Source organism: Azoarcus sp. DN11, from assembly GCF_003628555.1.
In the GTDB taxonomy this organism is placed as follows: Bacteria; Pseudomonadota; Gammaproteobacteria; order Burkholderiales; family Rhodocyclaceae; genus Aromatoleum.
Window position 1 is genome coordinate 1,633,517 of sequence record NZ_CP021731.1, and the last position, 57,671, is coordinate 1,691,187.

Sequence of the window (57,671 nt, forward strand, 5' to 3'; positions counted from 1 at the left end):
AGCGATACGCGCGGGCTGACGAGGCCGCGGCGCTTGTAATCGGCCATCGCGTGCCAGTGCGCCGGCGTGTTCGACCAGCTCGTGTCCTGCAGCGACGTGATGCCGGATTCGAGGAAGATGCGGTCGGCGGTGCGCAGACCCGCTTCGATCTCATCGGAGGCAAGGGGTGGGATTGCGGCGGCCACCTGCGCATGGTTGCCCGAGACGATGCCGTTGAGGCGGCCGGTTGTTGGATCGCGGTGTACGCTTCCCGCATCGGATGACTCCGCCGTTTCGTCGATGCCGCACAGCGCCAGTGCCCGGCTGTTGAGCACGCAGTGCTGCCCGGCGTGCTCCACCACGATCACCGGCTGGCCCGGGGCGGCGAGGTCGAGTTCCCAGCGCGTCGGCAGCCGTTGCTCGGCGAGGCGGGCCGGGTCGCAGTTGGCCGCCCGCAGCCAGTGCCCGTAACCCGTCGCGGCCGCACGGGATCGTAGTGCGTCGATGAGGCCGGCGATGTCGCGCAGCGGCGAGCAATCGATGTAGCGCGTCGTCATCGCAAAGGCGACCGGATGGCAATGCGCGTCGTTGAATCCGGGAATGACGGTCGCGCCCCGGCAATCGACGAGTTTCGTGTGCGGCCCGGCGAGGGTGGGGCGCGCGGCGCGCGCGCCGACGTAAAGGATTCGCCCGTCGCGGATCGCGATCAGGTCGGCACCGCGCCTGCCCGCGAGGCGTTCCGGCGTGAAGGCGGCGAGGTTGTCGAGGATCAGGTCGGCGTTCATTGCGCGCCGGCGGCGGCCGCCTCGCGCCGTTTCACGGTCAGGTAGTACTTGAGGGCTTCGCGCAGGCCGGTGCGGAACGGGGTGTGCTGGAAGTCGAACAGGCGGTCGATCTTTGCGCCGTCATAGACCAGATCCTCGTCGATGGGAAAGGGCAGCGGAAGCTGCCGGCGCGCGATCTCGGCGGCAGGCAATCTCAGCGTTTCGACCGTCTTGCCGGTGATTTCGCCCAGCACTTCCACGATGCGGGCGTAGGACACGCGCTCGCCCGAGGCCAGATTGAAGGTTTCGCCGAACGCGCGCGGCTCGCTGATGCACTGCCAGACCAAATGCGCCATGTCGACGACCCAGATGAAGTTGAACACGGACGTATCCGGTTCGGGAACGATGATCGATTCCTGGTTGCGCAGGCGGTCGAAAAAGTAAGTCTCGCGCGGCGCGTAGTTGTAATAGCCATAGACGATGGCCGGCCGCAGCACCGTCAGCGCGATCCCGCGTCGCTCGCAGGCACGCTGCGCGGCCTGCTCGGCGAGGCACTTTTGATAACCGTAATCGGCGTATTCGCCCAATTCCGGCTGCGGACCGTCGAGGGTCGGGGCGTTTTCGTCGTGGGGCAGGCGCCCCGTCTTGCGGTATACCGTGGTGGTGCTGATCAGCAGGTACTGGCGCACCGTGCCGCGCAGGTTGTCGAGCAGGGTCTCCACATGCGCCGGGGTGTAGGCGCAAAAATCGACGACGGCGTCCCAGTCGGCGGCCGGAATCGCATCGCGCAGCTCGCGGGCCCGCTCACGGTCGCCGACGTGCTCGGTGACGCCGTCCATGCGCAGGGGCAGATTGCCGCGGTTGAACACGTGGATCTCCGCGCCCGGCATCTTCAGCGCTTCCTCGACGAAGACGCGGCCGCAGAAATAGCTGCCGCCGATCACCAGTACGCGTTTTGCCATGATGGATCTCCGTAATTTCGGCGCGGCAGCCCTTGCGGCCGTTCACCCGATGAGTACGCTCAGGCGCCGCAGGGCCGGATCCTCGATGCGCTGGTGAATGAGCGGGCCGTGATCGGCGAGAAAGGGGCTGTCGGAACCGGTCAGCCCTTCGGCCTGCAGTTCGGCCACGGCCGCCGCGCACAGCGCATCGATATGGGCGCGCTTCTCGTCCGCATCCGCCGACGACATCATCGCGGCGATCCGCTCATGCACGAAGCATCCCAGCTGCGGCAGCCCAGGCAGGCCGCGGTGGCGCCACTTGTAATACGGCGCATAGCGACGGTTCAGCAGATAGACCAAGGACATCAGGTCGTTGCAGAACGAGGTTTCCGCATATTGCGCGGAGAACGCTTCGCCACGGACCAGCGCGCGCGTGAAGTTGTACTGGCCCGCCTGGCCGATCGACATGCAGCGGGCCGCAATCTTCGCGAGCCGGACATCCTCGGGATAGAACGCCAGCAGCCGTCGCCGGCGCTGCGAGAAATCGTCGAGCGGGTCGTGGAAGACGCGTCCGGAAGTGCAGGCCGCGAGATACTTTTCCGGGATGCGCAGCCAATCGAAGAGCGTCTGCGGGCCGTCCGGATGGCCGAGGTACTGCTTGTACCAGGCGCCGGTTTCGAGCACGCCGACGCGCCCGACGCCCCATTCGGTGTTCGAGCGCGCGAATCCGGCGAAGAACTTCGGCAGACGCTCGTAGGCTTGCTGCAGCGACGCGCCGATCTCGTCGTAATCCTCATCGCTCAGCCACAGACAGAATCCCGGCCCCCAGTCGTGGTCGTGCGACTGCTCGTCGTCGAAGCCGAGACAGTCCGAGCCGTCGCCGGCGAGCCCGGCCGCGACGCGCTCGCGCCAGGCGGCGAATTCCCCGGCTAGCAGGTCCCGGCCGTAGCGGTCGAAATAGCGCTCCGCGAGCGTCAGCCCGTTCACGGCGCGACCGCGTAGTCGATCACATCGACCGCTTCGCTGCTGGTAAAAGCCTGCGCGGCAATTAGCGCATTCAGCCGGCGGCCCACCTCGGCATCGACGTATTTCTCGCCGCACTGTTCGCACAGGCCGGCAGGAACCTTCTTGATGACGTAGAGGCGGCCTTCGAGGCGGTAGTCGAAATTGCCGACAGTCACCTGCTTGATGGCGCCGCCGCAGAAATAACAGGTCGTGGTCGAATCGGACATCGCCGGATCTCCGGGGGAACGCTGCAGGGCCGTGCGCCAGAAAGGGGGCGCGGGCACGTAGGCATGGATGACCGCGAGCCAGCCGTCGGTGCGTGGCGCTGCGACTGCATGCACCGGTTTGCGGTCGTGGACGGCGCACAGGAGGTAGGCCGGATCCCGCCCGGGGTGCCGGTGTTCCTCGATGAGGCGGCCGGTGCGCAGGGCTGTTTCGATCTGCGGCACGGCGATGTGCCCGGCCATCAGCGAACGGATCACGTGCTCGGACAGGACGTAGCGCGACTCGCCGGCGCGTGCGGCGATCCACGCGGTTTCTCGGTCGGGGGCGGGAAGGGGCATAGGCAAAGCGGCGTCAGGGCCTTCAGCAGGTTGAGGGTCGAACGCGGTTCGGGCTATTGATAGACGCCGGTGAAAATTTCATTCTCGTCGGCGAACATTTTCTTGAACTTCGCACGTGCATCGGCGCGTACGCGTTCAGCTTGTTCATGATCCAGCCCGCGTCCCTGGATCCATTTTTCCAGATTGACGCCGCCGGGCAGCCATTTCTCCAGCGTCTCCCGTTCGTACATCCATGCCTTGTCCATGACGCCCAACGCGGCCAGGATTTCCCAAACCTCGTCCTTGGTTTCATCGTGGCAATAGACACACATGACGCAGCGGTTGAGCTGGAATTCAGTGATCAGCTTGCGGTCGTATTTGACCGCGGGAATCTTCTTTTCCTCGACATAAGGGTCCAGCTTCCTTGCCAGTTCCTCGACTTCCTCGCGCAGGCCGAACACAAGCCATTTTCCCCAATGTTCCAGATATTGCTTGTTGGTCAGCGGTTCGCCGCGCAGGTTGATGTAGTTGTAACGGTACTCGACGTGATCCAGAGGAACGACGAAGATGAAATGCGATTCCGGCCGGTCGACGATCATGTGACGCCCCCTTTCAGCCTCCGGCAATGGCCGGAATCACGTTGACGACATCGCCTGCGTCGAGTCTGGTGTTCATGCCATCCAGATGTACGGCGTTTCGGCCATTGATGAAGAATACGAACTGGGGCGAGATGCCTCCGCTGTCGTTCGTCAGTGCCGCGGCGAAGCCGGGATTGTGCTGGTCGATCAAGCTGATCAACGTGGCGACCGTGGCATTCGCCGGTGTATCGATGGCAAGCTCGCTTTGTTTGATGCCCAATACGCCGAGCAGATTCAGCCTGACGTCGATGTTCATGCCGTCTCTCCGTATTTCAATACGCTCTCGGCGTGATCCAGGTCGCGATAGCCGTTCTTGCATACCAGTCGACGCAGGGCCTCGAGCGCGAGATTGCGATTGGCGGCGACGGCTGCCTCGATATTCTCGAAATACAGCTGCAATGTATGATCGCCGTAGGTTTCCAGTTCGCAGCCCAGATAGATTCCGAAGTTCCGGCCGTCGCCGGTTTCATCCATGCTGCGGCAACATCGCCGATAAAGGGCGGGATAGCGACGTCCCAACTCTTCCTGCCAATTGCTTTCCATCGTGACGATGATGTCGATCAACGGGCTGTTTGACAGTGGTGGAATCAGGTTGTCCATGCGCGCGTATTTTTCCGCAAGCAGGTTGCGGCCGACCGCCTCGGCCTGTTCCAGATCGGCAAGATAGGAGGCGAGCATCGGTTGCGTCCACGTCTCGAACAGACTGGAGCGGATCGTCTTGAAGTTGTCTGGAGCGCTCTGACAGGGGGCGTGCCGCGCGCTCCTGACGCGGACGAACATCTGCCATTCGGCTTCCAGCACGTGGTCGAGCAAGGACGAGTTCACTTCTGTGGCGTCCTCGATTCACGCATTTCACTGATGATCAACTCGCCAAACAACTTCGGCAATTGTTCGGTCTTGTCGACGAACTTCACGAGAGTGCCGTATTCGTCCCGTAGCGATTGCTTTGCGGACAGACTGCAACTGATGCCGAGCGTGAGCAGGCTGATACCGTTGCCCTTGCAATACTTGATGGCATCCGCCACGCCACACCCCCAATTCGAGGCGCCGTCGGTGATGTGGATCAGCAGCGTTTTTTTCCCCGGCGTGCGGGTATTCAATGCCGTGGCGATGATGGCTTCGCCGGAAGCAGTCCTTCCGTGCGGCAGCACCGTCAGCATGCGGCCACCACGATAGATCTCGGTGATGCGGCACGCGTTCTTGACATCGTTGTAGGCGAATAGTCGCGCGTTGCTAGTGTATTCCAGAATCGCGGTGAACAGCGTCTGGTAGATCATTTCCGCCTGGTCCCATTGCGTCGGGTCGGCCATCGACCCCGTCGCGTCCACCAGCAGTACGACATTCTTGCGCATGTCGAACTCATGATTCTTTTGTTGGAACACTGCGCCGGTGGTGTGGGCGCGGTAAAGCCGCCGACTATGAATCTTCCCCGAACTGAGGCCGCGGTTGAAGACGTTTCGGCGGTCGGTGGCGTTCCGCACGACTTGCTCCAGCTTGTGCAGCAGGTGGCGATCGACGCGGTTGCGCGCGAGCATCACGATGTCGTTGCCCTCGACACGCGCGACGTTCTCGAAGTTTGCGACGTTGCCCTTGATCTGATCGGTGAAATCGCGGTTCTTCTGCGGCAGCGCCGCCTCGATCAGGTTGGCGTAATTGACGATGGTGGCCTTGACTGCTGCTTGCTCCGCCTCTTCCTGGGCCAGTTCATCATCGCCCATGTCGGGGATCATGAAACGATCGCTGCGATCCCCGGGCCAGAAGCGGATGTTTTTGAGCACTTCGCACCAGAGTTTTTCATAGAGATCAAGGCGGAAATCGCGCCGATCGCTGACGCTCGAGAGCGCCGGGCAGTCGTGGCGCAGGGCGGGCACGATGCTGTTCATGGTCTGCATCGGCTTGCTGTAATACTGGTCCAGGCTACCCCGCATCACCAGGCCACCCAGGGTGAGATCGCTGTGACCCTGCTTGTAGAGTTCCGGGTCGCGATGGGCCGCCAAGCGCCACCACAGGTGCAACATCTCGGAGAGGGTGGGCGGCTTGATCAGGCTCTTCAGCGTCTTGACGATACGCCAGTCACGCGCCACCTCGGCGTAGTAACCGAGCACGCTCTTGTTGGCCAGGCCGTCGACGTAGACGGACTCGCAAAGGGTGAAGAACATGTCGAACTTGTATTCGTACTGCGTCGGGGGCTGGACGCGCAGCCTGAGCATCTCGCGCAGACGCTCTGACCACTCGACACGCTTGTACGCCTCTTGCACCATGATGCCGACCATCAGATCGGTTTTTCCCGCCGGAACCGGATACGTGCCCATGATCGGGGTTGGATCGAGGGCGAGCGCATTGTCGAGTTCCATTCCCGACCAGACGATTTCGCCGACGTTGCGTCCGATGAAGGTCGACAGTTTGCGAATCGCGACCAATAGCTTCACCAACTCGACGGACTCGATCGGGGATTTGTCGCGACGCCAGAAGTCCGAATAGCCTTCCTCACCTGGGATGACGAAGCGCTTGACGTCTCCCGCGCTGTTCATCAGCCGAAGTGTGGTGTCCTTGTTCTTGGCCATGGAAAACCTTAGGCGGCAATGTACTGAACGTATTCGGTCTTGCTCTTTTCCACCTTCCCCAGATTGACGTGCAGCGACAGCAAAACCGACTCGAGCGTCTTCTTGTCGGTTTGGAGACTCGTCACGATGGCCTCGCGCAGCGTACCTCCGGCGGCGATCATCTCGCCGAGCATCAGAATCTTGCGTGTGGAAACGTCGACGCCGAGGTCGGCATTGGCGCGAATGCTGTTCGCCACCGTGATGATTTCCCTGGCCTGCTCGTTTGTTACGCCGGTCTTCTTTTCCAGCACCTCCATTTCGACTTCGTTCGGCAGAAAATCCATGGTCGTGACATAGAAGCGGTCGCGCAGGGCCGGGTCGAGTAGCTCCGTGCCGACGAATTCGGCGCCCTCGTTCAGCGTCGCGAAGAAAACGACCCCGGGCGCCACTTGCAGCAGGCCCAGTTCGTCCATCCATACCTGTCGATCATCGGAGAGGATGGAGAACAGCATGTTCAACGCCTTCGGGTGTTCGGGGCGATTGATCTCCTCAAGATGGATGACGCAGTTGGGCGTCTGGATGGCCTGAGGGAAGAGGAACTGCTTGTAGCGCGTTTCCCCGTTCTCCAGCGCGTATTCACCAAACAATTGTCCCGGCTCGGACAGGATGCCGATCTGAAAGGTCGCCAGCGGCAGCCTGTTGACGGCGGCGTATTGCCGCACCAGAGAGGACTTGCCGCAGCCCTGTTTGCCGACCACCAAGACGTTGACGGGGTGCTTTTTGGATATCTTGGCGAATTTATCGAGAAAGCTCTGGTTTTCCGTACTTACATAGTAGTAGGGGTCCACTTCCGGGATGAACAAGCCATTTGTGCTAGGAGAGGTTTTCATGATCTATCGTCAACGCGGTCGGGAGGTAAGCCACTTCTGTCCGGTGTTCAGACGTGGTCGCGGAAGCTCAGTTTGCCTTCCTCATGCCTGGAGCAGGTCGTGTTCTCGACGTCCCTAAGCCAGCGTTTCCAGACTCCGCCCATGGCGTGGCGGTTGGCGGTGCACTGCCCACGGTGCGGATCGGTGGGGTCAGGGGTTTGCCACTTGCAGATCCGGCAGGGCTTCGCTGTGCCGACTTCGGTATACGGCTGGTTTTGCAAGCTCTTTTCCGCTTCCATGTTATGGCTCCAATATATTTGGTTTGACTATGGGTGGAGGGGCGCAGAACGCTGCCCCTCCGTTTGGCTGCTTTTTTCAGATTTCGACGTTTAGGAATTCGAGATCGGACGCGCTGAAGTCCTGTTCCTGACGGGCAATGATGGTGTTCTGCCCATAGGTTGGAAGGTCGACGAACCGGGCGCTGTAGCCGGACACGCGAACGATGAGATCATTGTGCTTCTCTGGTTCGCGCTGCGCCGCGCGCATTTCGTCGGTGCTGACGACGTTGAACTGAACATGATCGATGTTCAGTTCGTGCCAGGTCTTCATGTACGCGTTCCAGATCTCGAAACCGTGCTTGGAGCGCATGATGGGTACCGACAAGCGCTGGTTCAGCAGATTGGCCTTCTGGTTCTTCTGCACCTTGGACACCGAGCGCAACACCGCTGTCGGGCCTTTCTTGTCGGTGCCCATGTAGGGAGAAATGCCACCGTCGTCAGCCGCTTCGCCGCCGAAGCGGCCGTCGGGCGTCGGGCCCATGCGCGAACCCACTTCCATGTACATGCCGACAGCCTGACCGGTCGGCAGGACCGGGCCACCAGAGTAGTTGGTGATCTTGCGCAATTCGCCGCCGATGACTTCCTCGTAGAATCGGGAGACGATGCTGTCGGCGTATTCGTCGTCGTTGCCCCACTTTGGCGCGCGCTTGAAGTCGACGCGCATTTCCTCGAAGCCTTCCCAGTTCGCCTTCAGTGCCTGGCTGAGTTGTTCCAGGGTGTACTTCTTCTCCTCGAACACCAGCTTCTTGATCGCCACGAGGGAGTTCGCCGCGACGACCGTCGTGACCTCGTTGTGCCAGGCGTTGGGTTGTTCGGACAGGGCGCAAGCGTCCATGCCGAATTCCATGCAGCCGTCGTCGATTGCCGACACGAAAGGTAACTGCAGGTAGCGCTGCTCGAAGTAGCGCGACACGTCCTTGGTGCTGATGCCAAGGTTGATCGCGTATTGATACTGCTTGCGGAAGGCCTCCCAGATGTCCTCGAAGGTCTTCAACGAGGAGAGTTCACCCGTCTTCGGGCCTAACTGCATGTCCGCGTACGACCAATCGTAGCCGTCGTTGAGCGTGATTTCCAGCACCTTGGCCGGGAGGACCGAACTGCCGCCTTCCGATCGGGTCTTTTGTGTCTTGCGGCGACCGTGAAGGCCGGGCGACATGCACAGCACGGTGACCCAGTTGTGGGCTTCCTCGTCGGTGGCGCCGTTGCCGTTGAGGCTGAATTTGGCATATTCCTTCATCTGCGCCGTGCCGATCTCGTCGTGCTTGATCGACGGATAGCCTAGACCGTCGCGGATGCACTCGAAAACCCATCGCAGCGTCTTTTCGCGACTCTTTTTGCTGTAGCGGAAGACGATGGAGGGCTCAGCAGTGCGGATCCGCTTGGCCGCTTCCAGGATGGCGTCGGTCATGTCGTTGCATGCGTCCTCGCCCTTGGCGTTCGTGCCGCCGACGGTGAGGATGAACAGGTCGTTCGAGCCCGGGAAGATTTCGCGATAGGCGCGCGACTTGCCGGCACCGTGCTCGGAAATCTTCAAACGTTCCATCTCGACGAGTTCCACCGCGCCCATGTGGTCCATCGGCTGGAACTTTTTGTCGATGACGGAGGCCTTGTAGTACGGCCACAGCAGGGTGTCTTCCTTCTGCGCGTAGCCGCTCGCGTAGCGCTCGATGGCGTGGCAGATCAGGAAGGTGAAGAACTTCGCCTGCATCGCGTCTTTGAGGCCCTTGCAGGGCTCGGCGGGAACGCGATGGCAGATGTCAGCAACTTCGAGCAGCTCGGCCTGACGCTTCGGATCGGTTTCAAAATTCTCGGCGACGATCCGGCACAGACGGCCTTGACGGCGCGCCCAGCTGATGACCGCCTTGCAGGCGATGACCATCGCCTTCCAGTGGTCGATCTTGGCGATGTTGTCTAGGCCCTTGGTGCCGTTCCACGGGAAGGTGGACATGTCGGCCTGGGCTTCGGCGATATGTTTCTCGGCGAGCTTGATGCGCGCCAGCAGGCCGTCCTCAAGGACGGTTTCGTAGGGCGGTACGATACTGTTGTAACCGGACGCGAAGGGGGGGGCCTCCATGCTGCTGACCTGGTACATACGGCCGAGGTCGGCCGGGTCGAAGTAGGGCTGGCACTTGCTTTGCAGGCTGTGCGGCTTCCAGTAATCATTGATCGCGGCAGCCTCGTCGGCCGGTTGAGGCGAGTAGTCGCTCCTCAGGTAGTCCTGAACCGCCATGTGGGACAATTCGGGATACAGCGGGAACATGTTCGGATCTTCGGCGTGGTAGCCGACGATGAATTCGTCCTCTTGAAGCACCAGGGTTGACTTGTTCAGAACATTCGCCAAGCCGAGCGCGCGGCGGATGACTTCCGGCTGACCCTCGCTAGCCTTGTGTGCTTCGGTCAGATAGCGCATGCGCTCGATGCCGGCCGTGACGCTCTTTTCGATGAACTCGCCGGCGGATGCATGTTTCCAGCGGCAACGCTCCTTCAGACGCTTGGTTCTCGCCGTCGACGGCTTTTGCAGATGCTCGTGCAACTCGTCGACCGGAATTTTCGCTTCTGCCGGATCTTCCGGCGTGAACTTGAGCGTATTTCCCTTGTATTCGAGAACCTTGGCGCTTGCGATGTCATTCATTTCAGTCTCCTCGGATGTTATGTTTATCGCTTCGCGCAAAACGCTTCACATTGCGTGCTGTTCTCGAAGATGGGCTTGGAGAGCCAGTATTTGCCTTTTTCATCTTCCTTTTGCCGCACGCAATCTGCCTTGCCCGCTTCGTAGTCGTCTGCGCCGTGTGGGACAGGAAAGAAGTTTGCGCACTGCTTACATGTGGTCGTTTCCATGGATATGTCTCCTTCGATTTATGTCATACACCCAATCCCGGCATCGCGAATCGTCTCGTGTCCGTCCGTCGTGATACCAACCAACCCGCCAATCGTCACGCTCTTGATGCCCGCAAGCTTCAAGCCTTTTGCCAGGGGCACTACCGTCTCGGGCGGGTTTTCCTCCACCCCCAAGTATTGGTATTCCTTTTCCCTGCCCAGGGAGCAATATTTTCCTTCTCCGTAGACGTGGTAATTGAGAATGTCGACGCCATCCAGTTGTGCAGAATGGCGACCCAGATAATTGATGTAGTCGTCGAAATCCCGGGAGGAATCGTTGAATCCAGGGATCACGGGAATATGGATGCGGATATTGGCCCGGGATTGAATGAGACGCTCGATGTTGTCGAGTATTGGCTGAAGTGGCCAACCAACGACTTCTTCGTGCTTCTTGGGATTCAGGGATTTCAGGTCGACGATGAAGAGATCGACAACTTCCAGCAGCGGCTGAATAACTGCCCAGTGCTTTGGAAAACAGGACGTCTCGATAGCGACGTGGACGTTGTGCTGCTTTATTCCGCGCGCCAGTTCCAATGTGAATGCGGGATGGAAGAGAGGATCGCCGCCGCTGATGGTGACTCCGCCACCGCTGTTGCGGTAGAAGAGGGAGTCTGACAGGGCTTCGCGCAGGATTTCCTCAACGCTCATGCGTTGCCCGACCGTGGTACGCGCGTCCGTCAGGCAGGCAGCGACGCAACGCATGCAGCGCTGACAGTCCGTACGGTCGATCTCGACGGTCGTGCGGCCGTCCGGGTTGAGCACCAGGTGGGACGTTCCGGCGGGGCAGACGGCCACGCAGCGGCCGCAACCGACGCAGCGCGCCGGGTAATAGTAGAACTCCTGGCGCACGTCCTGCGTTTCGGGGTTGTGGCACCACGGGCAACGTAGCGGGCAGCCCTTCAGGAAGATGGTCGTCCTGATCCCGGGCCCGTCCTGCAGGCTGAACCTCTGTATTTCGGTGACAAGAGGAATTCTCACGACAGCCTCTACGATTTGTTGCGCTTCAAACAAATGAGGGGTGCGACTATCACGCGACGGAGGACGCAGGATCCGATGCACTTGGGGCCGGCGACCGTGGATTGAATTAAGCACCACCCGTTGAACCTAACCAATTGGTGCGAACACTTAACGAAAGGGGGGTTGCCCCTAATGCAGGCTCTGCATCGCAGGCGCACAATCGGATCAGGCTCGGACCCAGAGACCGATCTCTCTGTGGAATGCGGGATCGCCCGACGATTGCGCTGACACTGGTTCGAATAGCCTGTTATCCGGGGATGCGGGGAGGTAGTGCGCATGAGGGATGAGGTGTTCGACATTGAATTGAACGACGAGCAGGGCGTGGACGCCGCGGTCGGCTATGAGTCGATCTTTCGCAACACGCCCGTGGCGATCTGCCACCTGTTCAACCGCAGGATCCGGCGCTGTAACCGGCGATACGAGGAATTGTTCGGGTACGAACCGGGCGAACTCGACAACCAGTCGGTCGGCGTGCATTACCCGAGCGAGGACTCGTTTTCGACGATCGGTCAGAAATTCGGCCACTTCTTCGAGTCTCATCACACCTTCAAGGACGAGCGGCCGTTCGTGCGCAAGGACGGCACGCTGATCTGGTGCATCGTCACCGGCACCTTGCTCGATCCGGCCAACCCCAGGCTCGGCAGCATCTGGGTGGTGCAGGACATCTCCGAGCACAAGCGGATCGAGGACGAATTGAAGGCCGACGTCGAGAAGCTCGAATTCGTCGTGCAGCAGCGGACCGTGGAGCTCAGCCGGCACGTCGCGAGCCTCGAGGCGGAAGTCGCGACGCGCCAGAGCGCCGAGGAGGTCGCGAACGAGAACCGCGAGAAATACCAGAAGCTCTTTCACATGCTGCCGATCGGCATCTCGATCACGGATGCGCACGGCCGCATTCTCGAGGCCAATTGCCAGTTTGCCGAAATGGTCGGCTTGCGGCGGGCTTCGTCCGAGAACTGGCGCAAACTGCCGCTGCGCTTCTTCCTGCACGACGGCACCGAGATCCCGAGGCATCGCCTGCCGTGGCAGATCCGCGATTTCCAGAAGGATTCGATCGACAACATCGAAATCGGGATGCGCGACGAGAAGGGACGCAAGCTGCGCTGGCTGAGCGTGAGCGCGTCGCTGATCGAGCGCAAGGACGAGCAGTACGTCGTCGCCGCCTTCACCGACATCACCTACCGCAAGCGCATCGAAGAGCTCGAACGGCTGCGCCACGCGGAGCTCACGCGCCTGGGCCGGATCAACTCGATGGCCGAAATGGCGGCGGCGCTGGCGCACCAGATGGGGCAGCCGCTGGTGTCGGCGGTCAATTACCTGAACGGCTGCCGCTTGCGTCTCGAGCGCGTCGACGGCGTCGGGGAGATCTCCGAGTCCATGGGGCTCGCGCTGAAGTACCTCGAGCAGGCGGGCGAGATCCTGCGCCACGTGAAGGAGTTCGTGTGCAAGCACAAGCCCGACAAGGAACCCGAGAACATCAACGAGGTGATCCAGGACGCGCTCGCGTTCCTGAATTTCGAGGTCCGCCGGCATGACGTCAGCGTCGACCTGCGGCTGCTGCAGGACCCGCCGCTGGTGCCGCTATGCAAGGTCGAGATCCAGCAGGTGCTGTTCAACCTGATGAAGAACGGCATGGAGGCGATGACGGGCCTGCCGCCGGGAGCGCGCAAGCTCGTCATCGGCAGCGAGATCATCGATGGGGGCGGGGCGATGAAGGTGTTCGTCCAGGACCACGGCACGGGGCTCGAGAAGCGGTCTGTGAAGCGGGTGTTCGAGCCGTATTTTTCCACCAAGACCGACGGGATGGGGATCGGCCTGACGATCTGCCGCTCGATCGTCGAGTCGCACGGCGGACAACTTTCGTATTCGAGGATCGGCAAAGGCGGGTCGCGCTTTCAATTCACCTTGCCGATGTAGGGAAGGTCCTCGCCGCCAAGAAGACCGAAGAGTCTCGGGCGGCGAAGGCCATGTGAGCAAGCTGGGGATCCGCCCGCCGGGCGAACTCATTTGGCTGTCGATGCATACGGACAGCCACTGCCTCGATTGAGAGCGGCTCGAATCCTGGCGGGATGCGGCGCCCGCCGGCTACTCGGGCCGGGTTCCTCGTGCCGCGGGGCTGCGGCGCCCGGATTTTCCGCAAACGTGGGGAAAAGTTGGGGGGGAATCCCCACAGAGCGGCCCTGTCCGGTGCCGACGCCCTTCTTGGCCCATCGCCTTTTCTCCAACCTACCTGAAGTGGATGCGCGGTCGCGCGTGAAATCCGTCCCGGTCATGCCGTCATGGCGCGATCCTTGCGCTTTGCTCGAATGCCGTATCGGGGTTCCGGATGAACCCTTCCTGGAGGTCATAAAAAATGAACTGCCCTGACAAGCTTCATAGAGTCACCGGGGGAGCCACCGTTTCCCCAGCCGACTGCCCAGCGAAAACTCCAGGGAGCGTCCGGCGACGCCGATCGTGGCGAGCGTTGGGGTTGAGCCTGGCGCTGCTGGGCAGTTCTGCCGCACATGCGGATCTCTTCCAGTTCGGCCCCCCTGATGTCGCCAGCGGATTTCCCCAGTGGTATCAGGACAACACCGGATTGCCCCTGGACCTGTGTCTGCCCACCGGCGCTACCGTTGACCCTGCTGTCATGGGAGCCTGCCTGCTGGTGCCGCCGCCGAGCCCACCCTATGTGGCCTTCTCCAACTTCCCGAGTGAACTCTTCTATCATCGCGTCGTGGGCAATATCACAATGCCCGGAGGCAAGAAGGCGGTGCTCGTATTGGCGCTGGAAGCGTCATTCGCGCCAGCGGGCGTCCCGGCTGCAGGCCAGCAGGTGGTGTTCACCCGGATTCGGGTCACGGCGGGGGTTCCCGTTGCCGGCACCTATACGGTGACCCATCCCTATGGCAAGGAGGTGTTCACGGACATCCAGCCCGGTGTGGGCAATCGCGACATCCTGTTCACCGAAAACGTCGGCAACCTCGCACCGGGGGCCTTTGCGGATGCGTTGACGAGCCGTGTCGGCCCCTTCCTGCATGCGGCCGATTCCCTCGGCAATCCCTTGCCGCCCGTCGAGATACCGCTGGGCAGCGGCCAGTTCTTCCTCTCCGATGCCGTGGCGACCCTGCCCATCACCGGCAGCCTTTTCAAGGACGCGGCCGGCGCCGCGCAGAACTATTTCGAAATCTGCGGCCCCGCCGGCTCCGATCTGGGCGGGCCGGGCAATCCGTGCGTGCGCCAGACGCTGTTCCTGGTGCAAGGCAAGGTGCACCAAGGGGCGATCGCGAGCCCGCTCAAGGTCGGTGCGGCCACGTATGCGCGTGCCGGCACGACGGCGCATGTGGACGCTTTCGCAAGCGTCAAGGCGGCGCCGGCACAGGCAGCTCCGGTACTCTCCCTCGGCGCGATCAGCTTGCCGCCGGTGTTGATGACCGGACCCGACGTACTGGGCCAGTATTATGGCCAGGGCGTGCCGGTGCCCGCAGGCAAGATCCCCGCAACGGTGACGGTCACCAACAGCGGTGATGTTCCGCCCAGTTCGGTTACGCAGAAGGTCGTGGACCAGGTGGATATCAGCCAGGCGAGTTACGATCCGACAGGCCACACGCTCACCGTCGTTGCCAGTTCCAGCGACAAGGGCAATCCTGCCGCGGTTCCCAGCGTCGCTGCGCCGAGTCTGGCGCTGGAAGGCATGCCGGCCACCGTCGTGATCAGCGCGACGAGGCCGGCGCCCACCGCTTCGACCGACCCCGCTTCGACCCAGTTTGTCGTGACCGGTCTGCAGGTGCCGCCCGCCAGCGTGACCGTCGCCTCGGCCGTCGGCGGGAGCGCCAAGCGGGGGGTCGCCGAGCTCCAGGGGCCTGCCTTCCCGCCCGGTGCGCCCTTTGCAGTCGATGACAACGTCAGCACGACGTCGGGCGTCGCAGTGACCATGGCGCCGCTCGCCAATGATGTCGGCGTGCCGGCCGGTGCCACCGTGACGATCGTCAGCCAGGGTGCGAACGGAACGGCGGCCGTCACCCCGACGGGGCAGGTGACCTATACGCCCACGCCAGCCTTCGCCGGCGCCGACAGTTTCACCTACACGGTGACGAGCACCTTGCCGACCTCCAATGTGGCGACGGTTAACGTCACAGTCGTCGCTCCCGCGGGAGGTCTGCCGCCGATCGCCAATGCTGACGCCGTCACCATCCAGGCCAGCGCCGCGCCCACGACGATCAACGTTCTGGCCAACGATTCGGCCAACGGTGGCGTCATCAATCCGGCCTCGGTGACCATCGTGACTCCGCCGGCGGCTCCGGCGACGGCCAGCGTCAATACCGCGGACGGGTCGGTGAACTTCGGCAGCGCCAATACGGTCGGCACTTACACCTTCACCTATACCGTGGCCAACAAGAACACCCCGCCCCTGGTGTCCGCGCCCGCCACGGTGACGGTCAATGTGGTGGCGCCCGAGGTGCTCGCGGTTCTGAGCGCCAAGTGCGTCAACGGCACCAAGGCCGGTACGCGCTGGGTGGTGAAGGGCACGAGCACGATCTCCACGGGCAATGTCGTGACCATCTTCTATCTGGGCAACCAGGTGCTGGGCACGGTGCCCGTGATAGCCGGTGCCTGGGCGCTCGACCTCAAGGGCGGCCCGGCCTGCAGTTCGCCGGTGAGCGTCCAGTCGAGCTTCGGCAACATGGTGGCGAACGTGCCGGTGGCCATTCAGTAACGCATTGCGCACCTAGCTCCGAGGGCTGGCGGCTTCGGCCGCCAGCCCTTTGTGTTCCTCGATGTCCGCGTTGGCCATGCGCCGTGATGGAAAGGTAAGGGCACCTCATTGTCCGCGTGCGGTTTGTTCGCCCGGTGATCGATGCTGCCGAAATGCTTTCCACAGCGCCAGGTCATACGCGATTTTCAGGACCCCGCAGGCCACCAGGGGGGCGGCAAGCCAGCCTGCGGCAAAGAGGGCGCCGCCAATCGTCGGGCTTATCGCCGAGGCAAGGCTCCGAGGCACGGCGGTATAGCTTGCCGCCGCGGCCCGCTCGCCGGGCGTCACGACCTCCATCACGAACGCGCTGCGAACCGGCACGTCCATTTGCGACAGCAGTGCGCGAACGAAGAGCAGGGCCATTGCCAGATGGACGTCCGGAACGAACGCTGCTGCCATCAGACAGAGGCTGGCCGGGATGTGGGTGAAGACCATCGTATTCACCAGGCCGATGCGTTGAGCGAGCCTGGGGGCGATGAGCTGCGACAGTGCGGACAACAGCCCCGCCCAGAAGAAGAACCGGCCCGCTGCGGCGAGGGAGAGGTCGAAGCGCTGCAGGAACCACAGCGTCATCAGCGCGTTGATGGCGAGGCCGCCGGCGAACGCGTCTACGGAGAACAGCGCAGCCAGGCGGATCACGATGCGGCGCGATTCGCGCAGAGGCGTCGCCGCGGCAGCTTCGGTTTCGTGCGCCGGGACAGGCAGCCGCCGATAGAGCAGCCAGACCACCGCGCCCACCACGCCGTACGCGGCAAACATGAGCCGGAAGGCCTCCAGCCGCCCGAGTCCCAGCGCGCCGTTCAGCCATTCCGGGGCGCCCGAGGACAGGGCCCCGAGCGCGGCAAACAATGCTCCCAGCAATGAGTAGCGGGCGAACACCGCGGTCCGCGCGGGGCCTTGGGCAGATTCGGCCAGACGTGCATGCTCCAGCGGCAGGAACACGCTGACATCCCCGGAGCTCGGATTCAGGGTGCCGACGAACGCCACCAGCAGCAGGGGCCAGAACGCCGAGAAGGTGGCGAAGGACAGACCGGTGCCCAGCATGAGCAGCGCGGCGCCCAGCAGGAGATGTCGGTGATCGAAGCGATGGCCCCATGAACCCACTGCCAGCGTCGCAAACGCCGACCCCAGCAGCGTGGCGGTACTGAGGATGCCCACGTCCAGCGTCCCGAAACCCAGGGCCAGCAGGTAGGCGGGCAGCAGGAGCGCCATGTAGCCGTCCGCGAATGCGCGCAGGGCCTTGCCCGTCAGGAGCGGCAACACGGTGCCATCGACGCCCGCGGGCAACAGCCACCGACGGAGCACTAAGACCTCAGGAAGCGGGCGAGCTTCTTCAGAGGAGTGTCCGCACACCACGCGTACAGCGCATCGTACATCACCATCCCTTGCACCAACATTGCATGGTCATCGGCGAAATTGAGCGAAAGCCCCCTGGAGATGGCCAGCAGCCCCGCCGCTTCCTTCGCCAGCTCGGGGCGTCCGCAATCGGCGCCCCGCACGATGAGGGCGAGCTTGTCGAGCGCCGAATCCCTGAGCTCATATTTCGCGATGAAGGCGTCGAAGCTGCACCGGTCGCCTTGGTGCCCCAACTCCACGCCCGGCACGTCATACGGAATGGCCCCGGTCTCCCCGGCAATCCTCATCACGTCTCCGGCCGGCACATAGAGGAATTCCGGGTTCGCGTCGACAAACCGGGCAACCAGCCACGGGCAGGCAATGCGGTCAATCCTGGGTCTTTCGCGGGTTATCCACTTCATGGTTTCACCTCAATCGAGCCATTGGCATTCAAGGGCGTCAGGGTGCCGGCAAGCATCTCCCGGCTATTCGCGAACAGGCGCACATGGTGCTCTTGCTTGCGGACCTGATAACACTCCTCCTGGCCGGCAGCGTAGGTCCAGCGCCAGCAGAGCTGGCTGGCCGTGACGCGCCAGCGTCCCCGCGTGGGCTCCCCCATGTCGACGCCCCGCAGCTCGCCGGAGGGCAGGAACTGGTAGGCGTAATGCACGCCATCGCCAAAGTCCTGCCCGGTAAAGGCGTCGGCGAGCGCCCTGCCGCGGACCACGGGCCAGGCGTGGTCGGTCGCCTGAGCAGGACACCCGGCAAGGAGGGCGGCGACGGACACGAGCCCTGACATGGCGCGCCGCTTCATCATGGGAATCACAGCAAGGTCTTCACAAGCAAGCCGATGACCGCGCACGCGAGGATGACGTGGATGACGTTCTGCTTGAAGCGGAACAATGCGATGGCCGCACCCAGGGCAATGAGTGCCGACATCCACTCGAAGCCGCCGGCGAAGCCTTGCGGCCAGAGCACGTGGTAGCCGAAGAAGAGGGCGAGATTCAGGATGACGCCGACGACTGCCGCGGTGATGGCCGTGAGCGGTGCCGTGAACTTGAGGTCGTTGTGGGTCGTCTCGATGAGGGGCCCGCCAAGAAAAATGAAGACGAAGGATGGCAGGAAGGTGAACCAGCTCACCAGCGTCGCCGCCACGGCACCGGCGAGGAACAGGCTGTCCGGTCCGAACACGGCCTTGAGGTAACCTCCGACGAAGCCGACAAAGGTCACGACCATGATGAGCGGTCCGGGGGTGGTCTCGCCCAGGGCCAGGCCATCGATCATCTGGGGGGCGCTGAGCCAGCCGTAGTCGCCCACCGCACCCTGGAAGACGTAAGGCAGCACCGCGTACGCACCCCCGAAGGTCATCAAGGCGGCCTTGGTGAAGAACCATCCCATCTGCGTCAGCGTGTGCTCCCAGCCGTAGATCGCCGTCAGCAGCCCCATGGGCACGAGCCACAGCAGGCCCCCGGCGACGGCCACGTGCGTTAGCCTGAGCCAGCCGAAGCGGGCATGCTCGGGGGTGGGGGTGTCGTCATCAATCAGCGCCCGGCCGTAGGTCTTGTCGGCTTTGCCGTGACTACCACCGGTCTTGAATTTGTCCGGTGCCACACGCCCCCCGATATACCCGATGGCGGCGGCGGCGGCCACGATGGCCGGGAAGGGAACGTTCAACGCGAAGATGGCGACGAAGGCCGCTGCGGCGATGGCCCACAATGCGTTGTTCTTCAGGGCGCGGGAGCCGATGCGGTGGGCGGCCTGCACGACGATGGCCGTCACCGCCGGCTTGATGCCGTAGAAGAGCCCCGCAACGAGCGGGACCTCGCCGAACGCGACATAGATCCACGACAGGGCAATCAGGATGAACAGGGAGGGCAGCACGAAAAGCCCCCCGGCCACGATGCCGCCCCAGGTGCGGTGCATCAGCCAGCCGATGTAGGTCGCCAACTGCTGGGCCTCCGGACCGGGAAGGACCATGCAGTAGTTGAGTGCGTGCAGGAAGCGCCGCTCGGAAATCCAGCGCCGGCGCTCCACCAGTTCCTGATGCATGATGGAAATCTGTCCGGCGGGGCCACCGAAGCTGATGAAGCCGAGCTTCAGCCAGAACCGGAAGGCTTGCCAGAAGCCGACCTCGGCGGGTTTGGTGTCGAGCACGTCGGATTCCGCGCTTGTCAGGGGGTGGTTCATGGTTTCGGGCTCTTCTCGAAGGAGGCCAGCAGTCCATCGAACAGGCTGCTCGCCAGTGTGAGGAGTTGTTCGTCGTCGGGAACGGTGTCGTGCAGACCGGCCAGCGCGCTCTCGATGCCGGCCGCCTCGGGCGGCTGCACGCCGCCCACGTCCAGAAAGTGCACCAGCGCGCCGAGGCGCAGGAGTGGCGGGGTCTCCAGCCCGAAACTGGCGAGCAGCACCTCGAACGTCACGCGCGCGCCAACGTGAGTGAAGGTGGCGCCGTCGAAATCGAAGCCGAGGGCGTCGGCAGGGCAATCGGACGGCGTCGCCAGCCAGAGCACGGCGGCTTTCGGGTCGATGAAGCGTCGAATCAGCCACGCACTGGCGAGCCGGTCCACCCACGGCCGGCGCCGGGTCGCCCAGACCCGCCCGCGGTATTCGAGAAGGTCGAGCCGCGCGATGGCATTGTCGATGGGGTGCGGCTCGTCGGGTGACAACGCCCAGGCGGCGCGCTGCTCCAGGTCGCGCATGGCTTCATCGGCCTGCTGCCGGGCCTCGCCGGGGAAGAAGTCGGTGGCACTGAGGCTCGTGAAGGTCTTGCGCAGCTTGCGTGCCTGTTTGAGCACGTCGGTCGCCGTCTCCGGGGTCAATCCGTCGCGTGCGCTCGCGATGTCTGCGAGGAGCGCGGCGTAGTCCGCGCTGCGGTCGAACAGCGTCGCGAAATCCGCTTCCGGCGGCTCCTCGACGCGAAGCACCAAGGCTGTGCCTTCGGCCGACCGGATGTCGACCGCAACCGAGTCGAAGGTCGCGCGGCACGCTTCGCGTTCCGGCATCAGATACACGCCGTCTCGCAGCACGGCTGCGCCCGATGCCCTGAGGTTGCGCCAGGCACGCATGCGCGCGGTGGCGTTCTCGGTCGGCAGGCTGGTGATGAGGGTGATCCATGTTTTCATGTTCATAATCTACAATATCGTAGATAACTCTACAAATTTTTGCGATGATGGACTTCGTTCCGAGGACGAAGCCCCGACGCTCGTCGCTGCGCGAGCGTCGCAAGGGCTCTTCTGCCGGCTGACGGCGCTCCGGTTCCGCGAGGTGTTCGACCGCTTCTACCACATCGACGCCTCCCGCAATCGTGCCGAAGGCGGCTTCGGTCTGGGCCTTGCGATCGCGCGCTGGGCGGTGGAGGCGAACGGCGGAAGAACGCTTGAGTCAGCGCCGTGGCGGGCATCGGATGAAAGTGACTTTGGGTTTTTCGAGGGAGGTATTAATTATGACAAATGTTTTTCCCGGGGTATGGTTCGGCAATCGCTTTTTCGGATCGATATTCCTTATCCGCAATCTATTGCGCGCCTGCCTTGCAGCATTCCTCGTTCTCTGCGGCCTGGCCGCCGCCCACGCCGCCCCCGAGGCGCAACCGGCCGCCAAGATGCAGTTCCCCGAAGGCACGGCCACTCCCTCGGAGGTTTGCGGGGCCTGTCACAAGGAACTCTATCGCGAGTATTCCGAAGGCAGCGGCAGCGATCTCAATTGGAAGCCGATGAAATTCGATTCGTCTTCGAAGAAGCTGCTTAGCCTTCCCGCAGGCATTCACCAATCCGCGACAGCCCACGCTGTCGCCGGATCGGAACCCTGGCCGATCGAGGCCAAACACGTCGAGGAAGATGGCAAGGAATGCAATGTCTGCCATTTCCCTTTGGCATTCGACTACCCGGACATGACCAGCCCGGCCATTTTCGAAAAGGTCAAACCCAGGACCGAAAACCGACTGGCGGGCATCACCTGTGCTTCGTGCCACCTGACCCCGGAAGGGAAAATCCGGGGGCCCTATGTGGTCGATGCGCCCCACGAGACCGTCGCCGACGAGCGCACCCAGACGGCGGCGGCCTGCGCCCGCTGTCATGGCGAGGGAAAACGGGTAGTTGGAAAACAGACTCAGACCTCGCTTGAATGGCTCGAAGATTTCAACAAGCCGGGACTCGGCCGTCAGCAGTGCCAGGAGTGCCACATGCCCAAGACGGTGCGGAAGCTGGCGGAGGATTTCGACGTGCCGGAAAGGCCGGTAGCGCGGCACCTGTGGACCGGCGGTCATTCTTTCCAGCGGGTCGCGAGCGCCCTCAATCTCTCTGTGACTCAGCCGCAGGAGGGTAATTCCCAGGTTTCCCTGCGCGTCACGAACGTCGGTGCCGGCCATTCCGTACCCACCGGTTCGAATCGCCGAGCGGTCTACCTTACGGCCGAGGTATTGAATGGCAAGGGGAAAGTGGTGGCCACGAAGGAATGGTTGTTTGCCCCCTGGATGCAAGGCCGCCCCGATGACCGAAAGTTTCTCGAAGAGGACAGGAAGGGGCACGATCCGATCGCGACCTCCCAGGCCGATGCCCAGGGGCCTCACGAAACCATCATCCGTGCCGGAGAAACCCGCCTCCTCGATTGGACACCGGAGCTGGCGGCCGGTCGGTACACGGTGCGCGCAACGCTCACTTACGATCTGAACCGCTATAACGATCGGGCTTTCAAGGACGATCAATATGAGATGGCCCGAGTTGCCATTCCCTTGAAGATCACCGCGGCGGCGGCCCAGGTTCAGGTAAGCAACGAGAAAGCACTGGCACAGGCGGTTGCCAAGTAGTTTGTTATGACGATGGCAAGCGCCCGGGCAGGATCGAGCGCTTGTCGCTTGCAAAGTGGAGAGTTGGAAATGAAAAGAAGTCCCGGACTGCGGGCCATCGTTGCAGGCGTGCTGTGCCTGGCAGCCTCGTCAGCCCTGGCCTATCGGCCCTTTGATGGCACTGATGCCGCCGTGGCCGATGAGGGTGAGTTCGAACTCGAATTCAGCCCTGCCAGCTATTTGCGCGAAGGTTCCGAACGGTCCTTGTTTGCGCCGGCCGTAGTCGCGAATTTCGGGATTTCGGAAGACCGGGAGATCGTGCTGGAAGGAAAGCTGAGGTCACGCCGGGATACTCCGGCCGAAGGTCACCGAACCAGTCTGGAAGATACCGCCCTGTCCTTGAAACAGGTCCATCGCCGCGGCAGCCTGCAGGATGGGACCGGGCCCAGCATCGCCAGCGAATGCAGCGTCCTGCTGCCGACCATTCATGGGCAATCCGGCACCGGCGCCAGTTGTGCGGGAATCGTGTCGCAGCGCTGGCCCATGGCGACGGTGCATGTCAACGCTGCGCTCTTGCTGGATCGCAAACACGATTGGAGCCGCTTCCTGGGGGCCATTGTCGAGGGGCCTGGCGAGTGGTCGGTGCGGCCGGTGATGGAAATATTCGCGGAAAGAGGCGTGAATGGGGCGAGGACCGACTCTGCGCTGGTCGGTTTGATCTGGCGTGCACAGGAAAATCTGTCTTTTGATCTGGGAGTGCGTCGAGCCCGATCCGACGGCGAAAACATCTCCGAGGTGAGGGCCGGATTGACCTGGGCCTTTGCGATGGGCAAGTAGCCCTTTCGAAATTGCGGGAGGAAGCGTGAGATCCCTGTTGATGGCAGCCGCGATGATGGTGGCAGTGACGAGCGCGCTCGCCGGAATCGCGTCCTGACTGTTCGGATTTCCGAATGGGCGGGATGGGTGTCCGTTCGGATTTTCGTCGCGCAGATGCGCGAAAGAAATTTTTCATTTTATAAAACATAGGCTTGTATTCCTTCCTGGCTGGCACGTCACGTGCAATGGGAAAGCAACACTTCCCGCCTCCCGGCGAGGCTCATACCAAAGGAGACTGCCTGTGAAAATGAACCGCTTGACGACCTGGATCGTCATCGCGATGGTGCTGGGCGTGATCGTCGGCTATGTCTGCAACATGACGGCAGGCAGCCCGGAGGCGGCGAAGGAGATCGCCGGCTATTTCAGCATGCTGACCGACATCTTCCTGCGCCTGATCAAGATGATCATCGCGCCGCTGGTGTTCGCGACCCTGGTTGCCGGCCTGGCCAACATGGGTGACACGAGGGCGGTCGGGCGCATCGGCGGCCGCGCGCTGATGTGGTTCGTCGGTGCTTCGCTGGTGTCGCTGACGGTCGGTCTGATCGCCGCGAACCTGCTGCACCCGGGCGTGGGGATGAGCATCGCGCTGCCGGAGGCGGGCACCGCCACCAACCTGAAGACCGGTGCGCTCAACCTCAAGGACTTCATCATCCAGGTGTTCCCGAAGAGCATCGTCGAGTCGATGGCGAGCAACTCGATCCTGCAGATCCTCGTCTTCGCGGTGTTCTTCGGTCTTGCGCTCGGCCACCTGCACAACGAGTCGGCGCGCTCGCTGGTCGGCACCATGGACGACGTCGTCCACGTGATGCTCAAGGTCACCGACTACGTGATGCGCATGGCGCCGTTCGGCGTGTTCGGGGCGGTGGCAGGCGTCATCACGACGCAGGGTGCGGGCATGCTGCTGGTGTTCGGCAAGTTCATGCTGGCGTTCTACCTGACGCTGGGAACGCTGTGGGCGGTGCTGATCCTCGCCGGCTACCTCGTCCTCGGCCGCAAAGTGTTCGGCCTGGTCAGGCTGGTGCGCAGCCCGATGCTGATCGCCTTCTCGACGGCGACCAGCGAAGCGGCCTATCCGAAGGTGATGGAGCAGCTCGAGAAGTTCGGCGTCAGCAACCGCATCACCGGCTTCGTGCTGCCGCTGGGTTATTCTTTCAACCTCGATGGCTCGATGATCTACACGACGTTCGCGGCGCTGTTCATCGCCCAGGCATATGGCATCGAGATGACGCTGACGAGCCAGATCACGATGCTGCTGGTGCTGATGGTGTCGAGCAAGGGCATTGCCGGCGTGCCGCGTGCCTCGCTGGTGGTGGTCGCCGCGGTGCTACCGATGTTCGGGCTGCCCGAGGCGGGCGTGCTGCTGGTGCTCGGCGTCGACCACTTCCTCGACATGGGGCGCAGCGCGACCAACGTGCTGGGCAATGCCATTGCCACGGCGGTGGTGGCAAAGTGGGAAGGGGCCGTCGAAGCGGTCGATCCCGAACTGGCCGACGCCGACGAGGCGTTGCCGGCGCCGGGCGGGCAGTTGCCGCAGGCTGCCTGAGGCGGGTCGGCTCCCGCTCGGGGGCCGATCGCGCCGGAGCGCAGAATCCATCCTCAGGCCCGGTGCCTTGCACCGGGCCTTTTTCGCTGAACGACATGATCGACTGGTACATCCTCGCTCCCGCAGCCTTCTTCGCCGGCATGGTCGACGCCGTGGTGGGTGGCGGCGGCCTGATCCAGATTCCGGTGCTGCTGTCGCAGTTTCCGCAGACCGCGATCCCGACCCTGTTCGGCACCAACAAGGTGTCGAGCATCGCCGGCACCGGCGCGGCGCTGTGGCGTTATCGCCGCAGCGTGTCCATCCCCTGGATGGTCGTGCTGCCGGCCACTGCAGCCGCGCTGGTTGGCGCAGGGGGCGGGGCGGCGCTGGTTGCGCTGCTGCCGCGCGAGACGATGCGCCCGCTGGTGGTGGTGCTGATGATCGCGGTGGCGCTCTATACGTTTGCGCGCAAGGATCTCGGCCACCGCGTGACCCGCGTGGTGACGCGCGCGGACCGCTGGAAGGGGGCCCTGTTCGGCGGCATCATCGGCGTCTACGACGGCTTCTTCGGCCCGGGCACCGGCAGTTTCCTGATCTTCGGCTTCATCCGCCTGTTCGGCATGGATTTCGTGCAGGGATCGGCCAGTGCGAAGGTGGTCAATTTCGCCACCAATCTCTCGGCGATCGTCTTCTTTGCCAGCCACGGGCCCATCCTGTGGCAGATCGGGCTGGCGATGGCGGTGTGCAACCTGGCCGGCGCCTATGTGGGCACGCATTTCGCGCTCAAGCACGGGGCCGGCTTCATCCGCAAGGCCTTCCTCGGCGTCGTTGTCGTCTTGATCATCAAGCAGCTGGTGGATCTTGCCGCGTGAGGACTTGCCACGTGGGGACGCTGCTACCATGGCCATCCCACCCGGCGGTTTCCCCATGATCCGTTCCCGTTCCCTGCTGCTGCTGTTCTGTCTGGCCCTGGTCGGGCTGAGCGGCTTTGTCGCCTACCGCGTCGCGCAGCGGCTGGGCGTCGCCGAACTGCAGGCGACCGGTCTGCACCGGCTCGACCTGTACGGTGCCAGCCTGGAGCGCGAGATCAGCAAGTACGCTTTCCTGCCCGGCACGCTGAACCTCCAGCAGTCGGTGCTCGAGCTTTTGGTGCAGCCCCAGGACGGGGCGGCCGTCGACCGCGTCAACGCCTATCTCGAGCGGCTCAACGAGCGCGCCGGTACGCTGTCGATCTTCGTGATGGACAGGCGCGGGCAGGTGCTGGCCGCGAGCAACTGGCGGCGCCCGGACAGCTTCGTCGGCGAGGACTTGTCCTTCCGCCCCTATTTCCGCGACGCAATGGCCGCCAACAGCGGGCGTTTCTTCGGCATCGGCACGACGCGCGGCGAGCCCGGCTACTATCTTTCCGCGATGCTGACGGGCGATCACGACGCCCTCGGGGTGGCGGTGGTGAAGGTCAGCCTGGAACAGCTGGAGAAGTCGTGGTCGACGGTGGAGGCGCCGGTGCTGGTCGCCGACGAGAACGGCGTGGTGATCCTGTCGGCGGTCGCTGGCTGGAAGTTCACCACGCTGCGCCCGCTCGACGACAAGACGCGCGCGGCGTTCGACCATACCCAGCAATACAACCGCCGTGCCCTGCAGCCACTGGGCGTGCGCGACATCGAGGACTACGGGCCGGGGACCCGGCTGGTGCGGATCGCCGCCGAGGGGCCGGCGACGGTGTCCGTCTATCCGGTGAGCGGCCGCTTCCTCGCCCAGTCGCGCGAACTGCCGGGCACGCCGTGGACCTTGACGGTGATGTCCCAGCTCGAACAGGTCGACAGCCTCGCGCAGAGCCGCGCTGCGCTGGCAGCGATCGCGACCGCCTGCCTGTGCATGCTCGGTGTCATCGTCGCCGAGCGCCGCCGTCACCTGCGTCACCGGCTGGCGGCGCGCGAGGCGCTGCAGAAGGCGCACGACGAGCTGGAGCGCAAGGTCGAGGAGCGTACCGTCGACCTGTCTGCCGCCAACCAGCAGCTGCAGGAGGAGGTCGCCGAGCGCATCCGCGCCGAGCGCACGCTGCGTGCCGCGCAGGACGAACTGGTGCAGGCCGGCAAGCTGGCGGTGATCGGGCAGCTGTCCACCGGCATCGCCCACGAGCTGAACCAGCCGCTCGCTGCCTTGCGCACGCTATCGACCAATGCCGGGCGCTTTCTCGAGCGAGGCGATGCCGCCACCGCGCGCGCCAACCTGGACCGCATCGCCGACCTCGCCGACCGCATGGGCCGCATCACCGGCCAGTTGCGCAATTTCGCCCGCAAGTCGAGCGGACAGTCCGAGCCGGTGCGCCTGTGTCACGCGATCGACAACGCCCTGGGGCTGCTCGAGGCCCGGCTGCGGCGCAGTGCGGTGGAGGTGGCGTGGCACTGCCCGACGGATGACGAACCCGTGGCGCTGTGCGACGCCAACCGGCTGGAGCAGGTGCTGGTCAACCTGATCGGCAATGCGCTGGATGCGATGGCCGGCCAGGACCGGCCGCGGCTCGAGCTGCGTTGCGAGCGCGCCGACGGCGTGGTGCGGCTGCAGGTGCGCGACCACGGTCCGGGTCTCAGCGACGAGGTGCAGCCACACCTTTTCGAGCCTTTCTTCACCACCAAGCCGGCGGGGGAGGGCCTGGGACTCGGCCTCGCCATTTCCGCCGGCATCGTCCGTGACTTCGGTGGCAGCCTGCAGGGCGCCAATCAGCCGGACGGCGGCGCCGTCTTCACGCTGGAGCTTCCGCTCGCGTCCGCGTCCTGACTGGCGGCGGGTTTGCCACCCTGCCACCCTCATCAGAACACCGGCATGCCGAGGTTCCGCATGGCGTGCTCGAGCACCGTGGAGGCCTTTTCCATCGTGCCGACCGCCTCGGTGTAGCTGCCTCCCCGAGCCTGGACCTCGGCCTCATTGCGCAGGCGTTCGCTCTCGGCGACCTTGCTGTCGACCAGCGCGCGCCGGTCCCCGTCGCCGCGCCCTTCGGCGAGGGCCATCTTCACGAGCATCTGGTGATCCTGCAGCCGTTGCTGCTCGTGCGCGAACTCGTCCGCGGGGCTGTCGAATTTCAGCGCGACGACGACCGTCTTGCCGTTGCGCATCTTGCCCAGTTCGCTGGTCGCGAGCTGGTTGGCCGCCGTCAGCAGCCGGTGCGCGTCGCCGAAGCGGCCGGCCGCGTTGTGCCGGGCGGCCTCGCCGGTCATCTGGTCGATGCGCTGGCGCAGCGACTGTGCGGCGCTGCCGAGTTGCGGATCCTTTTCGAGCTGCTGCACGTACTGGCGGTAGGCCTCGAGCTCCGCGAGCAGGTCCTGCAAGTGGGCGCGGTGGCTGTTTTCGCTGAGCACCTTGCGCTGCGCGCCGGTGGACGCGAGCCGGATGGCCTGGTCGAGCGTGCCGCCGGCCTGCTCGATCTGTCCCGTCGCGAACGTCCTGCGGGCCTCGGCGACCAGTCCGGCGACCTGCGCGCGGCGGTCGGCGGCCTCGGGGGCTTCGGCCGCGCCGGCCGGCGCGTTGGCGAGCTGTTCGAGCAAGCGCAGCTTTTGTTCGACCACCGCACGCTGCGGGCCGCTGGCGGCCGCTTCGCCGGCACTGCCACTGCCGGTGGGTTCGGCCGAGAAGGCAGGCAGTGAGAGGCCGGCGAGCGGCAGCGCAATCGCAAACAGCGCCGGGGCGATGTTGCGGACGAACGGGATCGGGGTGGTCAGGGTTGTCAGGCTTTTCATGATTGCTCTCCTTGTGCCCGCGTCAGCGCGGGCGATGAAAGAGTCGGGGAATGTCACAGACCGAAGTCCTTGCGCGTGATGGCGAGGATGCCCGCCAAACTGTCGCTGAACTCATGGGCGGGCGCGGGAAGGCGCGGTGAAGGGTTTGTCGTCGCGTCGCGGCTTCGGCGGGCTGGTTGGTGCCCGGAATCGGCCTTCTCGCGGCGCGGCGTTGCGGGGGTGTTCGCCGGACGCAGCAGCCACGGCAGTCGAACGCTCGGTTGGTGTCTGCCCAAGAGTTGCTGGTCTTCACGCAGGTTCATTGGGGGCTCCTTCCTGTTTATGTATGTAGGTACGGTGCGGGCCGCTTTTCAGCGCGGCGCCCCTTGCAGCGAGAGGCGTGGTCCGCTTGCCGTGGGATGAATTATCAAAATCGCGGCGCGAACCAACAATCAGGCGATGACTGATTTCGGGATCAGGTTTAGACCGATTTCGCCTCGCCGCCGCGACGCGGAAACTGTGCACCGAGCCGGCCGGCACGGGAGCCGCCGGCATGTCCGATACAAGGAGAAGCCATGCAAGGCGATGAATCGAAACGCGCGCCGGCGATCAGGCTGGCGCTGCGGGTCGGGGTCACCGGCCACCGCCCCGAAGGCCTGTCGCACGCCGATGAAGAGCGCTTGCGCGCCCAGATCCGCGAGATCCTCGCCGCGTTGCACCGCACGGCGCAGGAGGTGCAACGTGCGGCGGCGTCCGAATACGCCGACGGGGCGCCGCTGCTGCGCGTGATCACGCCGCTGGCGGAAGGGGCCGACCGCCTGGTGGCTGGCGAAGCGCTCGCGCTCGACATGGAGATCCAGTGCCCGCTGCCGTTTCCGCGCGCGACCTACGAGCGGGATTTCGCCGCCGCGGCCTCGCGCGAAGACTTCCGCAGCCTGCTCGCACGCGCCTCGGCGGTGTTCGAGCTGCCCGGCCGCCACGAGGACGAGCTCTCGCGTCACGATGCCTACCGGGCGCTCGGGCGCGTGCTGCTCGCACAGAGCGACGTGCTGATCGCGATCTGGAACGGCGCCCATCCGAGCGGCCCGGGCGGCACCGGGGAGATCGTCCGCGACGCCCTGAGCCGCGGCATTCCCACGCTGTGGCTACACGCCGGCGCGCCCCATGAACTGCGCCTGCTGCTGGACCCCGACGACGATGCCGCCACCGGGGAGGGCAGCGCGCTGGAGCGCCTGGCGGAAGTGCTCGAAGCGCGCCTGACGCCGCCGCGCGAAGCGCCTTGCGGCGGCAGGCGGCAAGTGGTTCCGCCGTGGCGCGCGCGCTGGTTGTCCGTGTATGCGGTGTTCTGCCGCATGTTCGCCGGGCGGCGTGAGCCTCGGCGGCGAGGGTCGCCGGGGCAGGCGGGTGATGTCGGAACCGGGAGCGCCGCTGCGCACGCCGCGCCTTCCGCCGCGGACGACGGGCGGCTGCCGGCCGCCCTCGCGGCGCAGATCGACGCGCGCTGCCGTCGCCACTTCCTGTGGGCCGACTGCGCGGCGAGCCGTTGCGCGGGGCGTTATCGCTGCTCCTTCGTGCTCAATTACCTGCTGTCGGCGCTGGCGGTGCTCTTCTCGCTGCTCGGCTATGCGCTGGGGATGCCGCCGGAGCAATGGGGGCCCTTCATCGTCGGCGAGCTTACGCTGATTGCGGTGATCGTCGCGGTCACGGTGGTCGGCAACCGCAGCCGCTGGCATCAGCGCTGGATGGAGTTCCGCCTGCTCGCCGAACAGCTGCGGCACATGCGCTTCCTGCTGCCGCTCGGTCTGACGACCCCGGCGCTGGCGGTGCCCGGCCACCACCGCGACGGCGATCCGCGCGACGGTTGGGGCAACTGGTACCTGAATGCGGTGATCCGCGAGGCGGGCTTGTTGCCGATTCGCATCGATCGCGGTTTGCTCGCCGCCTATGCGCGCTATCTCGCGTGCCACGAACTGCCGGCCCAGGCCGCCTACCACCGCGGCAATGCCCGCCGCTGCGCGCGCATCGCCCGCCGGACCGAATTCGCGGCCGGGGCCCTGTTCGGCCTCACGCTCGCGGCCTGCGCCGCCCATCTGCTGATCCACGGCGAGGTCGGCCGCTGGCTGACGCTCGCCGCCGCGGCGTTGCCGGCGTTCAGCGCAGCCTGCTCGGGCATCCTGAACCAGGGTGAATTCCAACGCATCGCGAGTCGCTCGGCGGCGATGCACGAGCGGCTGTCGGAGTTCTGCAGCAGGCTCCGGAGCAGCGGCGCTTGCTCGCTGCAGCGGCTCGCGAGTGCGGCCGAAGAGGCGGCCGAGACGATGAGCGGCGAACTGCTCGACTGGCGCGTGATCTTCATGAAGCGTCGCCTGATCCTGCCGAACTGAGCGCGCAGGTATTCAGGCATTCGGCGGCGGAATTTCAGGAAGCGCCTGATTTTTCAGCGCGCCGCGGCGGACTATCCTGCACCGATTCTGGCGCGTCAATGCCCACTTCAGTGATCCCGACCGTATGCACCGTCGAGCGGTCCGCCGGGCGCAGCGCCAACCACCGGACACAGGAACATGGATCATCAGGTCTTCATCAGCTATTCCCAGCGCGATCGCAGCCACGCCGCGACAATCTGCGCGAACCTGGAACAGGACGGCATCCCCTGCTGGATCGCGCCGCGCGACATTCCCGGCGGCCAGCACTGGGACGAGACGATCATGGACGCGATCCCGCGCAGCCGGGTGCTGCTGGTGATCATTTCGAGCCACTCCGACCGCTCGCTGCACGTCAAGCGCGAACTGAGCCTGGCGGCCGAGCACGCGGTGTCGATCCTGCCGGTGCGCGTCGAGGACGTGGTGCCGCAGCGGCTGCGCTACTACCTCGGCACCTGCCAGTGGGTCGATGCCCATCCCGTGCCGATCGAGGCGCATCGCGAGATGCTGTGCGCGGCAGTGCGTCGCCTGCTCGCCGAAGGCGCCGCGGCCTGCCGGGGGGACGTCCTGGATATGGAGGTCGCCGTGCCGCCGCTCGACGAACCGGCGCGCACCGCGCTGGAGCCGCCGACCGGCGCGGTGCAGGTCGACTCGCCGTTCTACGTCGAGCGCGCCGTCGACGCCGAGTTCCATGCCGCCGTCGCGCGCCAGGACAGCCTCGTGCTGCTCAAGGGCGCGCGGCAGGTGGGCAAGACCTCGTTGCTCGCACAGGGCGTGCATCGCGCCCGCGCGGCCGAACGGCGCGTCGTGTGGACCGACCTGCAGACGCTCAACGCGAGTCAGCTCGCATCACTCGATTATCTGTACCAGTCGCTCGCGCGCATGCTCGCCGACCAACTGGGCCTCGCAGTGCGGCCGGAGACGGACTGGGATCCCCACCTCGGGCCCAATCGCAATTTCGAACGCTTCATGCTGCAGGAAGTCCTCGAGCGCGTCACCGGACCGCTGGTGTGGGCGATCGACGAGGCCGATCGGCTGATCGGATGCGAATTCGCCGACGAGGTGTTCGGCCTGCTGCGCACCTGGCACAACGCCCGCGCGATCGACCGCAACGCGGCGTGGTCGCGCCTGACAGTCGCGATCGCCTATGCCACCGAAGCCCACCTGTTGATGGAGGACCCTCTTCCGGCGCCGTTCAATGTCGGCACCCAGCTCGCGCTGGAGGACTTCAACTTCGAGCAGGTGTTGCACCTCAACCAGTGCTATGGCGCGCCGCTGCGCAGCGATGCGGAACTCGCGGGCTTCTACCGTCTCGTGGGCGGACACCCCTACCTCGTGCGCAACGGCCTGCACCGCATGGCGACCGCGCGTCTCGGTCTTGCGGCGCTGGAGCAACAAAGCTGTCTCGATGACGGCCCGTTCGGCGAACATCTGCGCCGGTTGCTGATCGCGCTGCATTCGGACCGCGGTCTCGGCGAGACGGTGCGCGAAGTGCTGCGCGGGCGTTCGAGCCCGTCGGCGCAGCATTTCTACCGACTGCGCAGCGCCGGCATTTTCGCCGGCAACTCGGTGCAAGACGCTCGGCCGCGCTGCCAGCTGTACGCGGCCTATCTCGAGCGCCACTTGCCATAAATTGTTTCGAGATCCCTTGTGCGTGCCGCCGGGCCATCGCGGGGGTGACTGCTATGATGAAAAAAGCGGGGTGCGCGCGCCGTGCCGTGCGCGGCCCTCATCCGCGCCTCCACTCCCGCATCCCCTGGAATGACCATGACCCAGCTGTTCGACCGAAACATCGTCGGCGACGCCGGCAGTGCAGTGGAATTCGTCTCCAGTATCCTGCAGGCGTCGACCGAATATTCGATCATCGGCCAGGATCTCTCGGGCACGATCGTGCTCTGGAACGAAGGCGCCCGGCGGCTTTACGGCTATGCACCGGAGGAGGTCGTCGGGCGGGCGGCGGGCGCGATGCTGCATACCCCCGAGGATGTCCGCGCCGGTTTGCCGCAACAGATCCTGCGCGCCGCGCTGCGTGACGGCAAGTGGGAAGGCACGGTGCGGCGGGTGCGCAAGAGCGGCGAGCAATTCACGGCGCGCGTGACCCTGACGCTGCGCCACGACGGCAACGGGAAGGCGAACGGCTATCTGCTGATCTCGAAGGACATCTCCGAGGAGCGCCGGCTCGCCGGTGAGCTGCAGGCGACGCAGTTCTACACCCGCTCGCTGATCGAATCGAGCATCGACGCGCTGATGACGACCGACCTGCTGGGCGTCATCAGCGACCTCAACCAGCAGATGGAAGCCCTCACCGGCTATACCCGCGAGGAGCTGATCGGCTCGCCGTTCAAGCAGTATTTCACCGATCCGCAACGCGCCGAGACCGGCATCAAGCGCGCGCTGCAGCACGGCCGCGTGACCAACTACGAGCTCACGGCGCGTGCGCGCGACGGCCGCACGACGCTGGTGTCGTACAACGCCGCGACCTTCCGCGATGCGAACGGCAAGCTGCAGGGCGTGTTCGCGTCGGCGCGCGACATCACCGAGCAGAAGAAGCTCGAGTACCAGCTGCGCGAATCGGAAGCCTACAACCGCGGCCTGATCGAAGCGTCGGTCGACGGCCTGATCGCGGTCGACGCGGCCGGCGTGATCACCGATGTGAACGAACAGATGTGCCGCATGACCGGCTACGGGCGCGAGGACCTCGTCGGCACGCCCTTTGCGGACTACTTCGTCGACGCCGAGGCGGCCGAGGCGGGCGTGCGCGAGACGCTCGACAGGGGCATCGTCACCGACTACGTACTCACGCTGGCGACGCGCGACCGCCGCGAGCTGCAGGTGTCGTTCAACGCCTCGGTGTTCCGCGATCCGTCGCGCGACGTGCGCGGCATCTTCGCCTCGGCGCGCGACATCACCGAACCGGCGCGCCTGCAGGCCCAGCTCGCCGAGGCGCGCACGTACAACCGCGGCCTGATCGAGGCCTCGCTCGACGGACTGATCATCGTCGATCCGCTGATGGTGATCACCGATGTGAACGAGAGCATGTGCCGCCTGACCGGCTACGCGCGCGAGGCGCTCATCGGTTCGCCCTTCCCGGACTACTTCGCCGACCGCAAGCGCGCCGCCGAGGGCGTGCGCCTGACGCTCGATACCGGCGCCGTGACGAACTACGAGCTCAGGCTGCTCGGCCAGGACGGGCGCGACCGCCTCGTGTCGCTCAACGCGGCGATCTTCCGCGATGCGGCGGGGGCGGTGCGCGGCATCTTCGCCTCGGCGCGCGACACCACCGAACAGGCGCGCCTGCAGACCCAGCTCGCCGACGAGCGCGCCTACAACCGCGGCCTCATCGAGGCGTCGGTGGACGCGCTCGTGACGGTCGACGAGGCGATGCGCATCACCGACGTGAACGAGACGATGTGCCGCCTCGTCGGCCGGCGGCGCAGCCAGCTCGTGGGCTCCGCGTTCCAGGCCTATTTCCGCGACCCGGAACGGGCGGCCGAAGGCGTGCGGCTCACGTTCCGCGAAGGCTCGGTCGCGAACTACGTGCTCACGCTGCAGCTCGCCGATGGCCGCGAGCTGCCCGTCTCGCTCAACGCCGCGGTGTTCAGCGACACCGCCGGCAACGTGCGCGGCATCTTCGCCTCCGCGCGCGACATCTCGGCGCACAAGCAGCTCGAGGAAAAGCTGCAGGACTCGCACTTCTACACCCGCTCGCTGGTCGAGTCGAACATCGACGGCCTGATGACCACCGATCCGCTGGGCATCATCACGGACGTCAACCGCCAGATGGAGACGCTCACCGGCTGCGCTCGCGAGGAACTCATCGGCCTGCCGTTCAAGCAGTTCTTCACCGAAGCGGCGCGCGCCGAGGAGGCGATCCGGCTGGTGCTGCAGGAAGGGCGCGTGACCAACTACGAGCTCACGGTCAGCTCGAAGAAGGGCGACACGACGCGCGTCGCGTACAACGCAACGACCTTCTACGACCAGGCCGGCAAGCTGCAGGGGGTGTTCGCCGCGGCGCGTGACATCACCGAGCAGAAAAAGCTCGAGGAGCAGCTGCGCGAGCAGCAGGGCTACCTGCGCGGCCTCATCGAATCGTCCGTGGACGGGCTCGTGACGGTGGACCCCGAGGGCTTCATCACCGACGTCAACGACCGCATGTGCCACATGACCGGCTACAGCCGCGCGGAGCTGCTCGGTTCGCCGTTCTCCGACTACTTCACGTCGCCCGAGCAGGCGCGTGCGGGCGTCGAGCAGACGCTCGAGGTCGGCTACGTCACGGAATTGGCGCTGACCCTGGTGGCGCGCACGCGGCGCGAACTGCAGGTGTCGTTCAACGCGTCGGTGTTCAAGGACGCGGCCGGACTCGTGCGCGGCATCTTCGCGTCGGCGCGCGACATCACCGACCGCGTGCGCCTCGAGGAGCAGCTGCGCGAGCAGCAGACCTACCTGCGCGGCCTCATCGAGGCCTCGGTGGACGGCCTCGTCACCGTGGACCCCGAGGGCTTCATCACCGACGTCAACGAGAGCATGTGCCGCCTGTCCGGCACTCCGCGCGGCGAACTGATCGGCACGCCGTTCAAGCAGTACTTCAGCGATCCGGCGAGCGCGGACCTGGGCCTGCGCCGCACGCTCGCCGAGGGCGTGGTCACCAACTATGCGCTGGTGCTGCGCGCGAAGAGCGGGCGCAAGGCGACCGTGTCGGTCAACGCCTCCGTGTTCCGCGGCGCCGACGGGCGGATTGCCGGCATCTTCGCGTCCGCGCGCGACGTTTCCGAGCAGTCGCGGCTGCAGAACCAGGTCGTCGAGCAGCAGGCCTACAACCGCTCGCTGATCGAAGCGTCGCCCGATGCGCTGTTTGCGATCGCCCCCGACGGCATCATCACCGACGTGAACGAGGAGGCGACGCGGCTGACCGGTTTCACCCGCAAGCATCTGCTGAACTCGCCGTTCCAGGGCTACTTCACCGAGCCGGGCCGCGCGCGCGCCGCCGTCGTGCGGACGCTCGCCGAACGGCGCGTGATCGGTTACGAGCTGGTTTTGGTGACCCGTGCGGCCCGCCGCCTGCTGGTGAGCTTCAACGCCGGCGTGTTCACCGATGCGGCCGGCGCCCCGCTGGGCATCCTCGCCGTGGCGCGCGACATCACGGCGCAGAAGGAGCTCGAAGGGCAGCTGCGCGCCCAGCAGATCTACACGCGCTCGCTGATCGAGTCGAACATCGACGCGATGGTGACGACCGACGCGCTGGGCGTGATCAGCGACGTCAATCAGCAGATGGAGATCCTGACCGGCTGCACGCGCGAGGAGCTGATCGGCACGCCGTGCCGGAACTATGTCACTGAACCGGCGCGGGCCGACGAGGCGATCCGGCTGGTGCTGCAGGAAGGGCGCGTGACCAACTATGAACTCACGGTGCGGAACAAGGATGGCAACCAGACCGTCGTGAGCTACAACGCGACGACCTTTACCGACCAGTCCGGCGAGCTGCGCGGCGTGTTCGCCGCCGCGCGCGACGTCACCGAGCGCACCATCTTCGAGCAGGCGCTGCAGGAAAAGAACCTCGAGCTGGAAAACGCCAACCTCGCCAAGGACCGCTTCCTTGCGAGCATCAGCCACGAGTTGCGCACACCGCTCAACGCGATCATCGGCTACACGGGCACGCTGCTGATGGAACTGCCGGGACCGCTCACCGAGGAACAGCAGACGCAGCTCAGCACCGTCGAGACGAGCGCGCAGCACCTGCTGTCGCTGATCAACGACCTGCTCGACCTCGCGAAGATCGAGTCCGGCAAGGTGGAACTCCACCCGACCCCGGTGGTCTGCCAGGAAGTGGTGAACGAGGTCGCCGCCGCGCTCGCACCGCTCGCCGAGAGCCGGGGTATCCGCTTTGCGGTCAAGCAGCCGCGACGGCGCGTGGTGGTGCATACCGATCGGCGGGCCTTCAGCCAGATCCTGATCAACTTCGCGAACAACGCGGTCAAGTTCACCGAACGCGGCAGCGTGCGCATCGAAGTGGCTGAATGCGAGGAGAATGGACAGGCGATGGCCAAAGTCGATGTCGTCGATACCGGGGTGGGTATCCGGCCCGAGGATCAGGCCAAGCTCTTCCAGGCGTTCCAGCAGGTCGGCACCGTGCATCGCGAGGAAGGCACGGGACTCGGGCTGCACCTGTGCCAGCGCCTGGCCGGTCTGATCGGGGCGCATATCGAATTCGCGAGCGAGTACGGCCGCGGCAGCCGCTTCACCTTGTACCTGCCGCTGCAGCAGGCAGCTGGCGGAGCCGAGCCGGCGAGGGTGCGCGGCGGCCGGCGGGTGCGGCATCCGGTGGCCATCGCGGCGAGTCCCGCGCACGAGTGAGTGAGCGCCATGGGGGCACGCATCCTGGTCATCGAGGACAATGCGCCGAACCGCAACCTGATGAGCTATCTCATCACCGCCTTCGGCCACACGCCGATCACCGCCGAGAATGGCGTGTCCGGCATCGAGACCGCCGAGCGCGAGAAACCCGACCTGATCGTCTGCGATATCCAGATGCCCGGTATCGACGGCTACGAGGTCGCGCGCCGCCTCAAGGGCGACCCGTGCCTCGAACCGATTCCGCTGGTGGCGGTGACCGCGTATGCGATGGTCGGCGACCAGGAACGGGTGCTCGCCGCCGGCTTCGACGGCTACATCCCGAAACCGATCGTGCCGCGCGCCTTCGTCGGTCAGCTCGAAGTCTTCCTGCACCGCAGGCGCCGGACGGGCAACGGACGCAAGGCGCCGGCCCCGCCCGGCGACGGTCCATGAGCAAGATCCTGGTCGTCGACGACCGCCCCACGAACCGGCAGTTTCTCGTGACCCTGCTCGGCTACGCCGGCCACCGCCTGCTGGAGGCCGCCGACGGCCTGCAGGGACTCGAACTGGTGCGTGCCGAGCGGCCCGACCTGGTGATCAGCGACATCCTGATGCCCGGCATGGACGGCTGCACGATGGTGGAGCACATGCACGACGATCCCGCGCTGTGCGGCATTCCGGTGATCTTCTATACCGCGACCTACCGCCTCGGCGAGGCCCGGACGCTCGCGCGGGGGGTAGGCGCCGCACGCGTGCTGTCGAAACCGAGCCGGCCGCAGGAGATTCTCGACGCCGTCGCCGATGCGCTCGCTGCGGAGGCTGCGCCGTCGGCCGAATCCGTTGCCGCGGAGCCTGAATCCGCACCGGAAAGCAGACCCGAGTCCGACTCCGAGGCCGAGCAGCTGCTCAATCTCGAAGGCGTCAGCCTGCAACTCGCCGCGCTGCTCGAGCTCGGTTTCGATCTGGTGGCGGAACGCGATCCGCAGCAGCTGATGGAATTGTTCTGCCACGCCGCGCTCAAGCTGATGGGCGCCCGCCATGCCGTCGTCGCCGTTTTCGGACGGGATGCGGAGCGATTACGCCACTACGTTGCCAGCTCGGCCGACTCACCGCTGCCCGCGGGCCTCGTGCAGCCGCCGGTCGCGCCTGCGGCGTTGCTCGCGCGCCTGATGCAGGACAAGCGCCCGGTGCGGCTCGCCGATCCCGCCGAGATCGCGGCCGGCCTGCCGCCCAACCATCCGCCCCTTGCCGCCTTCCTCGGCGTGCCCCTGGTGTCGACGCGCAGGCGCTACGGCTGGCTGTATTTCGGCGACAAGCTCGGTGCGGCGGCCTTTGGCGAAGGCGACGAGCGCACCGCGCTGACGCTGGCGGCGCAGGCCATCATCGGCTATGAGAACGCGCAGATGTATGCGCTGCTCGAGCGGCACGCCGCGAAGCTGCAGCGCGAGGTCGGCGAACGCCTGCGGGCCGAGCGCAAGTTCCGCGGCCTGCTCGAGGCGGCCCCCGATGCGATGGTCGTGGCCGATGCCGGCGGCCGGATCATCTTCGCGAACTCGCAGACCGAGGCCTTGTTCGGGTACGCGCGCGGCGAGCTGCTGGGCGAGTCGCTGGAGGTCCTGGTGCCGGAGCGCCTGCGCGAGCAGCATGCGCGGCATCGCCATCATTACGGCAAGGCCCCCACGAACCGCCCGATGGGCGCGCTCGGCCTCGAGCTGCGGGGCCGTCGCCGGGACGGCGGAGAGTTTCCGGTCGAGATCAGCCTGAGCCCGCTCGAGGCCGAGGAAGGGTTGCTGGTGACGGCCGCGATCCGCGATGTCACCGAGCGCGAGCGCGCGAAGACGCGCCTCGAGGAAGCCAGCCAGCGGATGCAGCTGCTGTCGCAGCGCGTGCTCGAGGCCCAGGAAGTGGAACGCCGCCGCATCGCGCATGAACTGCACGACGAAATCGGCCAGGCGCTCACGGCGATGAAGATCAACCTCGAGTTCGCGCTGCAGCAGGCCGGATCGAACGGCCAGGCGCGCCGCCTGAAGGAGTGCGTGCTCATCGTCGAACACACCCTGAGCCAGGTGCGCAGCCTGTCGCTCGACCTGCGCCCGCCGCAGCTCGAAGAGCTCGGGCTGGTCGCAGCGCTGCGCTGGCACGTGGACCGCCAGGCCAAGACGGCGGGCATCACCCCGCATTTCGTTGCGAGCCCGCTGCCGCGGCGCCTGCACCCGGCGATCGAGACTGCGTGCTTCCGCGTCGCGCAGGAAGCGCTGACCAACGTCGTGCGCCACGCGCGGGCGCAGCAGGTGTGGATCTTCCTCGCCAAGCGCGAGGGCGAACTGCACCTGAGCGTGCGCGACGACGGCGCCGGCTTCGACGTGCAGGCCGCGCGCGGGCTCGCGGCCAAGGGCGGCAGCGTCGGCCTGCTCGGCATGCAGGAGCGCGTGATGCTGGTCGGCGGCCGCCTCGAAATCCGCGCCGAGACGGGAGCGGGCACCGAAATCCGCGCCGCCTTCCCGCTGCCCCCGCGGCGGCGGCGCACCGACAACCGGCACGCGGAGGAAATGCGATGAAACCGATCTCCGTGCTCGTCGCCGACGACCACACGCTGGTGCGCGCCGGTATCCGTTCGCTGCTCGAGAGTTTCGGCGGGGTCGAGGTCGTGGCCGAGGCCAGCGACGGCCGCGAAGCGATCGCGCTGCTGCGCACTCACACCCCCGACCTGATCCTGATGGACATCGCGATGCGCGGCCTCAACGGCCTGGAAGCAGCGGCGCGCATCCGCAAGAGCCACCCGAAGATCCGCATCATCATGCTGTCGATGCACGCCAGCGAGGAATACGTGATGCAGGCGCTGCGCTCGGGCGCGGCGGGCTACCTGCTCAAGGACTCCGCGACGCTGGAGCTCGAGCTCGCGCTGAAGGCCGTCATGAACGGCGAGACCTACCTGAGCCCGCCGATCTCGAAACAGGTCGTCGAAAGCTACATGAACCGGGTCGGCGACGAGCAGGGCACCGCGGTGCAGCTGACCCCGCGCCAGCGCGAGATCCTCCAGCTCATCGTCGAAGGGTTCAGCACCAAGGACATCGCCGCGCGCCTGCATCTGAGCACCAAGACGGTCGAAACCCACCGCACCAAGCTCATGGAGCGCCTCGACATCCACGACATCCCGGGCCTCGTGCGCTACGCGATCCGCGTCGGCATCTCCACGGCCGACAAGTAAGGGGAACAGGCGTCCTCCGCCTCAGTTCGCGGCCATGTCCGAGGTGTCTGCCCGGCCGCCGACGGCTTCGGCGACATAGCGGCGCATCTGTGGCGCCTCGGGGCCGACGTGGAAGGCGAGCCGGCGTTCGCGCAGGCCGAGATCGGCCGCGGTGAAGCGCTCCAGGCGTCGCTGGTGCTCGACCCAGTTCTCGTCGAGGAAGTATTCGATGTAGCGCTCGGGCCGCGTCGTGTCGCGGAACAGGCCCCACGAAAGGGCTCCCTGGCGCAGGCGGGCGCGGCGGGTTTCCTGCATCACGGCATTGAAGTCGGCCGCGCGCGCCGGATCGATCAGGTACTCGATGGTCACCATCACCGGCCCCTTGTCGGGCGGGATCTCGATCACCGGCGGAGGTACGCGTACGGTGGGCCGGGCAGGGGTCAGATCCTCGTCATGCGCGCCGATGGTGACATGGCGGCGCGTCAGCAGCAGCACCGCCGGGCCGACCACGGAAGCCACGACGATGCTGGTCGTGACCGACGTGAGGGTCGCGATGTAGCCCCACACGGCCGCGCCGGCGGCGCTGCCGCCCATCAGCGCCATCTGGTAGATCGACATGCCGCGGGCGCGCACCCAGTTCGGGAGCCCCATCTGCGCGACGACGGTCAGCGAGTTCGCGGCGGAGATCCAGGCCATGCCGGCCACGACCATGGCCGGGACGGCGATCCATAGCGTCGGCACGAGCACCACGATGACCGCGCACGCGGCATGCAGGAGGGTGCTCCAGCGGACGAAGGCTTCGCGTTCGAGCCGTTTCCGCAGACGTGTGAGGTTCAGCGCCGCGATGATCGCGCCGCTGCCCATCGCTGCGAGCAGCGTGGTGTAGGCGCCGGCGCCGCCGCCGTGCACGTCGCGCGCGACGAGCGGAAGCAGGGCGGTGAGGGACGTGGATTGCAGGAAGAAGAGGAAGATGCGCGCGAGCACGGCGCGCATCGGTGGCGATTGCATGACGTGCTGCAGGCCGACGCGCATCGCGGCGACGAATCGCTCGCCGGGCAGGGTGCTGACTTTCGGTTCGGACCGCCAGCGCAGGATGAGCGTGAAGGCGACGATTGCCAGCAGCGAGTTGAGCAGGAACACGTAGGCACTGCCGGCGCTGGCGATCAAGGCCCCGGCGACGACCGGCCCGATGATGCGCGACATGTTCATCGCGACGCCGTTCAGCGCCAGCGCGGCCGGCAGCTCGTGGCGCGGCACGAGGTCCGGGATGATCGCGGCGAACACCGGCCAGCGCAGCGCGAGGCCGATGCCGTTGGCGAACGTGAGCGCGAGCAGCAGTTCGGCGGTGAGCCGACCGGTGAAAGCCAGCCCGCTCAGTACCACGGCGACGATCGCGACCCACAGCTGCGTCGCGGCGAAATATTTGCGCCGGTCGATGATGTCGGCGAGGGCGCCGCTCGGCAGGCCGAGCACGAACACCGGCAGCGTCGACGCGGCCTGCACCATCGCCACCATGAAGGCGCTGCCGGACAATGAAGTCATGAGCCAGGCCGAGGCGACGTCGTTCATCCACATCGTGACGTTCGCCGCGAGCCAGGCGAGCCACAACATGCGGAACACGGGCTGGCGCAGCGGCGCGATGGCGGACGGACTGACGTCGGCGTCGTTGGGCAAGGTTACTCCCTTCTTGTCTGCGCCAGACGATGAGCCTGGCCGGCCGGTTTGTCCGAGGAGTATAGCGGTCGCCGCGCGCGTGCATGAGGCGAGCCGCGATTTTGCCGCCGCGGGTGGCGGTTGCGCGTGGGGGTGTCCGGCGCCGGGCTGGATGTCGACCGGGGGGGTGTCGTGGAGTGCGTGCCTCCTCAGACCGCCACGTCCGGCTCGCCGCAATGCTCCAGGATGTCACGGCGGGCCGCATCGCGGAGTGCGAGCGCGGCGCTCCAGTCCTTGCCCTGGGGCAGGATCGGGCGGCCGATCGTGACCGTGATCGGACCGCGGCGCGGGAGCCAGGTCCCGTCGGGCAGCACGGTGCGTGTGCCACGGATCGTCACCGGCACGACCGGCAGTTCCGCCGCGCAGGCGGCGAGGAAGGCGCCGAGGTGGAATTCCTGCAGGCCGGGGCGGCGCATGAACGTGCCTTCGGGAAAGTAGCACAGCGCAGCCCCCAGCCGTGCGCGTTCGGCGAGCCGCTGCGCGGCGTCCGCGCTGTCCTGGACGGCGAAGCGCTCGATGAATTCCGTCCCCAGGCCCCGCAGGAAGCGGCGCGCGATCGCGCTGTCGAGGAGCTCGCGCTTCGCGACGAAGACGAAGGGGCGGGGCAGGGCCGCCGCGGCGACCAGGCCGTCGAGATAGCTGGAGTGGTTGGCGACGACGATGCAGGGCGCCGCGGCCGGCAGGTTGGCCAGGCCGCGGACGTCGATGCGGATGCCGGTCAGCGCGGCCAGCAGGCGTGCGCCGATGTGGCTGAGATGCCAGCCGGCGGCCGGGCGGCGCAACGTCGCGACGGCGAGCCACACGGGGACGGCGAGAAGCACGAGGATCCCCCATGCCCACGCGGCCCACAGGGCGGCGCCGGCGCGCTGCAGGGCCTGCCGCGTGCTGCGGGCGGCGGCGAGTGCGGCGAGACGCAGCATCTGCACGCGCACGCTGTGCTGTCGGCCGAGCACGCCGCTCTGGTACAGCTCCCGCGTCGCGGCGCGCCGGATCTTGCCGCTGGAGGTCTTCAGCACGCTGTGCGGCGGTGCGAGCACGACGGCGTCGAGCGGCACGCCCAGCAGGTCGATGGCGAGCCGGCCGACCGCATGTTCGAGATCGCGGCGTTCGGTCTCGTCGGCCGTCCGCGTCTCGACCACGGCGACGAGGCGTTCGCTCGCCGTCGCGGGATCGGGGACGCCGAACACCGCGACGCAGCCGCGGCGCACGCCGGGGAGTGCGCCGATCGCGTCTTCCAGCTCGTAGGGGTACAGGTTGCGCCCGCCGCGGATGATCATGTCCTTGACGCGGCCGGTCACGAAGAGCTCGCCTTCCGCGAGGTAGCCGAGGTCGCCGGTATCCAGCCAGCCGCCGCGCAGCAGCTTGCGGGTTTCCCCGGTGTTGTGCAGGTAGCCGGCGGTCGCGGACGGGCCGCGGAATTCGATGCGCCCGACGCGGCGATCGGGGAGCTCGTCGCCAGTGGGCGCGACGATGTGCAGGTCGTGCCCCGGCAGCGGCTGGCCGCAGCCGACGAAGCGGATCGCGCTGGCGTCGTCGGCTGCCGCACGGGCCGCTTGGCCGCGGAAGAAGGCATCGCGCGCGACACGGTCGATGCGCGGGCCGCGTCCGATGGGTGGCACGGCGAGGCCGACGGTGTTCTCGGCGAGCCCGTAGGCGGGGGTCATCGCTTCGCGGCGTAGGCCATACGGTGCCAGGCGTTCGCAGAAACGCTCGATGGTGTCGGGATTGACCGGTTCGGCGCCGTTCGCGGTGAAGCGCCAGCGCGACAGGTCGAGTCCGGCGAGTTCGCGCTCCTCGACGTGCTTCAGGACGAGCTCGTAGGCGAAATTCGGCGCGGCGGAGAGCGTGCCGTGGTAGCGGTGCAGGGTGCGCAGCCAGCGCGCGGGGCGGGACAGGAAGTCCAGCGGTGACATCAGCACCAGCGGGCAGCCGTTGTACAGGCTGCCGAGCCACGCCGCGATCAGGCCCATGTCGTGATAGAGGGGCAGCCAGCTCACGGTCACGTCGTCGGCGGTGATGGCGATCGAGCGGCTCCAGGCGCGGATGTTCGCCAGCAGGTTCGCGTGCGTGAGCATCACCCCCTTCGGGTTGCCGGTGCTGCCCGAGGTGTATTGCAGCAGCGCGAGGTCGTCCGCCCGCCGCGCGGCAGGCTCCGGATCGCAGGGGCGGTTGGCGAGTTCGTGCGCGGTGAGCGTGTACCTGAGGCTGCCCGAGGGCGTCGAGATCAGGCGGGCGACCTGCTGGACCTGCGCGTCGGTGACGAGCACCGGCGCGCGGCAACTTTCGAGGATGCCGGACTGGCGGCGCAGGTGATCCTCGAGCTGCGACGGGCGCGTCGGCGGATACATCGGCACCGGCACGCCGCCCGCGAGCAGTGCGCCGTAGAAGCTCGTGAAGAACTCCAGCGAGGTCGGCAGCATGATCGCGACCGCGTCGCCGGGCGCGACGCCCGCGTGCCGCAGGCCGGCGGCGATGCGCATCGCGCCGTCCAGCAGCTGCCGGTGCGTGAGCGTGCCGATTTCGGCGTCGTCGTGGAGCAGGCGGATGTGGATGTGCTGCGGCGAGCGTTCGGCGTGCCACTGCAGCACGTCGACGAGAGTGTCGGCAGCGGTGGGGGCCTCGATGCGCCCGGTCTCCGCGGCGGCAACGACGCCGGACGGATCCGTGACGGCTTCGGGCCGGGCGGCGCGCAGCGCGGCGAGCAGCTGGCGGGGCGTCTCCGCCGCTTCAAGGGTGCCGTCCGGCAGTTGCACGCGAGCGGCGTGTTCGATGCGCGCGAGCAGTTCGACCCGCGCGAGGCTGTCGAGCCCGAGGTCGCGTTCGAGGTGGCTGTCGAGCGTGGCGTCGGGCGGCTTGCCGGGGCGCAGCTCGCTGACGAGTGTGCGCACGATCTCGAGCAGTCCGGCCGCGTCGATCACTGGGAAGGATGACTCCATCGTGAGGTTCCGACGCCAGGCCCGCCGCAGCGCCAGCGGACCGGGTCTCCCCCTTTTTAGCCCTTTGTCGCGAGTCCTGCCGTGACGGCCTCCCGTGCCGGCAGCTCACGCACGCTGCGGCAGTCCGTCGCGCGGATCCTCTGCAGCATGTAGTCGGCGGATGTGCCGGGCAGCATCGCGCGCAGGTAGCGTGCGAGGTTGAGGAGCTGGCGATTGTCGAGTTCGGTTTCGCAGCCGGTCTTGCCGAAATCCTCGTCGGGCGGAATCTGCGAGAAGCCGAGGCGCGCAGACGGGGCGCCGGCAGGAATCTCGCGTTCCGCACCCGCCGCGAAGACGAGCAGGCAGGGCGTGTGGCAGGCGCTTCCCGGCGCGATGCGCGTGTTGTAGCCGCGGTTGCGCAGCATCGAGCCCACCGTGATCGCCGCGCCGACGCTGCCGTCCGCGATGTCGAGCACGACCCATTTGCTGCGGCAGGAGCGCTTCGACAGCGCCTCGTGCGCGAGCGTCAGCGAGGAGACGGCCGCCGGCGCGAGCGTGCCGCGCAGCGTCAGTTCGCAATTGTCGCCGCGTGGCGCGACGGCGACTTCGCCGCCACGATAGGCGAAGCGCTCGCCTTCGCGTTCGGCAGTGGAGGCCGTCGGGGCCGTGGGCGCAACGCCGCAGGCGGAGACGAGCAGCGCAATGGCGACGGCCGGAAGGAGCGGCCACGGAAAACGGGTCTGCATCGGGTCATCCTCGTGATGGGCGGCGATTAACATATCATGGGAACGGCACTGTGGCCGGTTCGCGGCACGGGCGCAGGCAGGCAGATCTTCGGCCACGACGCCGACCCCGGCGCGATCCGCGCCATGCTGCATCGACTCCTGTGGAGGTGTCATGCGAGGTGCTGTTAGCATAGGCAGGTCGAGCCGGGCGCGGCCGTGATCGGCCTGACGTGCCTGCGCCGGGGGCATTCGCATGTTCCCGGCCGTTCGGTCATCCATACAGATCGATTTCGAATCATCCATGCCCGAAAATAATACCGTTACGATGGATCAGTTGCGGGTCGGTTTATATGTCATGCTCGATCTCGACTGGTTTCAGCATCCCTTTGCTTTCAGCCAGTTCAAGATCAAGTCCGAAGAGCAGATCTGCGAGATCCGTAGTCTGGGCCTGAACAGCGTCCGGTATAACCCGGCGCTGAGCGACACGACGGCGCGGCAGCCGTCCGCGGTCGAGGCGCCGGTGACGCCCCCGCCAGAATCCCCCGGCCCCGACGCGCCGGCGGATGCCGCCGCTGCAGCAGCCCCCCAGGTCGTCGAATCGGCTGTCGCGCCAGCGCTTGCGGCGAAACGTGCGCTCGTCGAGCGCATCCGGATTCAGCGCGAGGCTGCCGCGCGCGTGGAGCATGCATTCGTCAGTGCTGCGAAGGCCATCCACGACATCGAGAAGAACCTGTATTCGAGCCCGAAGGAAGCTGTCGAGCATGCGACGCAGCTCGTGACCCAGATTGCGGATTCAATTCTGTGCGCGCCGGAACTGGCCATCCACGTGATGGGCGATCGGACTGGCGGTGAGGAACTCTATTTTCATTCCCTCAATGTCACGATGCTGTCGATGATGATCGCCCGGGATATTCGCGTTCCTCAGGAGGCACTCGGGGCACTGGGTCTGGGGGCGTTGCTGCACGACATCGGACGCAAGGAGATCCCGGACAGGATCCTGCTGAAGACCGAGCCGCTTGCGCCGGCAGAGCGAAAGCTTTATGAGATGCACTGTCACTATGGCGTGGAACTCGGTCGGCGCTTGCAGCTTTCGAAATCGGCTTTGGGCATCATCCGTGAGCACCACGAGCTTTTTGATGGCAGCGGTTACCCGTCCGGGCTCGAAGGTGACGCAATTGGAATACTTCCGCGCATTGTTTCCGTGGCGAATTACTACGATGAGTTGTGCAATCCGGTGGATGTCGCGGCGGCATTGACGCCGCATGAGGCGCTTTCGACAATGTTTGCAAGGTTGCGTGCGAAATTCGATCCGCGCATGCTGCAGGCGTTCATACGGTGCCTCGGGGTCTACCCGCCCGGAACCATCGTGCAGTTGTCCAACGGAGTGATCGCGATGGTGGCCACGGTCAATACCGCCAAGCCGATGAAGCCTGTCATCGTGATCTACGACGCGAACATTCCCAAAGAGGAAGCGATGCTGGCGGATCTGGCGCGCGAGCAGGACCTGAATATTGCGAAGGCCATCCGCCCGGCGCAGGTGCCGCTCGAAATCTACAACTACCTGAGCCCGCGCAGGCGCGTCAGCTACTATTTCGATGCAGGACAACCTGGACAGGATACGGTGGCCGGATGAGCAGCCTCGCCGAATTGATGCTGGACCACAGCGCGCAGATGAAGCTCCTGGTGGACCCGGACTCGCTGCGAATCATGATGGGCAACCAGCTCGTAACCCGGACGCTGGGCTATTCGCGCGCGGATCTTCTCGCCATGTCCATTACCGACATCGAAAGCTCATTGCCGGATGTCTTCTATTGGGAAGATGCACACAACGGGCAGCATCAGGAGATCGAAGGACAGGAAGGGCTGTATCGCTGCGCGGACGGTACGATGTTGACGGTGGTGAAATCGGTTCGGATCGTCACCCACGAGGGGCGCCCCCTGATGCTGGTGCTCGCGCGCGACACGCGGTACGAACGCAAGGTCGAGGACACGCTCGAGCAGACGCTCGAGCAGACGCTATCCCAACTGCGGGCGACGCTCGAATCGACCGGTAACGGAATCCTCGTGATCGACTGGCAGGGAAGCATCACCAACATGAATCGGCTGTTTAGCGGCATGTGGGAAATTCCTGAAGAATTGCTGCTGGAGCGGAACGATGCGGCAATTCTCGAGTTCATTGCCGGACGGGTAGTGGAGCCGGACCTGTGTCGGGCTCGCCTGCGCGCAACCGTCGACACCGCCGAGACCGAGGATCTGCTGCGATTGACCGACGGCCGCGTGTTCGAGTGCAAATCCCATCCGCAATACATCGGTGAACGGATCGTGGGGCGGGTGTTCGGCTACAGCGACATCACGGAGCGCATTCGCTCAGAAGAGACCCTGCGCGAATCGCGCGACCGTCTGGAAGATCGCGTGCGCGAGCGCACTGCCCAGTTGGAGAATGCGAATGTCACCTTGCAGGCCGAGAAGCTGCACCAGCAGACCCTGATTCGCAAGCTCGAAGAGGCGCACAACCAGCTTCTTCAGTCCGAAAAGTTGGCATCGATCGGCCAGCTCGCAGCCGGCGTCGCCCATGAAATCAACAATCCGGTCGGGTTCGTGAATTCGAACCTCGGGACGCTGCAGCGCTACGCGGAAGACCTGCTCCGTTTGCTTTCCGCATACGAACAGATCGAGCCAGCCCTGACTGTCGAACAGCTCGACGAGATCTCACGCATCAAACGGGAAATCGATGCAGGGTACCTGCGCGACGACATTGGCGACCTCCTGAACGAATCGCTCGACGGACTGCAGCGCGTCAAGCGCATCGTGCAGGACCTCAAGGACTTCTCGCATGTCGACAAGGCCGAACGCGAATTGGCGAATCTGGAAGCCGGCCTGGAGAGCACGCTGAATGTCGTCTGGAACGAGATCAAGTACAAGGCCGATGTGGTCAAGGAATACGCGCAGCTTCCCCGGATCGAATGCTTCCCTTCGCAACTCAACCAGGTCTTCATGAACCTCCTGGTGAATGCAGCTCATGCCATCGAGGACCACGGGCGGATCGCGCTGCGCACCGGATACGATGAAACCCATGTCTGGGTGGAAGTCGAAGATACCGGCAAGGGAATCCGGCCGGAGCATCTCAGCCGGATTTTCGAACCGTTTTTCACCACCAAGGCCGTGGGCAAGGGCACGGGCCTTGGTTTGTCCGTGTCATACGGGATCGTCAGCCGCCACCACGGACACATCGACGTCAAGAGCGAACTTGGCAAGGGAACCGTGTTTCGCGTGGTCCTGCCGCGTGCTTTCACCGATGAGCCGTGCGAGGTGAAGTGAGTGCCCGGGCAGACGACGGTTCGGACCCTGTCGCCGGGCGGGACCGCCCGCAGGTGCCACCGTCCCCTCCGCACTCGACCAGCAGCACGTTCGGCGCGAGAATACAGAATCCATACGAGCACGCAAGTCTGCTACCGTAGACGCCCGTCCGGTGCGGTTCTCCGCCTGGGTGTGGCGTGCAGCAGGGGGATTCCGGTAATGTGCGAAATGGGTGATGGGAGCATCCCCGGGTTACGTGTGCGGTGGGTTCCGGTCTAGCCGGAAGTCCTGGCTTTCCCTGTGCATCATGAACGATACGACAAAGACGTCCGCTTCCCTCCTGCTGGTCGACGACGAGCCGAGCATCCTGTCTGCGTTGCGGCGGCTTCTGCGACCTGCCGGCTACACGATCCACTCGGCCGGAAGTGGTCGCGCCGGCCTCGAACTGCTGGAGCGCGAACCGGTCGATCTGGTCATTTCGGACATGCGGATGCCCGAAATGGATGGCGCGAAGTTCCTCGAGCAGGTACGGGCACGCTGGCCCGAGGTGACGCGGATGCTGCTTACCGGCTACGCCGACATGGACTCGACCATCGCCGCGATCAACCGCGGCGAAATCTACCGCTACGTCGCGAAACCGTGGGATGACAACGAACTCACGCTGACCATCCGCGATGCTCTCGAGCGTCGTCGGCTGCAGCGCGAGAACGCCCACCTGCTCGCCCTGACGCAGCAGCAGAACGACGCGCTGCGGGAGCTCAACGCGAGCCTCGAACTGCGGGTGCGTGAACGCACCGCGGAACTCGAAGAGGCCAACGGCTCCCTCAAGATCGCAAACGACAAGCTGAAACAGAATTTCGTCGTCTCCATCAAGATGTTCACGGGCCTCATGGAGCTGCGTGGGGGCGCGATGGCGGGGCACTCCCGCCGGGTAGCCGACCTCGCGCGGCGCATCGCCCAGCACCTGGAGATCGAAGGGAAAGCGCTGCAGGACATCTTCCTCGCGGGCCTGTTGCATGATATCGGCAAGATCGGGTTTCCCGATGCGCTCCTTAACCGCCCCGTAGTGCGGATGAACGGCGAGGAACGCGCGCTGTATCGCAAGCACCCGGTCGCCGGCGAGTCGGCGCTGATGCCGCTCGACGAACTGAAGGAGGCCGCACGACTGGTCCGGCTCCACCACGAGCGCTTCGACGGGAAGGGCTTCCCTGACGGTCTGGCCGGTTTGGCGATACCCCTCGGTGCGCGCATTCTCGCGGTGGCCAGCGATTACGACGGGCTCCAGCAAGGCACCCTTGCCGACAGGCGGCTGAGCGCCGACGAGGCGAAGGCAATGCTCGTCCAGTCGCGCGGCAAACGCTATGACTCCCAGATTGTCGACGCATTGCTCGAAATGCTCGGCCGTCCGAAGGCGGATCCGAACCGGGGGCAGGAAGTGCGCCCCGCCGACCTGCGATCGGGTATGGTTCTCGCACGCGATCTCGTCGGCCGCGACGGGGTGCTGCTGCTGGCCGCGGACTACATACTCGATGCCAACCTGATACGGCAGATTCAGGACTACGCGCGCCGGGACGCGCCGGCGCTGGTACTACAAATCCGTTTAGACACGCGCGTCGTGCCCGAAGGGACATGACGCCGATTGCGCAGATATCGGAGGACCCCATGAGCCGTATTCTGATCGTCGATGACGAAGAGTCCATCCTCAAGGCCTTGCGCCGCTTGCTGATGCTCACGCCCTGCGTGGTCGGGGACAAGCATTTCAAGATCGTCGTGGATTGCTTCAGCGTGCCGAAACAGGCACTCGAGAAGGCCCGCCACACCGCCTACGATCTGGTTCTTTCGGACTACCGCATGCCCGACATGGATGGCGTGCAGTTCCTGAAGGCGTTCCGCGAGTTGCAACCGCATTGCGCCCGCCTGATCCTGTCCGGCTACGCCGACCTCAATGGACTCATCGGCGCCATCAATGACGCGGGGATCAGCCGTTTCCTCTCGAAACCGTGGAACGACTACGAATTGGTCGCGGCCATCGCGCAGGCCCTCGCGCTGCGCGATCTCACGCTGGAAAACCAGCGGCTCGCGGATGAGGCGCGCCTGGCGCTGGGCGCGCTTTCGCCACAGCAGCTGGAACGCAACCGCCTCGAGGCCGAGGAGCCCGGCATCACCGACGTGAAATGGGGGCCGGATGGATCGGTCCTTCTCGACGAATCGCTGCTTGACGAACCGATTCCCGACGACTGGAAGCCGGGGGGGCGTTGATGCCGGAATTCGAGCGCGAGGCGAATCGCGTCACCTTCAAGCTTGTGTATTACGGGCCGGCGCAGGGCGGCAAGACGACCAACCTGATGCAACTGCACGACCTCGCCGGCGCACAAATGAAGGGCGAACTGATGACTCTCGAAACACAGCATGACCGCACGCTGTTTTTCGACCTCCTTCCCCTGGGGTTCCGCACCGCGTCGGGACTCACCATCCGGTTGCGCCTCTTCACCGTTCCCGGACAGGTCGCTCACGACGGTACGCGCAAGGCCGTCTTGTCGCGTGCGGACGGGGTGGTGTTCGTCGCCGACTCGCAGCGCACGCAGGCGACCAACAATGGCGAATCGTTCCAGAACCTCGCAGAGAACGTCGCGCGGGTCGGCCTGGATTTCGAGCACCTGCCGCTGGTGGTGCAATTCAACAAGCGCGATCTTCCGGACATCCTGTCCGAGGAGGAGATCGGGGAACGCTACGCCGGCGCGCCCTGGCCGCTGCAGCTCGCGTCTGCGATCGACGGGCGCGGTGTCCGCGAGACCTTCACCGAACTGCTGCACGGCGTCTGGCGGCGCTATGCCGATGAACTCGAACTGGAGAGCCGGCACGGACTCGACGAGCAGTCCTTCGTCACGGCAGCGGGAGGCGGACAGGCATGACAGAAGCGGCCGGTTTTGACCGTGACTTCTCGCTCGGCGAACTTCTCGGCACGCGCGACGCCGACGACCTGTGCCGCACGCTTTCGGGATTGCTTGGAACGCCCGTGGCGATCCTCGATGAGCGGGGAGAGCCGTTCGGGGCCATGGCGCCGCCTCCCGGCGGCGAACGCGTGCCGCTCGTTCTCGAACTGGAGCCCGTCGGGTTTCTCGCCGCGGCCTGCCCCGCAGCCGCGCTCGCGGATGCCGCGCGCATGGTGCGCTGGGGGTTGTTGTCGCGCGCCCGGCTGCGCATGGTTTCCGATCTGCATCTCGAGGCGGTGCGCGCCGATTACGCCAAGCTGCAGCAGCAGAACGAAGCACTGAAGGCGTCCGAGGCCAAGTATCGCGATCTTGCCGCCACGCTCGACGCCAAGGTCAAGGAGCAGATCAAGGTCATCGACGAACGCCAGCTCCAGCTCTACCAGGCCGAACGTCTCGCCTCGATCGGACAACTCGCTGCCGGGGTCGCGCACGAGATCAACAATCCACTCGGCTTCATCGGCAGCAACCTGTCTGCGGCCGAACGTTATCTGAAAGGTCTGGAGGATTTGCGTGCCGTCGTCCCGTCGACTGTCTGGGAAGCGCGTGATCTCGATTTCGTGTTCACGGATTTTGCCGAACTGCTGACCGATTCACGGGTCGGCATCGACCGCATTGCGAGAATCGTGAAGGATCTGAAGGGTTTTTCGAGCGTAGACCAGCCCGAAGAGCAGGTGGTGAACCTTAATGCGCAGCTCGAAACCCTGATGTCGGTGCTGGTGGGCCAGAAGCCCGACGCAGTAACCTTGAGCACGGATTTTTCGCCCTTGCCGCCGTTGTTATGCCTGCCCGGACACCTCAATCAGGCCTTCCTCAACATTCTCCAGAACGCCCTGCAGGCGGTGGCGGCGGGCGGCATCGTAACCGTGCATACCCGAACGGAGGAGGGGGTGATCTCGGTGGAGATCTCGGACTCGGGGCCGGGGATCCCACCGGAGATCCGGGCGCGCATTTTCGATCCCTTTTTCACGACCCGCGGTGTTGGCAGCGGTACGGGGCTTGGCCTGACCGTTGCTCGTGACATAATACTCGCGCATAGCGGAACGGTATCGGTGATCTGCCCGCCGCAGGGCGGAACCCGCGTTACCGTCAATCTCCCGGTGTGACCGCACATGACCAATTACGCCGCCTACTTCACCGGCAAGAGCGAGGCCCCCGCGAGTAGCGGGGCGGCACCTGCGGCGCGTTACCGCCTGTTGATCGTGGATGATGAACCCGCGATCCTGAAGGCGCTCGCGCGCACGTTCCGCGCCGAGGCGTATGAAATCGTCACGGCGAGCAACGGCAGCGAGGCGTTGGCACAGATGCGCGACGCACCCGTTCAGGTGGTCATCAGTGACTACATGATGCCGGGCATGAACGGTGCGGAACTGCTCAAACAGGTCAAGACGCTCTATCCCGATGCGATCCGCATCATGCTTACCGGCCATGCGGATACGGGCGCGGTCATGGGCGCCATCAACGAGGGGGCCGTCTACAAGTTCATCCTCAAGCCGTGGAATGACGATGACCTGCGTGTCACCGTCTCGCTTGCGCTCGAGCAGTTCGATCTCGTTCAGAAGAACCGTGCATTAACCCAGGAAAACGCCAAGAAATCGAAGGAGATCTCGGCCCTCTCGCGCCTGGCGGTGTCAAACCGCAGCCAGCTGGGGATGATGCTGCACAAAAAGAACCTGCTCACCAGTGCGCAGGTGCAGGAACTCACGCGCCAGCAGGGGCTGCAGAAGGAACCGCTGATCAAGCTTCTCCTGGATCGCGGATGGGTGAGCGAGAAGAGCCTGCGCAAGATCCTCCGCGAGGATCTGCTCGTCGAGGAGGTTTCGCTCGGCGAATTCCGCGTCGATGCGGCGGTCGCCGAGTTGATCCCGCGAGGGTTCTGCGAAAAGCAGCTGGTGGTGCCGCTCAAGCTCGAAGGACGGAGGCTGCTGCTGGCGGTGGCAGACCCGATGGATTCCGGCCTCATCGACGACGTCCGGTTTACGGCCGGGCTCGACCTCAAGGTCGTGATGGCCGACACTGCTGCGATCCGCGCAAAGATTGCCGAGTTGTACGGGGATCGCGGCGAAGGCGTGGATATCCGCGATCTGGCGACGATGGTGGGCAGCGTCGATCCCTACGAGGGAATCGAGGTCGTGATCGACGACGTCGAGGACGTTCCGTTGGACGAGCTGCTGGCGTCAACCAACGATCCGCCTGCGATTCGCCTGGTCAATGCGATCATTCTCGAAGCCATGCGGCTCGGCGCCTCGGATATCCACATCCAGCCGCGAACCAAGAACGTCGTCGTGCGCTTGCGGATCGACGGTGTCCTGCAGGACAAGATCCAGATCCCGCATGCGTTGCACGGTCCCCTGGTGTCACGCCTCAAGATCATGGCGGAGCTCGACATCTCGGAGCGTCGCCGCCCGCAGGACGGGCGGCTGACGGTGAAATCGCCCCTGCGCATCGTCGATCTGCGGATCTCCACTTTGCCGACCATCAACGGCGAAAAGGTGGTCATGCGGATTCTCGATCGCAACTCGGCGGTGCTGAGTCTTGCCGGATTGGGATTTGGCGAAAGCGGGCTGGCCAAGGTGCGCGTCATGGTCGATAAACCCCAGGGCCTGCTCCTGGCAACCGGACCGACCGGCAGTGGCAAGACCACGACGCTGTATTCGCTTCTGCAGGCCAATGCATCGCCTGCCAAGAACTACATCACGATCGAGGATCCGGTCGAGTACTACCTCGACAATGCCGGGCAAGTCCTCGTGAAGGAAAAGATCGGGCTCACCTTCCCCGTGGTCTTGCGCTCGATCCTGCGCCAGGACCCCGATGTTCTCCTGATCGGCGAGATCCGCGACCTCGAGACCGCCGAAGTCGCCTTCCATGCGGCGCTGACCGGCCATCAGGTGCTATCGACCCTCCACACCAATTCGGCGATGGCCACGATTGCACGGCTGCTCGACGTCGGACTCAAGCCGTTCATCATCGCGAGCGCACTCGAAGGGGTCATCGCCCAGCGCCTGGTGCGGCGGATCTGCCGTCACTGCCGCCGTGATCTCGCGCCCGACACGGCGACGCTGGCCCGGCTCGGTCCGCGTTTCCGCGACACTCCGCCGCCGACTTATATCGGTGCCGGGTGTGCCGAGTGCGACGGAACCGGCTATCGAGGCCGGTTGGGGCTTTATGAAATTCTGCTGCCTGACGAAGTGATGCGCGACCTGATCGCCCGCGGCGCCAGTACGAAAGAGCTCGCCGCGCATGCCCGTGCAGGTGGGCACGAGTCGCTCTGGGACGATGCCTGGAGCAAGGTGGCCCGCGGCGACACCACGATCGCGGAAGTGCTGCGGGTGCTCGGCCCGGAACCCGAATAGCGAATAGGAGACGTCGCAAAATGAATGTTGGGAGCGCGCAGACCTTGCAGTCATCGAGCGGTAACGCCCTCGACGAGCGGCAGTTGCTCGAGCGGCTCAGGCAGACGGAGGGGCAGCTTCTCCAGTCCGAGAAGCTGGCGGCGGTGGGGCAGCTTGCGGCCGGAATCGCTCACGAGATCAACAATCCGGTCGGTTTCGTGAGTTCGAACCTGGGCTCCCTGCAAAACTACATCGAACGGCTGTTCGCGATCCTCGATGCGTACGAGAGGCTGGAGCGGGAACTGCCCGCGGAACATCCCGCCCGGCTCGAGGTGGCCGCGCTTTGCCGGGATGCCGAACTGGGATATCTCCGGCAGGACATTCCCGATCTTCTGAGCGAATCGATCGAGGGGCTTGCGCGCGTCAAGGGGATCATCAATGACCTCAAGGACTTTTCGCGTATCGATGACGGGCAGCGCGAAGTGACGGACCTGCATCGCTGTCTGGAGAGCACCCTCAACGTCATACGCAACGAGATCAAGTACAAGGCGGAAATCGTCCGTGAGTTCGGTGAGCTTCCGCTCGTCAGCTGCGTTCCGGCCCAGATCAGCCAGGTGTTCATGAACCTGCTCGTCAATGCCGCCCAGGCCATCGACGCGGCCGGAATCATTACCTTGCGAACCGGTGCGAAGGCGGACCATGTGTGGGTCGAAATTTGCGACACCGGCAAGGGGATTCCCCCCGAGATCCAGGCCCGCGTCTTCGAACCCTTCTTTACCACCAAGCCGATCGGCAAGGGAACGGGGCTCGGACTATCCATTTCGCATGATATCGTCCAGCGCCACGGCGGCAATCTGATTCTGACCAGCACCGTCGGAGAAGGAACGACGTTCCGCATGACTCTCCCCACCGGAGACGCGTCCGAGCAAGGCGGGCATTTGACGCAATGACGCCTGAGTGGACGCCGGAAAGTCCCGAAAAAAACCGCCCAAAGACGCCGCTACAGCGCGATCCGGTTCTTGAAGGGGCGTTGACCGACCGCTTGGCGCACATGCTCGCGGCCAGTCCGGCAGTCGTATATACGCTGCGCGCGGAAGGCGAGAGATTCGTGCCGACCTGGGTCAGCGAAAATATCGTTCGGCTGATGGGGTATCCGCTGGAGGAATGCCTCCAGCCGGATTGGTGGCCATCACATGTCCATCCGGACGATCTTGGTCGGGTGCTCGCACTTGTGCCCCGCCTGCTCTCCGAAGGCAGCCTTGTCACCGAGTACCGGTTTCGTGACCGGAGCGGCGCGATTCGCTGGATACGCGATCAGCAGCGCGTGCTCGCCCCTGCCGGCGAGGACTCGCCGTTGCAGATCATAGGCTCCTGGAACGACATCACCGCCGAGCACGACGCACAGGAGCGCCTGCGTCTTTACGGTGTCGCCCTCGAGAACAGTTGCGAGGCGGTGCTGATTTCCGATCCCGGCCCTCGAATCCTCGCCGTCAACCCCGCCTTTACCCGCATGAGCGGATACACCGAGGCGGAGGTTCTCGGACGGAATCCCAACGTCCTGCGTTCCGGACGCCACGATCAGGCCTTCTTTCGGGCGATGTGGGATTCGGTCGCCAGGACCGGTTGCTGGGAGGGGGAAATATGGAACCGGCGCAAGGATGGGGAGGTGTTTCCGCAGTGGTTGTCCATCAGCACCGTGCGTGACGCGGCCGGCCGGCCGGCACACTATGTCGCGGTGGCCAGCGACCTGTCCGAACTCAAGCGCAGCGAGGAAAAGTTGCGTTGGCTGGCCCACTTCGATGTGCTCACCGAGTTGCCCAACCGGGTCTTGCTCGAGTTGCGCCTCGAGCACGCGCTCGAACGGGCGAAGCGTCATGGGTTCTGCCTGGCGGTTCTTGTCCTCGATCTCGACCGGTTCAAGAACGTGAATGACAGCCTGGGCCATGCCGCCGGCGACCAGTTGCTGCAGGAAGTAGCGCGGCGCCTGCGCAAACGTTTACGCAGTGAGGATACCCTCGCGCGCCTGGCCGGCGATCAGTTTGCCATTGCGATGGAGGGGCTGGCTGATTTCCGTGACGCCGAGCGGATGGCGCGTGAGATGCAGTCGCTTCTGGAGCCTCCATTCACCCTCGTCGACGGGGCCGAAATTTACGTTACCGCGTGTATCGGTATCAGCGTATGCCCCGAGGACGGCGCCGCGGCGGCGGCGTTGCTGGATAAGGCGAACACGGCGGTACATCAGGCGAAGGCGCTCGGGGGAAACCATTTCAGCTATTACACCAGTGAGCTGA

General features: G+C 65.2%; 45 protein-coding genes (2 of these 45 running past the window's edge). 22 read left to right on the forward strand and 23 right to left on the reverse strand.

What is annotated here, in order from left to right:
- From CDA09_RS07490 to bssD, 13 genes are all read right to left on the reverse strand, one after another.
- On the reverse strand, positions 1–764 hold the 5' portion of the coding sequence (locus CDA09_RS07490; protein ID WP_121428047.1) for an amidohydrolase. The gene continues 793 nt to the left of window position 1, outside the view; the window shows 764 of its 1,557 coding nt (coding positions 1–764); the start codon lies at positions 762–764; its stop codon lies off the left edge, out of view.
- The gene (locus tag CDA09_RS07495) at positions 761–1,705 is read right to left on the reverse strand and encodes an SDR family oxidoreductase (RefSeq protein ID WP_121428048.1); all 945 of its coding nucleotides are present in this window, start codon (positions 1,703–1,705) and stop codon (positions 761–763) included. Before CDA09_RS07495 ends, CDA09_RS07490 begins: the two co-directional genes overlap by 4 nt.
- A gap of 42 nt (positions 1,706–1,747) precedes the next feature.
- On the reverse strand, positions 1,748–2,671 hold the full coding sequence (locus CDA09_RS07500; protein WP_121428049.1) for a DUF4037 domain-containing protein: 924 nt from the start codon (positions 2,669–2,671) through the stop codon (positions 1,748–1,750).
- Positions 2,668–3,252 (reverse strand): YgiT-type zinc finger protein, encoded by a 585-nt coding sequence (locus CDA09_RS07505; protein WP_121428050.1) that lies wholly within the window; start codon positions 3,250–3,252, stop codon positions 2,668–2,670. Before CDA09_RS07505 ends, CDA09_RS07500 begins: the two co-directional genes overlap by 4 nt.
- Before the next feature lie 53 nt (positions 3,253–3,305).
- Positions 3,306–3,830 (reverse strand): hypothetical protein, encoded by a 525-nt coding sequence (locus tag CDA09_RS07510; RefSeq protein WP_050417939.1) that lies wholly within the window; start codon positions 3,828–3,830, stop codon positions 3,306–3,308.
- Positions 3,831–3,843: 13 nt separating this feature from the next.
- On the reverse strand, positions 3,844–4,125 hold the full coding sequence (locus CDA09_RS07515; RefSeq protein WP_050417938.1) for a MoaD/ThiS family protein: 282 nt from the start codon (positions 4,123–4,125) through the stop codon (positions 3,844–3,846).
- Positions 4,122–4,694 carry a DUF4125 family protein gene (locus CDA09_RS07520; RefSeq protein WP_050417937.1) on the reverse strand — a complete coding sequence of 191 codons (573 nt, stop codon included), beginning with the start codon at positions 4,692–4,694 and terminating at the stop codon, positions 4,122–4,124. Before CDA09_RS07520 ends, CDA09_RS07515 begins: the two co-directional genes overlap by 4 nt.
- Positions 4,691–6,433: a vWA domain-containing protein gene (locus CDA09_RS07525; RefSeq protein WP_286164286.1), complete on the reverse strand. Its 1,743-nt coding sequence runs from the start codon at positions 6,431–6,433 to the stop codon at positions 4,691–4,693. Before CDA09_RS07525 ends, CDA09_RS07520 begins: the two co-directional genes overlap by 4 nt.
- A gap of 8 nt (positions 6,434–6,441) precedes the next feature.
- Positions 6,442–7,302 (reverse strand): AAA family ATPase, encoded by an 861-nt coding sequence (locus tag CDA09_RS07530; protein WP_050417936.1) that lies wholly within the window; start codon positions 7,300–7,302, stop codon positions 6,442–6,444.
- A gap of 47 nt (positions 7,303–7,349) precedes the next feature.
- Complete coding sequence (locus CDA09_RS07535) at positions 7,350–7,580, reverse strand: benzylsuccinate synthase beta subunit family protein (protein ID WP_050417935.1); 231 nt, start codon at positions 7,578–7,580, stop codon at positions 7,350–7,352.
- Between the two features lie 76 nt (positions 7,581–7,656).
- Positions 7,657–10,251 carry a glycyl radical protein gene (locus CDA09_RS07540; RefSeq protein ID WP_121428051.1) on the reverse strand — a complete coding sequence of 865 codons (2,595 nt, stop codon included), beginning with the start codon at positions 10,249–10,251 and terminating at the stop codon, positions 7,657–7,659.
- A 23-nt stretch (positions 10,252–10,274) separates the two neighbouring features.
- Complete coding sequence (locus CDA09_RS07545) at positions 10,275–10,457, reverse strand: benzylsuccinate synthase gamma subunit family protein (RefSeq protein WP_121428052.1); 183 nt, start codon at positions 10,455–10,457, stop codon at positions 10,275–10,277.
- An 18-nt stretch (positions 10,458–10,475) separates the two neighbouring features.
- Positions 10,476–11,474: a [benzylsuccinate synthase]-activating enzyme gene (gene bssD / locus CDA09_RS07550; RefSeq protein ID WP_121430777.1), complete on the reverse strand. Its 999-nt coding sequence runs from the start codon at positions 11,472–11,474 to the stop codon at positions 10,476–10,478.
- A 315-nt stretch (positions 11,475–11,789) separates the two neighbouring features.
- Here bssD and CDA09_RS07555 point away from each other — a divergent pair, with 315 nt between their 5' ends.
- Complete coding sequence (locus CDA09_RS07555; protein ID WP_121428053.1) at positions 11,790–13,427, forward strand: PAS domain-containing sensor histidine kinase; 1,638 nt, start codon at positions 11,790–11,792, stop codon at positions 13,425–13,427.
- Between the two features lie 553 nt (positions 13,428–13,980).
- Positions 13,981–16,206: an Ig-like domain-containing protein gene (locus tag CDA09_RS07560; protein WP_128106538.1), complete on the forward strand. Its 2,226-nt coding sequence runs from the start codon at positions 13,981–13,983 to the stop codon at positions 16,204–16,206.
- A gap of 105 nt (positions 16,207–16,311) precedes the next feature.
- On the opposite strand, the gene CDA09_RS07565 is transcribed toward CDA09_RS07560, so the two are convergent.
- From CDA09_RS07565 to CDA09_RS07585, 5 genes are read right to left on the reverse strand one after another with little or no spacing between them, the layout of a single operon-like run.
- Positions 16,312–17,508: an MFS transporter gene (locus CDA09_RS07565; RefSeq protein ID WP_286164408.1), complete on the reverse strand. Its 1,197-nt coding sequence runs from the start codon at positions 17,506–17,508 to the stop codon at positions 16,312–16,314.
- Positions 17,509–17,549: 41 nt separating this feature from the next.
- Positions 17,550–18,002, reverse strand: a complete 453-nt coding sequence (locus tag CDA09_RS07570; RefSeq protein WP_121428056.1) for a chromate resistance protein ChrB domain-containing protein — start codon at positions 18,000–18,002, stop codon at positions 17,550–17,552.
- Positions 17,999–18,397: a hypothetical protein gene (locus CDA09_RS07575; protein ID WP_128106539.1), complete on the reverse strand. Its 399-nt coding sequence runs from the start codon at positions 18,395–18,397 to the stop codon at positions 17,999–18,001. Before CDA09_RS07575 ends, CDA09_RS07570 begins: the two co-directional genes overlap by 4 nt.
- Positions 18,398–18,402: 5 nt before the next feature.
- Positions 18,403–19,767 carry a chromate efflux transporter gene (chrA, locus tag CDA09_RS07580; protein ID WP_121428058.1) on the reverse strand — a complete coding sequence of 455 codons (1,365 nt, stop codon included), beginning with the start codon at positions 19,765–19,767 and terminating at the stop codon, positions 18,403–18,405.
- Entirely contained in the window at positions 19,764–20,708 is a 945-nt protein-coding gene (locus CDA09_RS07585; protein WP_286164409.1) for a chromate resistance protein ChrB domain-containing protein, read from the reverse strand. Before CDA09_RS07585 ends, chrA begins: the two co-directional genes overlap by 4 nt.
- A 275-nt stretch (positions 20,709–20,983) precedes the next feature.
- Between CDA09_RS07585 and CDA09_RS07590 the strand changes: the two genes are divergently transcribed.
- From CDA09_RS07590 to CDA09_RS07610, 5 genes are all read left to right on the forward strand, one after another.
- Positions 20,984–22,381, forward strand: a complete 1,398-nt coding sequence (locus tag CDA09_RS07590) for a cytochrome c3 family protein (protein ID WP_121428059.1) — start codon at positions 20,984–20,986, stop codon at positions 22,379–22,381.
- A 69-nt stretch (positions 22,382–22,450) separates the two neighbouring features.
- The gene (locus CDA09_RS07595) at positions 22,451–23,197 is read left to right on the forward strand and encodes a hypothetical protein (RefSeq protein WP_121428060.1); all 747 of its coding nucleotides are present in this window, start codon (positions 22,451–22,453) and stop codon (positions 23,195–23,197) included.
- A gap of 286 nt (positions 23,198–23,483) precedes the next feature.
- A complete protein-coding gene (locus CDA09_RS07600) occupies positions 23,484–24,779 on the forward strand; it encodes a dicarboxylate/amino acid:cation symporter (protein ID WP_286164410.1) in 1,296 nt (431 codons plus the stop codon).
- A 95-nt stretch (positions 24,780–24,874) separates the two neighbouring features.
- Positions 24,875–25,630, forward strand: a complete 756-nt coding sequence (locus CDA09_RS07605) for a sulfite exporter TauE/SafE family protein (RefSeq protein WP_121430779.1) — start codon at positions 24,875–24,877, stop codon at positions 25,628–25,630.
- 55 nt (positions 25,631–25,685) lie between these two features.
- Positions 25,686–27,536 carry a sensor histidine kinase gene (locus CDA09_RS07610; protein WP_121428062.1) on the forward strand — a complete coding sequence of 617 codons (1,851 nt, stop codon included), beginning with the start codon at positions 25,686–25,688 and terminating at the stop codon, positions 27,534–27,536.
- A 32-nt stretch (positions 27,537–27,568) separates the two neighbouring features.
- On the opposite strand, the gene CDA09_RS07615 is transcribed toward CDA09_RS07610, so the two are convergent.
- Both CDA09_RS07615 and CDA09_RS07620 read right to left on the reverse strand, forming a co-directional pair.
- On the reverse strand, positions 27,569–28,492 hold the full coding sequence (locus tag CDA09_RS07615) for a hypothetical protein (RefSeq protein ID WP_121428063.1): 924 nt from the start codon (positions 28,490–28,492) through the stop codon (positions 27,569–27,571).
- A gap of 53 nt (positions 28,493–28,545) precedes the next feature.
- Entirely contained in the window at positions 28,546–28,794 is a 249-nt protein-coding gene (locus CDA09_RS07620; protein ID WP_121428064.1) for a hypothetical protein, read from the reverse strand.
- A 252-nt stretch (positions 28,795–29,046) separates the two neighbouring features.
- Between CDA09_RS07620 and CDA09_RS07625 the strand changes: the two genes are divergently transcribed.
- From CDA09_RS07625 to CDA09_RS07650, 6 genes are all read left to right on the forward strand, one after another.
- Complete coding sequence (locus tag CDA09_RS07625) at positions 29,047–30,855, forward strand: DUF4231 domain-containing protein (protein WP_121428065.1); 1,809 nt, start codon at positions 29,047–29,049, stop codon at positions 30,853–30,855.
- Positions 30,856–31,032: 177 nt separating this feature from the next.
- On the forward strand, positions 31,033–32,523 hold the full coding sequence (locus CDA09_RS07630; RefSeq protein ID WP_121428066.1) for an AAA-like domain-containing protein: 1,491 nt from the start codon (positions 31,033–31,035) through the stop codon (positions 32,521–32,523).
- Positions 32,524–32,658: 135 nt separating this feature from the next.
- Positions 32,659–37,242 carry a PAS domain S-box protein gene (locus CDA09_RS23500; protein ID WP_217351290.1) on the forward strand — a complete coding sequence of 1,528 codons (4,584 nt, stop codon included), beginning with the start codon at positions 32,659–32,661 and terminating at the stop codon, positions 37,240–37,242.
- A gap of 9 nt (positions 37,243–37,251) precedes the next feature.
- Positions 37,252–37,674, forward strand: a complete 423-nt coding sequence (locus tag CDA09_RS07640; RefSeq protein WP_121428068.1) for a response regulator — start codon at positions 37,252–37,254, stop codon at positions 37,672–37,674.
- Entirely contained in the window at positions 37,671–39,779 is a 2,109-nt protein-coding gene (locus CDA09_RS07645) for a PAS domain S-box protein (RefSeq protein WP_121428069.1), read from the forward strand. Before CDA09_RS07640 ends, CDA09_RS07645 begins: the two co-directional genes overlap by 4 nt.
- Entirely contained in the window at positions 39,776–40,429 is a 654-nt protein-coding gene (locus CDA09_RS07650; RefSeq protein WP_121428070.1) for a response regulator, read from the forward strand. Before CDA09_RS07645 ends, CDA09_RS07650 begins: the two co-directional genes overlap by 4 nt.
- Positions 40,430–40,450: 21 nt before the next feature.
- Here CDA09_RS07650 and CDA09_RS07655 read toward each other — a convergent pair whose 3' ends face one another.
- From CDA09_RS07655 to CDA09_RS07665, 3 genes are all read right to left on the reverse strand, one after another.
- A complete protein-coding gene (locus CDA09_RS07655; protein ID WP_121428071.1) occupies positions 40,451–42,082 on the reverse strand; it encodes an MFS transporter in 1,632 nt (543 codons plus the stop codon).
- Between the two features lie 188 nt (positions 42,083–42,270).
- Positions 42,271–45,057 carry an AMP-binding protein gene (locus CDA09_RS07660; RefSeq protein WP_121428072.1) on the reverse strand — a complete coding sequence of 929 codons (2,787 nt, stop codon included), beginning with the start codon at positions 45,055–45,057 and terminating at the stop codon, positions 42,271–42,273.
- A 56-nt stretch (positions 45,058–45,113) separates the two neighbouring features.
- Positions 45,114–45,782 (reverse strand): hypothetical protein, encoded by a 669-nt coding sequence (locus CDA09_RS07665; RefSeq protein WP_128106540.1) that lies wholly within the window; start codon positions 45,780–45,782, stop codon positions 45,114–45,116.
- 232 nt (positions 45,783–46,014) lie between these two features.
- On the opposite strand from CDA09_RS07665, the gene CDA09_RS07670 reads away from it, so the two are divergent.
- The 9 genes from CDA09_RS07670 to CDA09_RS07710 all read left to right on the forward strand — a co-directional run.
- Positions 46,015–47,394 (forward strand): cyclic di-GMP phosphodiesterase, encoded by a 1,380-nt coding sequence (locus CDA09_RS07670; protein WP_286164411.1) that lies wholly within the window; start codon positions 46,015–46,017, stop codon positions 47,392–47,394.
- Positions 47,391–49,079, forward strand: coding sequence for a PAS domain-containing sensor histidine kinase (locus CDA09_RS07675; protein ID WP_121428075.1), 1,689 nt, complete (start codon positions 47,391–47,393; stop codon positions 49,077–49,079). Before CDA09_RS07670 ends, CDA09_RS07675 begins: the two co-directional genes overlap by 4 nt.
- A gap of 286 nt (positions 49,080–49,365) precedes the next feature.
- Complete coding sequence (gene nosR, locus CDA09_RS07680) at positions 49,366–50,691, forward strand: response regulator c-di-GMP phosphodiesterase, NosR family (RefSeq protein ID WP_121428076.1); 1,326 nt, start codon at positions 49,366–49,368, stop codon at positions 50,689–50,691.
- Between the two features lie 29 nt (positions 50,692–50,720).
- Complete coding sequence (locus tag CDA09_RS07685; protein WP_121428077.1) at positions 50,721–51,317, forward strand: response regulator; 597 nt, start codon at positions 50,721–50,723, stop codon at positions 51,315–51,317.
- Positions 51,317–51,970, forward strand: a complete 654-nt coding sequence (locus tag CDA09_RS07690) for a GTP-binding protein (protein ID WP_121428078.1) — start codon at positions 51,317–51,319, stop codon at positions 51,968–51,970. Before CDA09_RS07685 ends, CDA09_RS07690 begins: the two co-directional genes overlap by 1 nt.
- On the forward strand, positions 51,967–53,154 hold the full coding sequence (locus CDA09_RS07695) for a sensor histidine kinase (RefSeq protein WP_121428079.1): 1,188 nt from the start codon (positions 51,967–51,969) through the stop codon (positions 53,152–53,154). Before CDA09_RS07690 ends, CDA09_RS07695 begins: the two co-directional genes overlap by 4 nt.
- 6 nt (positions 53,155–53,160) lie before the next feature.
- Positions 53,161–55,401 carry an ATPase, T2SS/T4P/T4SS family gene (locus CDA09_RS07700; protein WP_121428080.1) on the forward strand — a complete coding sequence of 747 codons (2,241 nt, stop codon included), beginning with the start codon at positions 53,161–53,163 and terminating at the stop codon, positions 55,399–55,401.
- Between the two features lie 20 nt (positions 55,402–55,421).
- Entirely contained in the window at positions 55,422–56,330 is a 909-nt protein-coding gene (locus CDA09_RS07705; RefSeq protein WP_121428081.1) for an ATP-binding protein, read from the forward strand.
- A protein-coding gene (locus CDA09_RS07710; RefSeq protein ID WP_121428082.1) for an EAL domain-containing protein crosses the window boundary here: on the forward strand, positions 56,327–57,671 show its 5' portion. 1,235 nt of this gene lie beyond the right edge of the window; 1,345 of the gene's 2,580 nt are visible here — the first part of the coding sequence; its start codon is at positions 56,327–56,329; the stop codon falls past the right edge of the window. Before CDA09_RS07705 ends, CDA09_RS07710 begins: the two co-directional genes overlap by 4 nt.

Coding starts and splice junctions, on each gene's coding strand:
- CDA09_RS07495 (WP_121428048.1), bottom strand. CDS start 1,705: ATGGCAAAACGCGTACTGGTGATCGGCGGCAGCTATTTCTGCGGCCGC.
- CDA09_RS07505 (WP_121428050.1), bottom strand. CDS start 3,252: ATGCCCCTTCCCGCCCCCGACCGAGAAACCGCGTGGATCGCCGCACGC.
- CDA09_RS07510 (WP_050417939.1), bottom strand. CDS start 3,830: ATGATCGTCGACCGGCCGGAATCGCATTTCATCTTCGTCGTTCCTCTG.
- CDA09_RS07515 (WP_050417938.1), bottom strand. CDS start 4,125: ATGAACATCGACGTCAGGCTGAATCTGCTCGGCGTATTGGGCATCAAA.
- CDA09_RS07525 (WP_286164286.1), bottom strand. CDS start 6,433: ATGGCCAAGAACAAGGACACCACACTTCGGCTGATGAACAGCGCGGGA.
- CDA09_RS07530 (WP_050417936.1), bottom strand. CDS start 7,302: ATGAAAACCTCTCCTAGCACAAATGGCTTGTTCATCCCGGAAGTGGAC.
- CDA09_RS07535 (WP_050417935.1), bottom strand. CDS start 7,580: ATGGAAGCGGAAAAGAGCTTGCAAAACCAGCCGTATACCGAAGTCGGC.
- CDA09_RS07540 (WP_121428051.1), bottom strand. CDS start 10,251: ATGAATGACATCGCAAGCGCCAAGGTTCTCGAATACAAGGGAAATACG.
- CDA09_RS07545 (WP_121428052.1), bottom strand. CDS start 10,457: ATGGAAACGACCACATGTAAGCAGTGCGCAAACTTCTTTCCTGTCCCA.
- CDA09_RS07555 (WP_121428053.1), top strand. CDS start 11,790: ATGAGGGATGAGGTGTTCGACATTGAATTGAACGACGAGCAGGGCGTG.
- CDA09_RS07570 (WP_121428056.1), bottom strand. CDS start 18,002: ATGAAGTGGATAACCCGCGAAAGACCCAGGATTGACCGCATTGCCTGC.
- CDA09_RS07575 (WP_128106539.1), bottom strand. CDS start 18,397: ATGATGAAGCGGCGCGCCATGTCAGGGCTCGTGTCCGTCGCCGCCCTC.
- chrA (WP_121428058.1), bottom strand. CDS start 19,767: ATGAACCACCCCCTGACAAGCGCGGAATCCGACGTGCTCGACACCAAA.
- CDA09_RS07585 (WP_286164409.1), bottom strand. CDS start 20,708: ATGAACATGAAAACATGGATCACCCTCATCACCAGCCTGCCGACCGAG.
- CDA09_RS07590 (WP_121428059.1), top strand. CDS start 20,984: ATGAAAGTGACTTTGGGTTTTTCGAGGGAGGTATTAATTATGACAAAT.
- CDA09_RS07595 (WP_121428060.1), top strand. CDS start 22,451: ATGAAAAGAAGTCCCGGACTGCGGGCCATCGTTGCAGGCGTGCTGTGC.
- CDA09_RS07600 (WP_286164410.1), top strand. CDS start 23,484: ATGAACCGCTTGACGACCTGGATCGTCATCGCGATGGTGCTGGGCGTG.
- CDA09_RS07605 (WP_121430779.1), top strand. CDS start 24,875: ATGATCGACTGGTACATCCTCGCTCCCGCAGCCTTCTTCGCCGGCATG.
- CDA09_RS07610 (WP_121428062.1), top strand. CDS start 25,686: ATGATCCGTTCCCGTTCCCTGCTGCTGCTGTTCTGTCTGGCCCTGGTC.
- CDA09_RS07615 (WP_121428063.1), bottom strand. CDS start 28,492: ATGAAAAGCCTGACAACCCTGACCACCCCGATCCCGTTCGTCCGCAAC.
- CDA09_RS07620 (WP_121428064.1), bottom strand. CDS start 28,794: ATGAACCTGCGTGAAGACCAGCAACTCTTGGGCAGACACCAACCGAGC.
- CDA09_RS07625 (WP_121428065.1), top strand. CDS start 29,047: ATGCAAGGCGATGAATCGAAACGCGCGCCGGCGATCAGGCTGGCGCTG.
- CDA09_RS07630 (WP_121428066.1), top strand. CDS start 31,033: ATGGATCATCAGGTCTTCATCAGCTATTCCCAGCGCGATCGCAGCCAC.
- CDA09_RS23500 (WP_217351290.1), top strand. CDS start 32,659: ATGACCCAGCTGTTCGACCGAAACATCGTCGGCGACGCCGGCAGTGCA.
- CDA09_RS07640 (WP_121428068.1), top strand. CDS start 37,252: ATGGGGGCACGCATCCTGGTCATCGAGGACAATGCGCCGAACCGCAAC.
- CDA09_RS07645 (WP_121428069.1), top strand. CDS start 37,671: ATGAGCAAGATCCTGGTCGTCGACGACCGCCCCACGAACCGGCAGTTT.
- CDA09_RS07650 (WP_121428070.1), top strand. CDS start 39,776: ATGAAACCGATCTCCGTGCTCGTCGCCGACGACCACACGCTGGTGCGC.
- CDA09_RS07660 (WP_121428072.1), bottom strand. CDS start 45,057: ATGGAGTCATCCTTCCCAGTGATCGACGCGGCCGGACTGCTCGAGATC.
- CDA09_RS07665 (WP_128106540.1), bottom strand. CDS start 45,782: ATGCAGACCCGTTTTCCGTGGCCGCTCCTTCCGGCCGTCGCCATTGCG.
- CDA09_RS07670 (WP_286164411.1), top strand. CDS start 46,015: ATGTTCCCGGCCGTTCGGTCATCCATACAGATCGATTTCGAATCATCC.
- CDA09_RS07675 (WP_121428075.1), top strand. CDS start 47,391: ATGAGCAGCCTCGCCGAATTGATGCTGGACCACAGCGCGCAGATGAAG.
- nosR (WP_121428076.1), top strand. CDS start 49,366: ATGAACGATACGACAAAGACGTCCGCTTCCCTCCTGCTGGTCGACGAC.
- CDA09_RS07685 (WP_121428077.1), top strand. CDS start 50,721: ATGAGCCGTATTCTGATCGTCGATGACGAAGAGTCCATCCTCAAGGCC.
- CDA09_RS07690 (WP_121428078.1), top strand. CDS start 51,317: ATGCCGGAATTCGAGCGCGAGGCGAATCGCGTCACCTTCAAGCTTGTG.
- CDA09_RS07695 (WP_121428079.1), top strand. CDS start 51,967: ATGACAGAAGCGGCCGGTTTTGACCGTGACTTCTCGCTCGGCGAACTT.
- CDA09_RS07700 (WP_121428080.1), top strand. CDS start 53,161: ATGACCAATTACGCCGCCTACTTCACCGGCAAGAGCGAGGCCCCCGCG.
- CDA09_RS07705 (WP_121428081.1), top strand. CDS start 55,422: ATGAATGTTGGGAGCGCGCAGACCTTGCAGTCATCGAGCGGTAACGCC.